18 protein-coding genes (1 of these 18 running past the window's edge) are annotated in these 57671 nt (G+C 73.5%); 6 read left to right on the plus strand and 12 right to left on the minus strand.

Going from position 1 to position 57671, the window contains the following annotated elements:
• The 8 genes from AB0N03_RS11410 to AB0N03_RS11445 form a co-directional block, all read right to left on the minus strand.
• Window positions 1-9025, minus strand: a 9025-nt coding sequence (locus AB0N03_RS11410; protein ID WP_364369000.1) for an SDR family NAD(P)-dependent oxidoreductase, incomplete at its 3' end; no start/stop codon positions are given.
• Between the two features lie 14 nt (window positions 9026-9039).
• A complete protein-coding gene (locus AB0N03_RS11415; RefSeq protein WP_364369003.1) occupies window positions 9040-13803 on the minus strand; it encodes a type I polyketide synthase in 4764 nt (1587 codons plus the stop codon).
• A gap of 118 nt (window positions 13804-13921) precedes the next feature.
• A complete protein-coding gene (locus AB0N03_RS11420) occupies window positions 13922-19180 on the minus strand; it encodes a type I polyketide synthase (RefSeq protein ID WP_364369006.1) in 5259 nt (1752 codons plus the stop codon).
• 159 nt (window positions 19181-19339) lie between these two features.
• Entirely contained in the window at window positions 19340-20242 is a 903-nt protein-coding gene (locus tag AB0N03_RS11425) for a nucleotide disphospho-sugar-binding domain-containing protein (RefSeq protein WP_364369009.1), read from the minus strand.
• Between the two features lie 95 nt (window positions 20243-20337).
• Complete coding sequence (locus AB0N03_RS11430) at window positions 20338-22902, minus strand: FtsX-like permease family protein (protein WP_364369012.1); 2565 nt, start codon at window positions 22900-22902, stop codon at window positions 20338-20340.
• Complete coding sequence (locus AB0N03_RS11435; protein WP_364369015.1) at window positions 22899-23672, minus strand: ABC transporter ATP-binding protein; 774 nt, start codon at window positions 23670-23672, stop codon at window positions 22899-22901. Before AB0N03_RS11435 ends, AB0N03_RS11430 begins: the two co-directional genes overlap by 4 nt.
• Window positions 23669-23902 carry a hypothetical protein gene (locus tag AB0N03_RS11440; protein WP_364369018.1) on the minus strand — a complete coding sequence of 78 codons (234 nt, stop codon included), beginning with the start codon at window positions 23900-23902 and terminating at the stop codon, window positions 23669-23671. The genes AB0N03_RS11435 and AB0N03_RS11440 overlap by 4 nt, the downstream gene beginning before the upstream one ends.
• Window positions 23903-23986: 84 nt before the next feature.
• A complete protein-coding gene (locus AB0N03_RS11445) occupies window positions 23987-24400 on the minus strand; it encodes a hypothetical protein (RefSeq protein WP_364369021.1) in 414 nt (137 codons plus the stop codon).
• A 211-nt stretch (window positions 24401-24611) separates the two neighbouring features.
• Here AB0N03_RS11445 and AB0N03_RS11450 point away from each other — a divergent pair, with 211 nt between their 5' ends.
• From AB0N03_RS11450 to AB0N03_RS11465, 4 genes are all read left to right on the plus strand, one after another.
• Window positions 24612-25358, plus strand: a complete 747-nt coding sequence (locus AB0N03_RS11450; RefSeq protein ID WP_364369024.1) for a helix-turn-helix domain-containing protein — start codon at window positions 24612-24614, stop codon at window positions 25356-25358.
• A 380-nt stretch (window positions 25359-25738) separates the two neighbouring features.
• Window positions 25739-26422 (plus strand): PIG-L family deacetylase, encoded by a 684-nt coding sequence (locus AB0N03_RS11455; RefSeq protein ID WP_364369027.1) that lies wholly within the window; start codon window positions 25739-25741, stop codon window positions 26420-26422.
• 47 nt (window positions 26423-26469) lie between these two features.
• A complete protein-coding gene (locus AB0N03_RS11460) occupies window positions 26470-27762 on the plus strand; it encodes a nucleotide sugar dehydrogenase (RefSeq protein WP_364369030.1) in 1293 nt (430 codons plus the stop codon).
• A gap of 74 nt (window positions 27763-27836) precedes the next feature.
• Window positions 27837-28799 carry an NAD-dependent epimerase/dehydratase family protein gene (locus tag AB0N03_RS11465; RefSeq protein WP_364369033.1) on the plus strand — a complete coding sequence of 321 codons (963 nt, stop codon included), beginning with the start codon at window positions 27837-27839 and terminating at the stop codon, window positions 28797-28799.
• A gap of 388 nt (window positions 28800-29187) precedes the next feature.
• On the opposite strand, the gene AB0N03_RS11470 is transcribed toward AB0N03_RS11465, so the two are convergent.
• Window positions 29188-37623: a beta-ketoacyl synthase N-terminal-like domain-containing protein gene (locus AB0N03_RS11470; RefSeq protein WP_364369036.1), complete on the minus strand. Its 8436-nt coding sequence runs from the start codon at window positions 37621-37623 to the stop codon at window positions 29188-29190.
• 231 nt (window positions 37624-37854) lie between these two features.
• The gene (locus AB0N03_RS11475) at window positions 37855-40488 is read right to left on the minus strand and encodes a LuxR C-terminal-related transcriptional regulator (protein ID WP_364369039.1); all 2634 of its coding nucleotides are present in this window, start codon (window positions 40486-40488) and stop codon (window positions 37855-37857) included.
• Window positions 40489-40660: 172 nt separating this feature from the next.
• Between AB0N03_RS11475 and AB0N03_RS11480 the strand changes: the two genes are divergently transcribed.
• Entirely contained in the window at window positions 40661-41473 is an 813-nt protein-coding gene (locus AB0N03_RS11480) for an alpha/beta fold hydrolase (RefSeq protein ID WP_364369040.1), read from the plus strand.
• Window positions 41474-41588: 115 nt separating this feature from the next.
• Window positions 41589-41858 (plus strand): hypothetical protein, encoded by a 270-nt coding sequence (locus tag AB0N03_RS11485; RefSeq protein ID WP_364369043.1) that lies wholly within the window; start codon window positions 41589-41591, stop codon window positions 41856-41858.
• 245 nt (window positions 41859-42103) lie between these two features.
• Here the strand turns inward: AB0N03_RS11485 and AB0N03_RS11490 are convergent, their stop codons facing one another.
• Both AB0N03_RS11490 and AB0N03_RS11495 read right to left on the minus strand, forming a co-directional pair.
• Entirely contained in the window at window positions 42104-47455 is a 5352-nt protein-coding gene (locus tag AB0N03_RS11490; protein ID WP_364369046.1) for a type I polyketide synthase, read from the minus strand.
• Window positions 47452-57671: the 3' portion of a type I polyketide synthase gene (locus AB0N03_RS11495; protein WP_364369049.1), read on the minus strand. The gene runs 5614 nt beyond the window's last position; the window shows 10220 of its 15834 coding nt (coding positions 5615-15834); its start codon lies off the right edge, out of view; the stop codon is at window positions 47452-47454. The genes AB0N03_RS11490 and AB0N03_RS11495 overlap by 4 nt, the downstream gene beginning before the upstream one ends.

Consider the following 57671-nt stretch of genomic DNA (forward strand, 5'->3'; position numbering starts at 1 on the left):
GCCGCGGCACCAGCACCGCGCCCGCCCGCAACGCCACCTGCGGTTCGTCGGAGGCCGACACCGCGGCCAGCGTCCGGCCGGTCGGGGTGCCCGCGCCGAGGTCGGCCAGCGCGATCCGGCCGGGGTGCTCGGCCTGCGCCGAGCGCACCAGGCCCGCCACCGCGGCCCCGGCCGGGTCGGGGTTCTCCCCCGCCTCGGTGGCCACCGCGCCCCGGGTCACCACGACCAGCGAACCGGTGGACCCGGTCAGCCAGTCCTGCAGCAGGCCGAGCACGCGGTGCAGTTCGGCGTGGACGTCGTCCGTGCCGCCCGCGGGCAGCACGACCAGGCCACTCGCCTCGGCAACCGAGCCGGCCGCCTTGGCGCCCAGCGCCTCGGTGAGGCCGAAGGCGTCCGGGCCCAGCACGGTCCAGTCGGTGACCTCGGCGACGGCGTCGAGGTCGGTCCGCTCCCAGGCGACGCGGAACAGCGAGTCGCCGCCACCGGTCCGCACCGGCTGCGGCACCGCGGACATCGGGCGCAGCAGCAGGGACTCCACCGACGCGACCGGAGCCCCGGCACCGTCGGCGACGTCGAGGGAGACCGCGCCGGTGCCGACCGGGCGGACGTGGACCCGCAGGGTCGTCGCCCCGACGGCGTGCAACCGGACGCCCTCCCAGCCGAACGGCAGCGCCGGTTCGTCCCCGGCCGCCCCGGAGACGCCGATGGTGTGCAGCGCGGCGTCGAGCACGGCGGGGTGGATGCCGTACCGGTCCACATCGGACACCGAAGCGGGCAGCTGGATCTCCGCGAACGCTTCGCCGTCACGCTTCCAGGCCGCGACGAGCCCGCGGAACGCGGGACCGTAGGCCAAGCCGTCGGCGGCCAGTTCCTCGTAGGTGCCCTCCAGCCGGACCTGCTCGGCGCCGGCGGGCGGCCACTCGGTCAGCTCGAACTTCGCGGCCTTGCCCGCCTTGGCGAGCTTGCCGGTCGCGTGGCGCGTCCAGGCGCCGCTGTCGCCTTCCGCCCGGGAGTGCACGCTGAACGTCCGGGTGCCGTCGCCGTCGGGCGCGCCGAGGGCGAACTGCACGCGGATGCCGGCCCGCTCGGGGACGACCAGCGGGTACTCGAGGGTCAGCTCGTCGAGCCGCGGGCAGCCGGCCTCGTCGCCGGCGCGGATCGCCATCTCGACGAATCCGGTGCCGGGGAACAGGATCGAGCCGCCGACGACGTGGTCGGCCAGCCACGGGTGCGTGCCGACGGACAGCCGTCCGCTGAACAGCAGCCCGTCGGCGTCGGCCAGTTCCAGGGCCGACCCGAGCAGCGGGTGGTCCTCCTCGCCGACGGCGCCGCCGGTGCTCTCCAGCCAGAAGCGCTGCCGCTGGAACGGGTAGGTCGGCACCGGCACCGGCCGGGCGCCGGCCGGCTCGTAGATCGCGGCCCAGTCGACGTCGACGCCGCTGACGTGCAGCTGCGCGACCCCGGTCAGCGCGGCCACGGCCTCGTCGTTCTCCTTGTGCAGCAGCGAAGCCAGCACCTCGGGCTGCTCGTCGAGGCAGCCCGCGGTCATCGCGGTGAGCGTGGTGTCCGGGCCCAGCTCCAGGAAGCGGGTGACGCCGTCGGCGGCGGCGCGGGTGACCGCGTCGAGGAACCGGACGCCCTCGCGGACCTGCTGGACCCAGTACTCCGGCGAGGTCAGCTCGGCCGGCCCGCCGGTGACCGTGGAGATCACCGGAACGCGCGGCGACGCGTAAGTCAGCTCCGAAGCGACCGCGCGGAACTCTTCGAGCATCGGCTCCATCAGGCGGGAGTGGAACGCGTGCGAGACGCGCAGCTGCTTGGTGCGCTCGAACTTCGCCGCGACCTCGGCCACGGCGTCGGCCGCGCCCGAGATGACGACCGCGCTCGGGCCGTTGACGGCGGCGATGTCGACGCTGTCCCCCGCGGCTTCGAGCACCGCGTCGGGCGTCGCTTCGATCGCCACCATCGCCCCGCCCGTGGGCAGCGCCTGCATCAGCGCACCCCGGGCGACCACCAGCTTCGCCGCGTCTTCGAGGGAGAACACGCCGGCGCAGCAGGCCGCGGCGAGCTCGCCGATCGAGTGCCCGGCGAGCACGTCCGGCTTGACGCCCCACGAGCGGACCAGGCGGAACAGCGCGACCTCCAGCGCGAACAGCGCGGGCTGGGTGTAGCGGGTCTCCCCGAGCCCCTCCCCGGTGTCGATGATCGAGCGGATCGGGCGGTCCAGGTGCCGGTCGAGTTCGGCGCAGACCTCGTCGTACGCGGCCGCGAACGCCGGGTACTGCCCGGCGAGCCGGGCGCCCATCTTCGCGCGCTGCGAACCCTGGCCGGCGAACAGGAACGCCGTGCGTCCGCCCGCCGTGGCGATCCCGGCGACGACCCCGCGGGCTTCCTCCTCGTCGACCAGCGCCGCGAGTCCGCGGACGAACTGCGGTGACCGGCTGCCGATCAGCACCGCCCGGCGGTCGAACGCGCCGCGCGTGGTGGCCAGCGAGAAGCCGATGTCGGCGAGGCTGCCTTCGGGCTCTTCGTCCACATAGGACATGAGCTGCTCGGCCTGCGCCCGCAACGCCGCGGCGCCGCGGCCGGAGACCGGCCAGGCGACCGGACCGTCGTAGGAGGGCACGCCGCCGCTCACGACCTCGGGCCGGTCGCCCTCTTCCAGGATCACGTGCGCGTTGGTGCCGCTCACGCCGAACGACGAGACGCCCGCGCGGCGGGTGTGCCCGTTCGGCAGCCACTTCACCGGCTCGGCCAGCACCCGGACGGCGCCCGACGACCAGTCGATCTCACTCGAGGGACGGCCGACGTTCAGCGTCGCGGGCAGCTCGCCGTGGCGCATGGCCAGCACCATCTTGATGACCCCGGCCGTGCCGGCCGCCGCCTGCGTGTGCCCGATGTTCGACTTCACCGACCCGATCCACAAGGGACGGTCGCTTGAGGTCTCCTTGCCGTAGGTGGCGAGCAGCGCCTGGACCTCGATCGGGTCGCCCAGCTTCGTGCCCGTGCCGTGCGCCTCGACGGCGTCCACGTCGGCCGCGCTCAGGCCGGCGTCGGCCAGCGCCGCGCGGATCACGCGCTGCTGGGCGGGACCGTTGGGCGCGGTGAGCCCGTTGGACGTGCCGTCCTGGTTCACCGCGCTGCCCTTGAGCACCGCGAGCACCGGATGACCGAGCCGCCGGGCTTCGGACAGCCGCTCCAGCACCAGCACGCCGACGCCTTCGGACCAGGTGGTGCCGTCGGCGTCGTCGGAGAAGACCTTGCACCGCCCGTCGGGGGCCAGGCCCTGCTGGCGGCTGAACTCGACGAACGTCTCCGGAGTCGCCATCACCGTGACCCCACCGGCCAGCGCGAGTGTGCAGTCGCCGCTGCGCAGCGCCTGCGCCGCCATGTGCATGGCGACCAGCGACGACGAGCACGCCGTGTCCACGCTGACCGCCGGGCCCTCCAGGCCGAGGGTGTAGGACACGCGGCCGGTGACGATGGAACCGGCGCTGTTCGCGCCCACGTAGTCGTGGTACTGCACACCCGCGTACACGCCGGTCGGGCTGCCCTTGAGCGAGACCGGGTCGATGCCCGCGCGCTCGACGGCTTCCCAGCACGCTTCCAGCAGCAGCCGCTGCTGGGGGTCGATGGCCGGGGCTTCCTTCGGCGAGACGCCGAAGAAAGCCGGGTCGAAGTCGCCGGCGTCGTAGACGAACCCGCCGCGGGCGACGTAGGTGGTGCCGGGCCGGCGACCGGTCGGGTCCAGCAGGCCGTCGACGTCCCAGCCGCGGTCGGCCGGGAAGTCGCCGATGGCGTCGCGGCCGCCGGCCACCAGGTCCCACAGCTGCTCCGGCGAGGTGATCCCGCCCGGCAGCCGGCAGGCCATGCCGACGATCGCGATGGGCTCGTCGGAGGCGGTGGCCGAGGGCACCGCGGTGATCTCGTCCCCCGTTCCCGCCAGCTCGGCCAGCAGGTGGGCCGCCAGCGCCGACGGCGTCGGGTGGTCGAAGATCAGGGTCGCGGGCAGCCGCTGCCCGGTGGCCGCGGTGAGCCCGTTGCGCAGTTCGATCGCGCTGAGCGAGTCGAAGCCGAGCGAGGAGAACTGGGCCGACGACTCGATCTCGTGGGCACCGCCGTAGCCGAGCACGGTGGCGGCGTGCCCGCGCACCAGTTCCAGCACGGCGTCGGCGCGGTCGGCCTCGGGCCGGGCCAGCAGCCGGGTGGTGAAGGAGTCGGCCGGAGCCGCGGTCGCGCTCGCGGCGATGCGCCGGGTGGGCACGCCGGTGAGCTCTTCCAGGGTCTTCGGGATGCGGTCGAGCTTCCGGAGGGTCGGCAAGTCCAGCTTCGCCGGGACGACGGTGGCCTGCCGGGCGGCGAGCGCCCGGTCGAACAGCGCGAGTCCGTCCGAAGTGGACAGAGGCACGACGCCGCCGGTGGCCAGGCGGGCGACTTCCTCGGCGGACAACGTGCCGCCCATGCCGCCGACCTCGCCCCACAGGCCCCAGTCGAGCGACAGCCCGGGCAGACCGTGCGCGACGCGGTGCGCCGCGAGGGCGTCGAGGAACGCGTTGGCCGCGGCGTAGCTGCCCTGGCCGGGCGCGCCGAGCACGCCGGACACCGAGGAGAACAGCACGAACGCCGCGAGCGCCGTGTCGCGGGTGAGCACGTGCAGGTTCAGCGCGCCGTCGACCTTCGGCCGCAGCACGGCGTCGACGCGCTCGGGGGTGAGCGCGGTGACCACGCCGTCGTCGAGCACCCCGGCGGCGTGCACGACCGAGGTGAGCGGGTTCTCCGCCGGGATGGCGGCCAGCACCGCGGCGAGCGCGGCGCGGTCGGCGACGTCGCACTGCGCGATCTCGACGTCCACCCCCAGCTCACCGAGGTCGGTGGCCAGGCGGGTCAGCTCGGGCGTGCCGCGGCGGCTGACCAGCAGCAGCCGGCGGACGTGGTGCTCGGCGACCAGGTGCCGGGCGAGCTTGCCGCCGAGCGCGCCGGAGGCGCCGGTGACCAGCACAGTGCCCTGCGGGTGGAAGTACGGGGGCTCGGCCCCGGGTTCGGTGCGGACGAGGCGCGGGGCGAGCACGACGCCGTGGCGGACCGCGGCCTGCGGCTCACCGGTCGCGAGCACCTGCGGCAGCACGGTTTCGACGTCGAAGCCGGTGCCCACGTCGAGCAGGACGAACGCGTCCGGGTTCTCCTCCTGCGCCGAGCGCACGAGGCCCCAGGCAGCGGACGCGGCCAGGTCGGTCACGTCGGCGCCGCCGACCGAAACCGCACCGCGGGTCACGACGACCAGCCGCGCGTCCTCGGGATGGTCCTCGGCCAGCCAGGCCTGCGCGGCGGCGAGCACGCGGTGGGTCAGCGTGTGCGTCTCCTCCGCGGTGCCCGCCTTGCCGGTGCAGTCGAAGATCTGCACGTTCGAAGTGTCCACAGCGGACTCGGGAACAACCGCGCGCCGCCATTCGACGCGGTACAGCGGGGCGGCCGCGTCGGCGGCGACCGGCGTGGTGAACGCGCGGAACACGGTTTCGGCCACGGTGGCGACGGGCGCCCCGGTGGCGTCGGCGAGCGCGACCTCGTAGCCGTCCTCGGTGGTCGGCGTGAATCGCACCCGCAGCGCCGAGGCACCGGTGGCGTGCAGCTCGACGCCGGTCCAGCAGAACGGGACCCGGCCGACCCCGCCGTCACCACCGCCCGCGACGCGCAGGGCGTGGGTGCAGGCGTCGAGCGCCGCCGGGTGCAGGCCGAAGCGCTCGGCGTCGCTGTCCTCGGGCAGGACGACCTCGGCGAACACCTCGCGCCCGCGGCTCCACACCGCGCGCAGCGAACGGAACAGCGGGCCGTAGGTGAGGCCGGTGTCGGCGAAATCGTCGTACACGCCCTCGATCCCGACCGGCTCGGCACCGGCGGGCGGCCACTCGGCCAGCTCCACCCCGCCCCGGTAGGACTGGGGCGCGACCGTGCCGCTCGCGTGCAGCGTCCACGGTTCGCCGTCGGCCCCTTCCGGTCGCGAGTGGACGGTCACGGCGCGGACACCGTGCTCCCCCGCCGCGCCCACGGTCACCTGGACCTGGACGCCGCCCCGCTCCGGCACCACCAGCGGGCTGCTGAGCGTGAGTTCCTCGATCCGGCCGCTGCCGACCTGGTCGCCGGCGCGGACCACCAGCTCCAGGAACGCCGTGCCGGGCACGGTGACGACGTCGCCGAGCCGGTGCTCGGCCAGCCACGCGTGCGTCTCCACCGAAAGCCGCCCGGTGAGCACCACGCCGTCGGTGTCGGCGAGCGCGACGGCGGCGCCGAGCAGCGGGTGCCCGGCCGAAGTGAGGCCGACCGCGGTCACCTCGTCGCGGTTGGCGCGGGCGTCGAGCCAGTAACGCTTGCGCTGGAACTCGTACGGCGGCAGGTCGACGCGCTGCGCGCCGCGGCCGGCGAAGACCGCGGCCCAGTCCGGGACGAGCCCGCTGACGAACAGCTCGGCGAGCGCCGTGAGCGCCGCCTGCGGCTCCGGCCGGTCCTTGCGCAGGACCGGCACGACCACCGCGTCGAGGCTCTGCTGTCCAAAAGCGTGCCGGGCGAGCGCGGAGAGCACCCCGTCCGGCCCGACCTCGACGAACCGGGAGACGCCCTGCGCCGAGAGCGCGGTGAGCCCGTCGTGGAACCGGACGGCGGCGCGGACGTGCGAGACCCAGTATTCCGGCGTCGCGACCTCGGCCCCGGCGAGCGCGCCGGAGACGTTCGAGACGAGCGGGATCGTGGGCGCGGAGTAGGTGAGCGTGCGGGCGACGGCGGCGAACTCCGCCAGCATCGGCTCCATCAGCGGCGAGTGGAACGCGTGCGACACCTTCAGCTTCGAGGACTTGCGGCCCTCGAAGCGCGCGACCACGGCGGCGACGGCGTCTTCGGTGCCGGAAAGCACCACGGAGTCCGGGCCGTTGATGGCGGCGATGCTCACGTCGGCGCTCAGCTGCGGCGTGACCTCGTCCTCGGTCGCCTGCAGTGCGACCATGGCGCCGCCGGTCGGCAACGCCTGCATCAGCTTCGCCCGTGCCGCGACGAGGGTGCAGGCGTCGGCCAGCGACAGCACGCCCGCGACGTGCGCCGCGGCCAGCTCGCCGACCGAGTGGCCGAGCAGGAAGTCGGGCCGGATGCCCCAGGAAGACAGCAGCCGGAACAGCGCCACCTCGATCGCGAACAGCGCGGGCTGGGTGTAGCCGGTCTGGTTGATCAGGCGCGGCTTCTCGAAGATGACCGTCTTCAGTGGACGGTCGAGGTGCGGGTCCAGCTCGGCGAAGACCTCGTCCAGTGCCTGAGCGAACACCGGGAACGCGGCGGCCAGCTCGGCCCCCATGCCCGCGCGCTGAGCGCCCTGGCCGGAGAAGAGGAACGCGGTGAGTCCCTCGACGGCGGTGCCGGTGACCAGCTCGCCGGCCGCCAAGGCCGTGAGACCCGCCTTGCCGTCGAGCACCACCGCGCGGTGGCTCAGCGGCGAGCGGGACGTCGCCAGCGAGAACCCGAGATCGAGCGGCGAGACTCCGTCCACGACGGACAGCAGCTTCGAGGCCTGCGCCTTGAGCGCGGTGGCGCCGTGCCCGGACAGGGGCCACGGGACCGGCACTTCGGCGGGCCAGCTCGGCGTGGTTTCCGCGACCTCGATGGCGGGGGCTTCCTCGACGATCACGTGCGCGTTGGTCCCGCTGACACCGAACGACGAGACACCGGCGCGGCGCGGCTTCTCCCCAACCGGCCACGGACGCTCCTCCGTCAGCAACGAGACGTTCCCGGCGGTCCAATCGACCTCGGCGCTCGGCTCGGTGACGTGCAGGGTCTTCGGCAGCACGCCGTTGCGCAGCGCCTGCACCATCTTGATCACGCCGCCGACGCCGGCCGCACCCTGGGCGTGGCCGATGTTCGACTTGATCGAGCCGAGCCACAGCGGGCGGTCGCGGTCCTGGCCGTAGGTGGCGAGCAGGGCCTGCGCCTCGATCGGGTCGCCCAGCGTGGTGCCGGTGCCGTGCCCTTCGACGGCGTCCACATCGGACGCCGAGAGCTGCGCGTTGGCCAGCGCCTGGCGGATGACACGCTGCTGGGACGGGCCGTTGGGCGCGGTGAGGCCGTTGGACGCGCCGTCGGAGTTGACCGCCGTGCCACGCACGACGGCGAGGACCTGGTGGCCGTTGCGGCGTGCGTCGGACAGCCGCTCCAGCAGGAGCGTGCCCGCGCCCTCGGCCCAGCCGGTGCCGTCGGCGCTGTCGGAGAACGGCTTGCAGCGGCCGTCGGCGGCGAGGCCGCGCTGGCGGCTGAACGCGACGAACGGGCCGGGCCGCGACATCACCATCACCCCACCGGCGAGGGCCAGCGCGCAGTCGCGCTGCCGCAGCGCCTGCACGGCCAGGTGCAACGCGACCAGCGACGACGAGCAGGCCGTGTCGATGGTGATGGCCGGGCCTTCCAGGCCCAGCGCGTAAGCGATCCGGCCGGAGATGACCGAGCCGGCGTTGCCGGTGCTCAGGTAGTCCTGCACTTCACCGGCGAGCACCGCCGGCGGCAGCTCGTCGTAGTAGTCCTGGTCGCCGCTGCCGAGGAAGACGCCGACCTGCTGCTTGGCCAGTGAATGGGGCGCGATGCCGGCCCGCTCGAAGGTCTCCCACGCCAGCTCCAGCGTGAGGCGCTGTTGCGGGTCCATGGCGAGCGCCTCGCGCGGCGCGATGCCGAAGAACGGCGCGTCGAACTGGGCGACGTCGTGGATGAAGCCGCCCTCGCTCACGTAGCTCGTGCCCGGGCTGTCGGGGTCGGCGTCGAACATCGTGTCCAGGTTCCAGCCGCGGTCGGTCGGGAACGGCCCGATCGCGTCGCGGCCCTGCGCCACCAGTTCCCAGAGGTCCTCCGGGGAACGGACGTCGCCCGGGTACCGGCAGCCCATCGCGACGATGGCGATCGGCTCGGCTTCGGCGGCCTCGACCTCGCGCAGCCGCTCCCGCGTCTCCTGCAGGTTGGCGGTCACCCGCTTCAAGTAGTCGACCAGCTTGCTTTCGTCAGTCATCGTGGGGATACCTCTCAGGCGCCAAGCTCGTTGTCGATGAGGGCGAACAGCTCATCCGTGGTCGCGGTCTCCAGCACTTCGGTGGTCTTGGTGCCGGCCAGGGTCTTGTGCAGGGTGGTCACCATCGCCTGCAGGCGGGCGACGATCCGGGACCGGTCGATCTCCGCGGCGTCCAAAGCAGACGTGACCGCCTCGAGCCGGTCGAGTTCCGCCTCCAGCGGGACCGCCGCTTCGCCGCCGCCCAGCTGCGTCCACAGGTGCTCGGCGAGCGTCTGCGGGTTGACGTGGTCGAACGCGACGGTGGCCGGGAGCTTGAGGCCGGTGGCGGCGCCGAGCCGGTTGCGCAGGTCGACCGCGGTGACCGAGTCGAACCCGAGCTCCTTGAACGCGCGGGCCGGTTCGACCGCCGAGCCGTTGTCGTAGCCGGCGACCACGGCGACCTGGCCGCGGACCAGCTCCAGCAGCGTCCGCTGCTGTTCGGCCGGCGTCAGCGAAGCCAGCTGACCCTTCAGGTCGCCGGTGTCCTCGACCGGGTCGGTCTGGTCCTCGGCGACCTCGGTCAGCGCGCGCAGCAGCGGCCGCGGCCGGGCGAGCTGGTACACCGGCGCGAACGCGGCCCAGTCGATGTCGGCGACCACCAGGTGGGTCTCGTCGTGGTCCAGGGCCTGGCCCAGTGCCTCGACCGCGAGTTCCGGGGCCATCTCGGCCAGGCCGATGCGCCTCAGCAGGTCGCTCGCCTCGGCGTCGACCATGCCCCCGCCGCCCCACGAGCCCCACGCGATCGCGGTCGCGGTGCGTCCCGCCGCGCGGCGACGGCGGGCGAGCGCGTCGAGGTAGGCGTTGCCCGCGGCGTAGGCGGGCTGGCCGGAGGTACCCCACACGGCGGCGCCGGAGGACATCAGCACGAACGCGTCCAGCTCGGTGTCGCCCAGCAGCTCGTCGAGCAGTGCCGCGCCGGTGATCTTGGCGCCGGTGGCGGCGGCGAACTCCGCGGGCGTGACGTCGGCCAGGGACGGCTCGGCGGTCAGCACCCCGGCGGCGTGCACCACGGCGGTCGGCGGGTGCTCGGCCAGCAGCGCCCGGAGTGCCTGTTCATCGGTCACGTCGCAGGCCGCGACCGTGACCCGGGTGCCGGCCAGCTCGTCGACCAGCTCACGCGCGCCTTCGGCGTCGAGGCCGCGGCGGCTGGTGAGCACGAGGTGCTCGGCGCCGCGTCCGGCCAGCCAGCGGGCGACGTGCGCGCCGACCGCGCCCGTGCCGCCGGTGACCAGCACCGTCCCCCGCGGCGTCCACTCCGCCTCGGTTCCCGGTAGCGGAGCGCGGACCATGCGCCGGGCGAACACCCCGGACGGCCGGATCGCGACCTGGTCCTCGTTGTCCGCCCCGGACACCACGGCGGCCAGCCGCGCGGCGTCCGCGGGGCCCTCGACGTCGACCAGGCCACCCCAGGTGGCGGGCTGGTCGAGCGCGACGACCGTGCCGAGGCCCCACACCGCCGCGGCGGCCGGGTCGGCGTCGGAGAAGGCGTCCACCGCGACCGCACCACGGGTGACCACCCAGGCCGGAGCGTCGACACCGGTGTCGCGCAAGGCTTGCAGCAGCGTGATGGTGGCGGCGACCGCGGTGCTGAGCGCGGGGTGCTCCGGGTGTTCGCGGGTGTCGAGCGCGAGCAGCGACAGCACGCCGTCGAACGGCCGCAGCGCCGTCGCCTCGGTGACCAGCCCGGCCAGCTTCTCGCGGTCCGCCGTCGCGATCACCCGCACGACGTCGCCCTGGGCGGCGAGCGCTTCGGCCAGCTCGGCTGCCTCGGGAACGCCGGTGGGGACGACGACCAGCCAGGTGCCGGCCAGCCCGCCCGCGACGGTCACCGGCGCCCACGAGACGCGGTAGCGCCAAGATTCCAGTGTGGACAGATCGGTGCGGCGGCCGTGCCAGGCGGCCAGCGCCGGGACGACCTCGGCCAGCGGGGTGGCTTCGACGCCGAGCCGGGCGGCGAGCGCGTCGACGTCGCCGGCGGTGACGTCCTGCCAGAAGTCCTGGTCGGCGACCTGCGCTCCGGTCACGGGAGCCGTCGCGGCTTCCTCTTCGTGCCAGAAGCGCTTGTGCTGGAAGGGATAGGTCGGCAGCTCGACGAGCCGAGCGCCGGGAACCAGCGAGGCCCAGTCCGCCGCGCCGCCGCGGACCGAGTGCTCGGCCAGTGAGGTCGCGAACCGGGTCAGGCCGCCTTCGTCGCGGCGCAGGGTCCCGGCGACGGAGCCGCCGTGGCCGCCCTCGTCGAGGGTCTCCTGGATGCTCATGGCCAGCACCGGGTGCGGGCTGACCTCGACGAACCGGGTGTAGCCCGCCTCGGCGAGCTTCGCGACCACCGGCGCGAACCGGACCGTCGTGCGCAGGTTGGTGAACCAGTACCGCGCGTCCATGGTGGACTCGGTCACCGGTTCCTCGTTGACCGTGGAGGTCATCGCGACCGTCCCGGCGCCGGGGGCGATCGGGCCGAGGTCGGCCAGCAGGCGGTCGGAGAGGTGCTCGACGTGCGCGGAGTGCGACGCGTAGTCCACCGGCACCCGCTTGGCGCGGAAGCCCTCGGCGACGAGCTGGTCGCGCAGCTCGTCGAGCGCGTCACCGTCGCCGGAGAGCACCGCCGACGTCGCGCCGTTGTCCGCGGCCACCGAGATCCGGCCGTCCCAGGCGTCGAGCCGGGCACCCAGGTCGGTGGCGGGCAGGCCGACGGCGAGCATCCCGCCGCCCCGGCCGCCGAGGACGTCCCCGATCGCCTTGCTGCGCAACGCGACCACCCGGGCACCGTCCTCGAGGGACAGTGCCCCCGCGACGCTCGCGGCGGCGATCTCGCCCTGCGAGTGACCGATCACCATGTCCGGCTCGACGCCGTGCGCACGCCACAGCGCGGCCAGGGAGACCATCACCGCCCACAGCATCGGCTGCACCACGTCCACGCGGTCGGCGGGCGGGGTGCCTGCTTCGCCGCGCAGCACGGCGATCACCGACCAGTCCACGAACTTCCGCAGTGCCTCGTCGCATTCGGCCATTCGCCCGGCGAACACGGGCGACTGCTCCAGCAGCTCGATCGCCATGCCGGTCCACTGCGACCCCTGGCCCGGGAACACGAACACGGTCTTGCCGCGCGCGTCGGCCGTGCCGGTGACGACGTCCGGCCGCGATCCCCCGGCCGCCAGCGCGCGCAGCGCCTCGGCGGCCTGCGCGCCGTCCCCGGCGAGCACCACGGCGCGGTGGTCGAGCCGGGCTCGCCCGGTGGCGAGGGTGTGCGCGATGTCGGCGAGCCCGCCGGCGTGAGCGTCCACATGGGACGCCATCCGGCCGGCGGCCGCGGCCAGCGCGGCCGGGGTCTTCGCCGACAGCACCAGCGGGCAGACCACCGGCGTGGGTGGTTCTTCCCGCTCCTGGTGCGGTGCCTGCTCCAGGATGACGTGCGCGTTGGTGCCGCTGACCCCGAACGAGGACACGGCCGCGCGGCGCGGACGGGCGACCTCGGGCCAGTCGCGCGGCTCCGTCAGCAGCTCCACCGCGCCCGCGGTCCAGTCGACGTGCTTCGACGGGGTGCCGACGTGCAGCGTGCGCGGCAGCCTGCCGTGCCGCAGCGCCTGCACCATCTTGATCACCCCGGCGACCCCGGCGGCGGCCTGCGGGTGGCCCATGTTCGACTTGATCGAGCCGAGCAGCAGCGGCTCCCCCGTGGTGCGCTGCCCGTAGGTCTCCATCAGCGACTGCGCCTCGATCGGGTCGCCGAGCGCGGTGCCGGTGCCGTGCGCCTCGACGGCGTCCACATCGGACACCGAAAGCCCGGCGTCGGCCAGCGCCGCCTCGATCACCCGGACCTGCGAGGGGCCGTTCGGGGCGGAGAAGCCGTTGCTCGCGCCGTCCTGGTTCACCGCGGAACCGCGCAGCAGCGCGAGGACCTGGTGACCGTTGCGGCGCGCGTCCGAGAGGCGCTCCATGACGAGCACGCCGACGCCCTCGGCCCACGACGTTCCGTCGGCGTCGTCGGAGAACGACTTGCTCCGGCCGTCCGCGGCCAGGCCGCGGCGGCCGGAGAAGTCGATGAACATCTCGGGCGTGCCCATCACGGCGACGCCGCTGACCAGCGCGAGCGTGCAGTCGCCGCGGCGCAGGCCCTGCGCCGCCATGTGCAGGGCCACCAGCGACGACGAGCACGCGGTGTCCACCGAAACCGACGGTCCTTCGAACCCGAGCGTGTAGGACACCTGCCCGGAAACGAGGCTGCCCTCGGGGCTGCCGCCGCTGTAGTCGTGGTACATGACGCCGGCGAAGACGCCGGTGGGGCTGCCCTTGAGCGCGTGCGGGTCGAGCCCGGCGCGCTCGACGGCTTCCCAGGACGCTTCGAGCAGGATCCGCTGCTGGGGGTCGGCGCGGCGGGCGTCACGCGGGCTGATGCCGAAGAACTCCGCGTCGAAGTTCGCGGCGTCGTAGAGGAAACCGCCGTGACGCGTGTAGGTCTTGCCGGGCCGGTCGGGCGTCGGGTCGTAGACGCCCTCGAGGTCCCAGCCGCGGTCGGCGGGAAACTCGCCGATCACGTCCCGGCCCCCGTCGACCACACCCCAGAGGTCCTCCGGCGTCGCGACACCCCCGGGATAGCGGCAGCTCATGCCGATGATCGCGATGGGCTCGGTGTCCCGGGTCTCCAGCTCGTGCACCCGGTGCCTGGCCTGCTTGAGGTCGGCCGTCGCGCGCTTCAGGTAGTCGCGGAGCTTGTCCTCGTTCCCCATGGCTTTCCCGTTCATCGAAACTCCCCTCGGCGCACACTTCTGGGTTCAGCCAGGCGAAGTGGCCGATTCTGCTGGTCCGGCCGGTTCCGGCGCCGGTCGTGCGGTGGTTCCCCCGCCTTGGCAGCGGAGGAGGTCAAGAGATGCCCAATTCGTTGTCCAGCACGGCGAAGAGCTCGTCGTCGGTGGCGGTGCCGAGATCGGCCTCCGGCGCGTCGTGGCCGGTGTGCGCTTCGGTCCACTTGCGCACCAGGGCGTCGAGGCGGGCGGTGACCTTCGCGGTCGAGCCGTTGAGCGACCCGGCGGCGCCGAGCACCGCCTCGAGCCGGTCGATCTCGGCCAGCAGCGGCTCCGCGGCGCCGCGGCCCGGGCCGAGCAGCTCGTGCAGGCGCCGGGCGAGCGCGGCCGGCGCCGGGTGGTCGAACACGATGGTCGCGGGCAGCTTCAGGCCGGTCAGCGCACCGAGCTGGTTGCGCAGCTCCACCGAGGTGAGCGAGTCGAAGCCCATCTCCTGGAAGGCGCGCTCGGGCTCGACCGACGCGGCCGACGTGAACCCGAGCACCGCCGCGACCTGCTCCGACACCACGCTCAGGAGGTAGGCCTCGCGCTCGGTCTCGGGCACCGTGCCCAGCCGGGCGGCGACCGCGCCGCCGGACCGGGCGGCCGTGCGGCGGGCCGGCGCGGGCCGGACGAGCCCGCGCAAGACCGGCGGAAGAGCGTCGGTGCGGGCGCGCAGCGCCGCGAGGTCGAGCTTCACCGGCGCGAGCACGGCATCCTCGGCGACGAGGCACGCGTCGAGCAGGGCGAGGGCCTCGCCGGTGGCCATCGGCGGCGTGCCGAGACGGCGCAGCCGGCGGAAGTCGGCCTCGTCGAGCTCGCCCGCCATGCCACCGTCCTCGGCCCAGGCACCCCAGGCCAGTGCCGTCGCCGCGAGCCCCTGGGCACGGCGATGGCGAGCCAGCCCGTCGAGGTAGGCGTTGGCGGCGGCGTACCCGGCTTGGCCGGCCGCGAGGACGGTGCTCGCGGCCGAGGAGAACAGGACGAACGCGTCCAGGTCGTGGGTCAGCTCGTGCAGGTGCCACGCGCCGTCGACCTTGGGGGCGAAGACGCGGTCCAGCTCGTTGTCAGTGAGCGCCTCGACCCGGCCGGCGGCGGCGACGCCCGCGGCGTGCAGGACGGCGGTCAGCGGCGCTTCGGCCGGGACCGCGTCGAGCAGCGACCGCACGGACGCCGCGTCGGTGACGTCGCAACTCGCGATCGTCACCTCGCTGCCCAGCTGCCGGAGTTCTTCGCGCAGCTCGGCCGCGCCGGGGGCGTCGGCGCCCCGGCGGCTGGTGAGCAGCAGGCGGCGCACCCCGTGCCGCGTCACCAGGTGTTTCGCGACCACAGCGCCGAGTCCACCCGTGCCCCCGGTGATGAGGACCGTTCCGTCGGGGTTCCAGTTCAGTTCCCCGGCCCGCGGCGTCGCCGGGGTCAGGCGCGGCACGAGGACCTTGCCGTCACGGACGGCCACCTCGGGCTCGCCGGTGGCCAAGGCGGACTCGGCGGTGCCGCCCGCGTCGTGCTCGTCTACGTCGATGAGCACGAACCGGCCGGGGTTCTCGGCCTCGGCCGCCCGCACCAGGCCCCAGACCGGCGCGACGGCCGGGTCGACGTCCTCGCCGTCGACCGACACCGCGCCGCGCGTGACCACGGCCAAGCGGGTCTCGCCGTCTTCGGCGAGCAGTTCCCGGACCGCGGCGAGCACCTGCCGCGTGACCGCACGAGCCGCGGCGGGCGCCGGACCGTCCGGAGTGGACACTTCCAGCACCTTCGCGACGCCGGTGTCGCCCGTGGGCGAAGCGGGTTCCCAGGACACCCGGAACAGCGAGTCCCGGCTCGGTGCCAGCTTGTCCAGCGAGATCGGCCGTGCGGCCAGTGACTCGACGGACAGCACGGGCCCGCCGGTGGCGTCGGCGATCCGCAGCGTGATGGTGTCGGCGCTCGTCGGCGAGACGTGCACTCTCAGCTCCGCCGCACCCGCGCGGTGCAGGGTGGTGCCGGTGAAGGCGAACGGCAGCATCGGCTTCGCTTCACCGCCGTCGGTCTCCGGGCCGAGCAGTTGAGCGTGCATCGCGGCGTCGAGCAGCGCCGGGTGCAGGCCGTAGTCGAGAGCGTCGGTGCCGTCGGGCAACGCGACCTCGGCGTACACGTCGTCACCGTGCCGCCACATCGCACGCAGGCCCTGGAAGGCGGTGCCGTAGTCGTAGCCCAGCTCCGCGAGACGCGCGTACGGTTCGGTCAGCTCGACCTCGACGGCACCCGCGGGCGGCCACTCGGCCAGGTCGAACGCCGGCGCGTCCCCCTCGGCGCTCACGAACCCGTCGGCGTGGCGGGTCCAAGCTTCCTCGCCGTCGAGTCGCGAGTGGACGGTGACGCGGCGGCGGCCGTTCTCCTCGGCTTCCACCGACACCTGGATCGCCGCGCCCGCGCCTTCGGCCAGCGTCAGCGGGGCCTGGAGTGTCAGCTCCTCGATCCGGGTGCAGCCCGCCTCGTCGGCGCCGCGCTGCGCCAGCTCGAGGAAAGCCGTGCCGGGCAAGAGGATCGTCCCGAGGACGACGTGGTCGGCCAGCCACGGCGTGGTGCCGGTGGACAGCCGGCCGGTGAGCACCAGCGTGTCGGAGTCCGGGACCCGCACGACGGCGCTGAGCATCGGGTGCCCGGCGGGCTGCTGGCCGTGGTCTTCGGCGTCGCCAGCCGCGGTGGTGGCGGGCAGCCAGTAGCGGGTGCGGCGGAACGCATAGGTGGGCAGCCCGACCCGCCGGGCACCGGCGTAAAACGCCGCCCAGTCCACGGGAACCCCCCGGGCGTGCAGGGTCGCGAGCGCGGTGACGACAGTGTGCGCCTCGGCCCGGTCCTTGCGCTGAGCCGGGACGAACGCGAGCGTGCCGTCGTCCAGCGCGGCCCGCGCGGCGGCGGTGAGCACCGCGCTCGGCCCCACCTCGACGAACGTCCGGACACCTTCGTCGGCCAGTGCGCGCACGCCGTCGTGGAACCGGACGGCCGCCCGGACCTGGTGCACCCAGTACTCCGGCGTCGCCAGGTCGGCGTCGGCCGAGACCGTCGAGACGATGGGGATCCCGGGCTTGGCGTAGGTGAGCTTCTTCGCGACGGCGGCGAACTCGGCGAGCATCGGCTCCATCAGCGGCGAGTGGAAAGCGTGCGAGACGCGCAGCTTCGAAGTCTTGCGGCCGGGGAAATGCGCGGCGACGGCAGTGACGGCGTCTTCTGCGCCCGAGATCACCAGCGCGTCCGGGCCGTTGATCGCGGCGATGCTCACCCCGGCCGTCAGCAGCGGCGTCACCTCGGCCTCGGTGGCCTGGATCGCGACCATCGCGCCTCCCGCCGGCAGGGCCTGCATGAGCTTCGCCCGCGCGGCGACCAGCGTGCAGGCGTCGCCGAGCGAAAGCACCCCGGCGACGTGCGCCGCGGCCAGCTCGCCGATCGAGTGGCCGAGGAGGAAGTCGGGGCGCACGCCCCACGTCTCCAGCAGCCGGTACAGCGCGACCTCGACGGCGAACAGCGCGGGCTGGGTGAAACCGGTCTGCTCCAACGCCTTTTCGTCGTCGAGGACCGTCCGCAGTGGACGGTCCAGGTGCCGGTCCAGTTCGGCGGCCACGGCGTCGAGCGCCTCGGCGAACGCCGGGTACTGCGCGGCGAGCACGAGCCCCATCCCGGGGCGCTGGGCGCCCTGGCCGGTGAACAGGAACGCCGTCCGGCCGCTGCCGCGGCGGTCGCGCACCACGCCGGGCGCGTCGGCCCCCGCGGCGAGCGCGGTCAGCCCGGCGAGCAGTTCCGCGCGGTCGGCGCCGACGACGACGGCCCGGTGGTCCAGCGCCGAACGGGTCATGGCGAGCGAGAAACCGATGTCCGCCGGTGAATCGGCGGCATCGACCCGGTCGGCGAGCCGCTGGGCCTGTGCGGCCAGGGTGTCCGGCGAGTCGGCCGATACCGGCCACGCGAGGACGGGCACCGCGGGCGGGGTCGCCGGCTCCTCCGGCGCCACCTCCGCCTGTTCGATGATCACGTGGGCGTTCGTGCCGCTGATGCCGAACGACGACACCGCGCCGCGGCGGGGCCGGGACACCGCGGGCCATTCGCGGGCCTCGGTGAGCAGTTCGACCCGGCCGGCCGACCAGTCGACGTGCGGCGACGGCGCGTCCACGTGCAGGGTCTTCGGCAGCACGCCGTGGCGGATGGCCTGCACGACCTTGATCACGCCACCGACGCCGGCGGCGGCCTGCGCGTGCCCGATGTTCGACTTGAGCGAGCCGAGCCACAGTGGCTCCTCGGACTCCTCGCCGCGCCGGCCGTAGGTCGCCAGCAGTGCCTGCGCCTCGATCGGATCGCCCAGCTTCGTTCCCGTGCCATGACCTTCCACCAGGTCGACGTCCGCTGTGGACAGTCCGCCCGACTCGAGTGCCTGGTGGATGACCCGCTGCTGCGCCGGCCCGTTGGGGACGGTGAGCCCGCTGGAGGCGCCGTCCGAGTTCACCGCGCTGCCCCGCACGACGGCGAGCACGTCGTGGCCGAGCCGGCGGGCGTCGGACAGCCGCTCGACCACGAGCACGCCGACGCCCTCGCCCCAGCCGGTGCCGTCGGCGCCGGCGGCGAACGCCTTGCAGCGTCCGTCGTCCGACAGGCCGCGCTGCTCGCTGAAGTCCACGAACGTCCCGGGCGTGGCCATCACCGTGACCCCGCCGACGAGGGCCAGCGAGCAATCGCCGCGGCGCAGCGCCTGGCCGGCCCAGTGCAGGGCGACCAGCGAGGACGAGCACGCGGTGTCCACCGTCACCGCCGGGCCTTCCAGCCCGAGCGCGTACGCGACCCGGCCGGAGACGACGCTGCCGGCCGCCGCGTGGCCGGCGTAGTCGTGGTACATCACCCCGGCGAACACGCCGGTGCTGCTGCCGCGCAACGTCTCCGGCACGATGCCGGCCCGCTCCAGCGCGGTCCACGAGGTCTGCAGCAGCAGCCGCTGCTGGGCGTCCATCGCGCGCGCCTCGCGCGGCGAGATGCCGAAGAACTCCGGGTCGAACTCGGCGGCGTCGTAGAGGAAGCCCGCCTCGCGGGTGTTCGTGGTGCCGGGACGCTCGCCCGCCGGGTCGTAGAGCGCCTCCAGCGGCCAGCCGCGGTCGGCCGGGAACGGTCCGATCGCGTCGGTGCCGGACGCCACCAGCTCCCACAGGTCCTCCGGGGAGGCGACCCCACCGGGGTACCGGCAGTCCATGCCGACGATCGCGATCGGCTCGGCGTCGGCCTGCCGCGCATCGCGCAGGGCCCGCTTCGCCTCGCGCAGTTCGGTCGTCGCGCGCTTGAGGTAACCGAGCAGCTTGCCTTCTTCTTCCGTGCTCACGTCATTACCCCCGTTCCGGCACCAGCGGAGCAGAAAATGGCACTCACGTAATCGACCGCCTCGGTAAGTTGCCCGCGAATTTCCAGGTGATTCCCCGGAAAACGCTACCCAGATGTTTTCGCCCGCTCCACCCCTAACCGGGCCGGGACGCCCCCGCAATCAGCGGATCAGTTCGGCCACGACGGTGCGCGGGGCGGGCAGCGCGGAGATCTCCTCACGCACGGCATTCGCGGCGCGGCGCAGCTCTTCATCGGCCGTCAGCGCGCGGACTCCTTCGACGGAGCCGGTCCGTCCGGTGCCGGTCGCCGCGATCCGCGCGGCGATCCCCGACCCGGCCAGGGAAAGCTGGGGCAGGCCGTGCGCCGCCGCCGCGAGCGCGAGTGCCGCGTCGCCGTCGTGGATGACCGCGGCACACGTCGGCAGCAGCGCGGCCGGGGGTGCGGAGTCGACGAGCCGGACGTTGGCCGGCATCGTGACCCCGGCCGGGACGCGGGCCGCTTCGGCCGCGCACACCAGTTCGAAGTCCGCTTCCGCGACCGCGTCGAACACCGGGCCGAACATCGTCTCGTCGGTGAGCGACAGCAGCACGCGGTCGCGCCTCGCCTTGCGGCGCAACCAGTTCGGCACCACTACCGGACCGAAGTAGGGCACGTGCCGGACCGCGCGGGCCGGGCCGCCCTCGGCCCGCAACGACGGGGGCACGGTGTCCAAGGTGATGTCCGCGTCCCCCGGGTCCGGCTCGTCCAGCGCGCCGAGCACCCGGACGGCGACGGCCCCGACCGCCCGCGCGGCGGCCGTTCCCGCCGGTGCGCGGGCGTCGGAGACCACGACCTGGGGCCGCCACAGCTCGGCGAATTCGGCCAGGGCCGCGGATTCGGCGAGCGCGGCTTCGTCACCGCTTTCCAATTCGACCGCCACACAACTGGTGCGGAGGATCTCTTCGACGAACGACGGGCGGCCGGCGATTTTCACGTCATGGCCCGCGGTCCGCAATGCCCACGCGAGGGGCGCGAGATTGTGCAGCCGGGCGGGCGACGACGGGGCGGCCATGAGCACGCGCATGGAATCCACTCCAGGAAATGGAGCCGGGGCACCCCCGGCGCGGATAGTTTGATTCGACACTATCCACGCCGGAGGCGCCCCCATACCCCTATCGCTCATTGCCCGGGCAGGGTCACCGCCTCGATCGGCTTGCGGCGCATGGCGAGCCGCGCGGCGAGCGCGGTGACCGGCCAGACGATCAGGAACACCGCGACCACCACCGCGAGGAACACCCAGACCGGACCGGACGGGATGATCTCCCCGGTCGTGATCGCCATCGGCAGCACGGTGCACAGCGAGATGACGATGCCGAGCACCAGCCCGACCACCGCGACGATGCCGCCCTCGATGAACAGCATCCGCCGGACCTGGCCGCGATCGGCGCCGGCGAGCCGCTGCACGCCGAACTCCCGGCGGCGGCCGAGCACGGCCACGGCGAGCGTGTTCACCGCCGCGATCGCCGCGTAGGCGATGGCGAGCACGGCCAGCAGGTAGTTGATCAGCGCCTCGACGTCCGCGCCCGCCTGGAAGCTCCGCGTCAGCGCCTCGTCATCGCCGACGGTGGTTCCCGGGAAGGTCCGCAGCCGCTCGGTGAGCGCGGACAGCAGGGCGTCCACGTCCTGCCCGCCGGCGGCCTTCAGCAGCACCTGGGGCGGCAGGCCGGCGGTGGTGTGCGCCGCGAGCAGGTCGGCGGGCAGCACCATGCCGGGATAGCTCGACGGGCTGTCGAGCAGCGCGACCACGTTCACCGCCACCGCGGCCCCGTCGCCGAGCCGCATGGTGATCCGGTCGCCGAGCTTGATGTCCAGGTCACCGGCGACCTCCTCGGGCAGGGCGACCGCGTCGCCACTGAGGTTCTTGAGCGACCCCTGCGTGACCCCGGTGGCGAGCACCGAGCCGCCCTGGTCTTCGGCGGCGACACCGAACAGGCGCAGCGGGTCGCTGCCGTTGCCGTCGTAGGGCTGCTCGATCCAGCCGGAGCTGGTGACGAGCGGGGACGCGGTGCCGACGCCCGGCGTGCTCCGGATCGCGGCCAGCTCGTCCGGGGAAACGCCGCCGGTGTCCGAGCTGACCACCGCGTCGGCGACCAGCTGGCCGGCGTACGACGACACCTGGGCGCGCTGCGCCGTGGTCTCCGAATAGACGTTGCCGAGCGCGACCGCGGTGGCGAGCGTGATCGGGGTGAGCGCCGCGGCGAACGCCACCGCGCGGGTCCGGGAATTGATCACGGCCAGGGTGGCGCCCCGGCCCGCGATCCGCCGGATGAGCGGGCCGAAGCGGTCGGCGACGTAGGTCATGATCTCCGGGCCGATCAGCGCCACCGCGATGGCGCCGGTGAGCAGTGCCGGGCCGCCGATCGCCGCGGCCGAGTCGGCCGGCATGAAGACCGTGGTGGCCGCCAGCAGCACGGTCACGGCGGCGAACACCAGCGCACCCGTGCGGCGCAACGGGTTCACCTTCGCGCTCGGGATCGCGGCCTCGGCCATGGCCTGGATCGGCCGGGCCCGCGACGCGGCCAGCGCGGCGAACCACGCGGCGGCGAAGGTGATCGCGAGCGTGACGACCACGCCCGCGCCGAACGCGATGTAGTCCTGGGCGAACACCAGATCCTCCGGCACCATGCCGATCGACACGCTGGTGGCGAAGATCCGGTCGCCGATCAGGCTGCCGAGGAACGCGCCGCACACCGCGGCGATCGCCCCGACGGCCATGGTTTCGGCGACGACCATCCGGTGCACCTGCTTCGGCGTCGCGCCGGTGGCCCGCAGCAGCGCGATCTCCTGCTGCCGCTGCCGCACGGTCAGGCCGATCGTCGCGGAGACGACCAGCGCCATGACCACCAGCACCATGCCGCCGAACACCGAGGCCAGCAGGATGAGCGGGAGCCGGCTGGAGTCCACGCCGAGGAACTCGGCCGAACCGCGGTCGTCGCCGGTCAGCACGCTGGTACCGGCGACGTCGCCGGCGATGCGCGCGGCCAGCTCACCCGCGTCCACGCCGTCGGCGGGGAACACGCCGACCAGGTCGACGCGCCCCGGATGGGTGGCGAACCGCTGCGTGTCGGCGGCCGAGAAGAAGTACGCGGGCGCCCGCACGGCCTGGCCGGGCTCGGCGGTCCCGGTCACGGTGAAGGACTGCCGCTTGCCGTCCACCACCAGATCCACGTTCGCGCCGGCCGCGACACCGGCCGCGCTCGCCGTGGCCGAGTCGAGCACGACCTGGCCCGGCGCCGTGGGCTCCGCGCCCTCGCGCACCGTGTAGCCGCCGAGTGCGGCGGAGTCCCAGCCGTGCCCCGAAAGCACCGGCGCGTCGGAAGCCTGCGGCGAGCCGTCGCGCAGGAGCAAAGCGGGGAACGAGACGTCCGGCACCGCGCGCCCCACGCCCCCTACGGCGGCGATCTTGGCGACTTGGTCCTCGGGCAGCCCGGCGCGCTCGGCGTACGGGACCACCTCCGACTCTTCGTCGGGCAGCTTGAACCCCGACGACCCGCCGACCACGACCGGCGCCGACGCGAGCCGCTGCGGCTTCGCCTCCAGCACGAGGGCCGTCTCGAACAGCCCGGCGCACGCGATCAGCAGCCCGCAGCCGATCAGGATCGCGACGAAGGACGCGAGCGACGCCGCCACGCGGAACCGCAGGCTGGCCAGCGCCAGGTTGAGCACCACCCCCCGCGAACTCACGGCTGCCTCCGTGCCTTGGCCTGGGCCCCCAGCTGCGCCAGCATCGAGGCGACGGCCTCCACGCCCGGGGACGCCAGCTGGGTGACGATCCGGCCGTCCACCAGGAACAGCACGTTGTCCGCGAAGGACGCCGCCACCGGGTCGTGCGTGACCATCACGATGGTCTGCCCCGCTCGCACCAGTTCGCGCATCAGGTTCAGGACTTCGAGCGCGGTGTTCGTGTCGAGCGCGCCGGTCGGTTCGTCGGCGAACACCACCGCGGGCCGGGCCGCGAGCGCGCGGGCGATGGCGACGCGCTGCTGCTGGCCGCCGGAGAGCTCACCGGGGCGGTGCTTCACGCGCTGCGAAAGCCCGACGCGCGCGATCACCTCCTTCACCCACGCCTGGTCCGGCTCGCGGCCGGCCAGCAGCGTCGGCAGGGTGACGTTCTGCTCGACGTTCAGCGCGGGCATCAGGTTGAACGACTGGAAGACGAACGCGACGTGCTCGCGGCGCAGCACCGTCAGCTGGGTCTCGCTCTTGCCCTTCAGGTCGGTGCCGGCCAGCCGGACGCTGCCGGAGGTCGGCTCGTCCAGGCCCGCCGCGCAGTGCAGCAGCGTGCTCTTGCCGGACCCCGACGGGCCCATCACCGCGGTGAAGGTGCCGGCGGGGAAGCCGACGGACACCCCGGCAAGCGCTTCCACCGCGCTGTCACCGGAGCCGTAGGTCTTGTGCACCGAGTCCAGCCGGACGGGGGACTCGACGGAGGTCGTGGCGGGCAGGTCGTTCACGCCGATCCCTCCCTGGTGCGCCGCGCCGGGTCGAGGAACCACCAGAGCAGCAGCAGGACCCCGCCGATGCCGATCGTCCACAGCCAGAACGGCGCCTTGAAGGACATGGTGATCAGGCACATGAGCAGCCAGATCACGAACTGGGCACCGCCGACCACCGCCCACACGATCGTGACGATCCAGCGGGCCAGGCCCCTCGAGGACCGGGTTTCGTCGATACTCTCCGGCATGAGGTCCCCCACATCGGGTTGGCAAGATAACTGTGCATGGCTTACACAGTTTAACAGCGACCGGCCATCCCGACCACCCCGGCCCTATTCGCCCACCCGGGACACCGAGCGCAGGCGGCGGTCCCACTCGCGGGCGGCCCACACGCCGCCCGCCAGCACCCCGCCGCCGAACAGCACCCAGAGCGGCCACAGGTCCCAATCGCCGCTGATCACGCCGATCATCAGCCAGATGACGACGTGGACGACGCTGACGAGCAGCCACAGCGCGGCCGCGATCCGCGGCGCGGCCTCGAGCGCCGGGGGGATCACGTCGTCGGGCCGCCCGGCGACCGCGACGCGCAGCGCGGCGTGCGTGGTCGCGGTCTGCGCCAGCGCCAGCCGCCGCGCCGCCTCGGAGACGTCGTACTCGCCTTCCGAGCGGGCGTGCTCGATCTCGGTGGCCGCCAGCTTCCGGTCCAGCTCGGTGACCCGGCCCGCGAACCGGTTGGTCGCGCTCACGCGCACTCGCCTCCCACTCGTCGCACCTCGCGCGCGATCGCTCCCGCAGGGCGCCGGTGACCCGCCTTTTCGAGGAAGGCGAGCCGTGAGCCGTCGGCCAGGGCGCGCTCTCGGGCCGGCCTGGATGCCGCCACGACCATTTACCCCAGCCTCTCAGCTTGATTAGTGTAGGGCTTGCACAGTTTACTCGAAGGACACCGCGGAGCGAAAGATGACCATCGAGCACGATCCTGCCGACCTCCGGGAACTGCCTCCCGGGCTGGCGCCCGCCTGGGTCACCGCGCCGCGCCCCCGCCGTGGGCCCAAGCCCTCGCACACCGTGGCGCAGATCGTCGCCGCCGCCGTCGAACTCGCCGACGCCGACGGGCTGGCGGGCGCGTCGCTGCCGAACATCGCCGCCTCGCTCGGGCTGACCACCAACGCGCTGTACCGCTACCTCGGCTCGAAGGACGAACTGCTGGTCCTCCTGGCGGACGCCGGGTTCGGGCCGCCACCGGAGTCGCCGGCCGACCCGGGTTGGCGGGCCACCGCGCGGGCCTGGACCCACGCCGCGCTGGACCGCTACCGCGCCCGCCCGTGGCTGCTGGACGTCCCCGCCCGCGGCGACGCGGTCACCCCGCACCTGTTGCGCTGGACGGAAACCCTGCTGGCGGCGCTGTCCGCCGCCGGTCTGTCCGATGCGGACGCTCTCGGTTGCGCGAGGCTGGTGGCGGACTTCGTCCGCGGGACGGCCGAACGCCTCCGCGCCCGCGCCGAACCGGACTCCGCCAGCTTCCCCGCGCACGCCGACGGCGTCCGCGCGTTCCTCCAGCCCCTGCTCGCCGACCGCGGCTACCCCCGCCTGGCCGCCCTCGCGACCCGGCAGGAGTACCCGGCGGGCGCGGACGTCGACTTCGGCCTGGACCGCGTCCTGGACGGCATCGCCGCCCTCGTCGAAAAATCTCAAGCCGGGCATTGACCGCCTTCGCGGTGGTTTCGGCGCCGGCACCCAGCACCGGAACGACAACGACGTCCTCGGCACGGCCGGCGTAGTTCACTTCACGCGGCGACCGGCCGAAGGTGCGCGCCGGCCGGCTCGTCCGTTGATCACCACGATACGAGCGCGTGCCGGGCCCACCCACCCCTAACCACCCGTAACCGCGCGGAGAATCCTGCCCCTACGCCGGGCGGCGCGCGGCGGCCAAGGTCCGCTTTAGACGGTCTTTAGGGGTTGTCGGTCGTCGGCCGCGGATGACAGATTTCCGGCACGTCCGAAAAACTATTCACCTGCGTTGTGCCGTGTTCGGCGATGGCCGGTACGGGAATGGCTCGCCCATTGGACTAAGGCTGGGGATCGGTATGCACAGAAAAATAGGCAAGCTCCTGGTCGTGGGAGCGCACGGCGACGACGAGACGCTCGGCGCGGGCGGCACCATCGCGCGGCTCGCCGACGAGGGCGTGACGATCGCGCTCTGCATCCTCACCAACGACGACGGCTCGCGGTCGGCGAACGGCGCCGGGGTCGTCAACCGCACCGCCGCGATCGAGCTGGCCGCGAAGACGCTGGGCATCGAACGCGTGCGCATCAACGAGTTCGGCGACAACCGCCTCGACACCGTCAGCCACCTCGAGCTCAACCGGGTGGTGGAGAACGAGGTCCGGGACTTCGAGCCCGACACGATCCTCACCACGAGCATGTGCGACCTCAGCACCGACCACTCGCTGGTCAGCCGCGCCGCCCGGGTGGCGGGCCGGCCGGGCAAGGGCAGCGTGCAGGAGGTGCGGACCTTCGAGATCCGGTCCGCGACCGACGTCGGCGAGGCGTCCGGGCTGCCGGTCACCTTCCGCCCCAACTGCTGGCAGCGCCTCGAGGAGACGCACGTCGAGCGCAAGATCGAAGCGCTGCGCGCGTACGGCAAGGAACTCGAGCCGTGGCCCCACCCGCGCAGCGAGCGGGGCGTCCGCGCCCTGGCCGAGTACCGCGGCTCGCAGATCTCCACCGAATTCGCCGAAGCCTTCGAAATCGTCCGGGTCGTGCACTGACACCGCCCCTCACCACCTTCCACCGTGCAAGAGACGGGTGAACCGCAATGACGAGTACTGTCGCTGAATACGCAATGCTGGCCGAGCTGAACGAACTGACCTCCGTCGCGGTGATCGGGATGGGGTACGTCGGCTTGCCGACCGCGCTCGGCCTGCACGAGAGCGGTGTCGGGATCATCGGCATCGACCTTTCGCAGAACCGCCTCGACGCGATCCGCTCCGGCGAGGTCGACCTGATCGAAGCCGACCACCGCCGGCTCGAGAAAGCCGTGCACCAGGAGGACTTCCAGCTCACCGCCGACCTGGCGCGAATGGGCGAGGCCGACGCGGTGCTGGTGTGCGTGCCGACCGGGCTGGACGAGTACCTGATGCCCGACCTCGGCCCGCTGGAGAGCGCCTGCACGGCGCTGATCGCGCACGCCCGGACCGGCCAGACGCTGATCCTCACCTCCACCAGCTACGTCGGCACCGCCGGGCGCCTGCTGGTGAAGCCGTTGGTCGCCAAGGGCTTCAAGATCGGCCGGGACATCTTCGTCGCGTCCAGCCCCGAGCGCATCGACCCCGGCAACGTCACCCACACGCAGCAGGAGACGCCGCGGGTCCTGGGCGGCGTGACGCCGGCGTGCACCGCGATGGCGCAGCGCGTGATCAACCTGCTGACCCCGGCGGTGCACTGCGTCAGCTCGGCCGAGGTCGCCGAGCTGACGAAGCTCTACGAGAACACCTTCCGCGCGGTGAACATCGCGCTGGCCAACGAGTTCGCGGAGATCAGCGACGGCTTCTCGATCGATCCGATCGAGGTCATCGACGCGGCCGCGAGCAAGCCGTACGGCTTCATGGCGTTCCACCCCGGCCCCGGCGTCGGCGGCCACTGCATCCCGTGCGACCCGCACTACCTGCTCTGGCAGCTGCGCGCGACGCAGCAGAACGCGCCGCTCGTCACGCAGGCCATGCACGCCATCGCCGAACGTCCCAAGCAGGTCGTCGACCGCGTCGTCAGCACCCTGTCCCGCAACGGGAAGGGCCTGTCGGGCACCCGCGTCCTGGTGGTCGGCGTGACGTACAAGCCCGGCGTCCAGGACGTCCGGTCCTCGTCCGCGCTGGACATCATCGACCTGCTGGCGGCCAAGGGCGCGAAGGTCGGCTACCACGACCCGCTCGTGTCGACGATCCGCGTCACGGGCGGCCAGCTCGACAACGTCGTCGAGCCGGACGGCGGCGACTGGGACGTCGCGCTGATCCACACCGTCCACCCCGACCACGGTTACGACTGGCTCGGGCAGTGCCCGGCCGTCATCGACGCCACCTACCGCTTCGACACCGCGCTCTTCGCGAACTGATGCCCTTCGGGGGTTCCGGGTGGCGGAGCCCCCGGCCTGGGGCGCAGCTCCAGACAACACTGAGAGGATCCGACGTGCGATACCTGATCACCGGCGGTGCCGGGTTCATCGGCTCCCACCTGACCGAGCACCTCCTGCAGCGGGGCCACGAGGTCGTCGCCCTCGACAACCTCAGCACCGGCACGCTCGACAACCTCACCGGGGTCCGGGACAACCCGGGCTTCCGGTTCGTGCGCGGCTCGGTGACCGACCCCTCGGCCGTCGAGGCGTGCATGGCCGGCATCGACGCGATCTTCCACCTCGCGGCCGCGGTCGGCGTCTTCACCATCCTCGACAAGACGATGGAGAGTCTCCGCACCAACCTGCACGGCACCGAGACCATGCTGGACGCGGCGCTGCAGCACGACGTGCCGATCCTGGTCGCCTCCACCAGCGAGATCTACGGCAAGAACACCGCCGACGGCCTCACCGAGGACGCCGACCGGATCATCGGCTCGCCGCTGAAGAACCGCTGGTCCTACGCCGAAGCCAAGGCACTGGACGAGACGTTCGCCCACCTGTACGCGGTCGAGCACGGCCTGCGCACGGTGATCGTCCGCCCGTTCAACACGGTCGGCCCCCGCCAGACCGGCCGCTACGGCATGGTGATCCCGCGCTTCGTGAAGCAGGCGCTGGCGGGCGAGCCGATCACGGTGTTCGGCGACGGTCAGCAGACGCGCTGCTTCTGCCACGTCCACGACGTCGTGCCCGCCCTGGTGACCCTGCTGTCCGACGAATCGGCCTACGGCAAGGTGTTCAACCTCGGCAGCAACGAGCAGACGACGATCTCGCAGCTCGCGGAGCGCGTGATCACCGCGACGGGCTCCGCGAGCACCATCGCGAAGGTTCCGTACGAGGAGGCTTACGGCGACGGCTACGAGGACATGCAGCGCCGCATCCCCGACTGCACCCGCGCCAACCGGCAGATCGGTTTCGCCCCCACGCGCACCCTGGACGACATCATCACCGCGGTCGTCGCCGACCGCCGCGGTTCCTGATCCGTTCGAGGAAAGCGGGCAGCCTTCGATGGCCGCCGACCGCAGGTGCGGTCGGCGGCCATCGGCGTTTACACGGAACGGAATCGAAGAGGTGCACGCCGGCCGGAACCCCGGTTTCGAACGCCGGCTCGCGAGGCTCGATGTCCCCGGCTCGGCGAAGGCCACCGAATCATCCACTGTGGACTGATCGCCGGGCCGGTCGTCGTCTCCGCCGATGCCACAGCACGAAATCGATGCCTCCCGCGGCGAGCAGGCTCCTTCCGCCGAGGGAAAAACGCCGGCCGCGGCGCGGATCGTCCCGTCGGTGCTCACCCGGGTCGATCCGCGCCGCGGCCGGCGCTGCGCCGGTCCGCACCGCGGAGTTCGCGGTGCGGACCGGGCGCGGAACTCACGAGCCGAGCCACTCCTCGACCGCTTGCGCCGTGGTCGCCGAGCTGTCCTCGACCAGGCTGAAGTGGTCGCCGGGGACCGTCGCGGTCTTGTCGGCGAGGCTCCACGCCGTTCGCCAGGCCTCCGACTCCCCCGCAGCACCTCCGCCGAACCGGTCCTGCGGCCGCACCAGCAGGCTCGGTGCCGCGATCTCGGGCAGGGTGACGTCGGGGAGGATGTCCAGGTACCGGGCGAGCGCGGTGAGCTTGGTCCGGTCGTACGGCCCGTACCGCTCCTCGTTTTCGAGCAGCCCCGAGACCAGGCCGAGGGTGGCCTCGTCCCGCTCCTCCTGATCGCTGCGCTGCATGTCCTCGCCACCGGCGGCGTAGGTGTCCAGCAGGACGACCGCGGCCGGGCCGGTACCCGACTCCTCCAGCCGGCCTGCCACGGCGTGCGCGAAGATCCCCGCCGAGGAGTAACCCAGCAACGCGAACGGCTCGTCGCCGACGGCCTTGCGGATGCTCTCGGTGAGCACGTCCACGATGGCCTCGGCCGATTCCGGCAGCCGCTCGCTCGCCAGGAACCCCGGCATCGGCACCGCGGACAGCGTGCGCACGCCGCGGAAGTGCGCGGCGAACCGCGCGTACTGGTACGCGCCGCCCATCGCCGCCGGCGTCGACAGGCAGAACAGGTGCGGCTGCGCCGCTCCCTCGGCCATCCGGACCGGTGACGGCAACTGGTCGATGTCGGCCGCCGACCGGAAGGCCGGGCGCAACCTGGCCGCCGCGCTCAGCAGGCCGAGCCCTTCCTCCGTCTGTCCCGAGCGGACGGCCTCGGTGAACAGCTGCTTCAGCCCGTCGGACGCCGAATCCGCCGGCGAGGCGCCGGACACCCCGGCCAGTTCGGTCAGCAAGTGCGCGGTCAGCGCCACCGGGTTCTGGTGGTCGAAGATGGCCGTCTGGGCCACGTTCAGCCCGGTGGCCGCGTTGAGGCTGTTGCGCAGCCCCACCGCGCTCACCGAGTCGAAGCCCGATTCGAGGAAGTGCCGGGTCGGGTCGACCGCGTCGGGGTCCGCGTAGCCGAGCACGGCCGCGGTGTGCTCGAGCACGACCCGCAGGAGGATCTTCTCCCGCTGGGCCTGGTTCTGCCCGGCCAGCCGCTTGCGCAGCGCGCTCGGGTCGGCCCCGACGGCCGGGCTCGCCGTGCGACGCGCCGGCGCCGGCGCACCCGGTGCGGCCTTGGTGGTTTGCGCGGGCGCGCCGAGGGTTCCCCGCACCTCGGCGACGGGGCGCACCGTCACGGCGTCGATCGAGGCCACCGGCTTGCCCGCCTGATCGGCCAGCGTCACCGCGACCGAGTCCTCGCCGGCCGGGGTCATCCGCACCCGCAGCTTCGACGCCGCGGTGGCGTGCAGCTCGACGCCCGTCCAGGCGACCGGGAGACCCGGCTCACCGCCGGGACGCAGGCCGAACGCCTGGACCGCGGCGTCCAGCGCGGCCGGGTGCAGGCCGAACTGGTCGGCTTGCCCGCTCGCCTCCTGACCGAGGCTCACCTCGGCGAACACCTCGTCACCCCGGCGCCAGCCCGCGCGCAGGCCCTGGAACGCCGGGCCGTAGCCGAGCCCCACGCCCGCCAGGGCCTCGTACCGGCCGTTCATCGCCAGCGGTTCGGCCTCGGCGGGCGGCCACTCCTCGAGTCCCTCCGGCTTGACCTGCCCGCTGCCGGCCAGCAGCCCGCTCGCGTGCCGGGTCCACACGGCGATCGGGTCGTCCGGGCGCGCATACACGGTCAGCGACCTGGCGTCGGCCTCGTCCCGCGCGCCGACCACGGCCTGCACCTGCACCTTTCCGCGCTCCGGGAGCACGAGCGGCGCGTGCACGGTCAGTTCCTCGATCCGGGAGCAGCCCGCTTCGTCGCCGGCGCGGATGGCGATCTCGACGAACGCCGCGCCGGGCACCAGGACCTCGCCGTGCACGGTGTGCTCGGCCAGCCAGGGGAGCGTGGCGACCGAGAGCCGGCCGCTGAGCACGATGCCGTCCGAGTCCGCCAGCCACATCGCCGCGCCGACGAGCGGGTGCCCGGTCGATTCGAGCCCGGTGGTGGCCAGATCGCCGCTCGCCCGGATCGCCTCCATGTCCAGGTCCGGCCAGTACCGCTTGCGGTGGAACGCATACGGCGGCACCGGCACCCGCCGCGCCTCCCGGCCGGCGAACAGCCGCGTGCCGTCGAGGCTGAGACCGTCCACGTGCAACTGTCCGGCCGCCCGCAGCACCGCGGTGGTCTCGGCGCGATCGCCGGGCAGCACGGACAGTTCGGTGACGTCCTCGCCCGGCCCGGTCAGGCAGGACCGCACGTTCGCCGCGAGCTCACCGCCGGGACCGAGGTCCACGAACCGGTTCACCCCCGCCGCCTCGAGGCTGCGGACCGCGTCGAGGAAGCGGACCGGCTGCCGCAGGGTGGCCGTCCAGTGCCCGGGCTCGGCCAGCTCGTCCCCGGCCGGGGCGCCGGTGACCGTGGAGACCACCGGAACGCGCGCGGCACCGTACGACAGCTCCGCGGCGATCTCGGCCAGCTCCTCCAGGACCTCGTCCATCCGCGGCGAATGCGCGGCCTGCGCCGCGGGCAGCCGCCGGGTCTCGCGTCCCTGCTCCGCCCAGTGGGCGGCGATCTCGAGCACCGGCTTCTCGTCGCCGGAAAGAACGACGGAGTCCGGCCCGTTGACCTCGGCGATCGCCACCCGGCCGGTCAGCAGCGGGCGGACTTCCGCCTCGCTCGCCGCGATCGCGACCATCGCGCCGCCGGTCATCTCCTCCAGCAGCTGTGCGCGGGTGGCGACCAGTTTGACCGCGTCCGGCAGCGACAGCACGCCGGCCACGTGCGCGGCGGCCACCTCGCCGCCGGCGTGGCCGAGCACGTGGTCCGGCCGCTGTCCCCAGAACTCGAGCAGCCGGAACAGGGCGACCTGCACGGTGAACAGCGCCGCGTGCGTGAACGTCGTCCGTTCGAGCAGCTGCGCGTCGACCGAGCGCTCCTCGGCGAACAGCACGGCCGGCAGCGGCCGGTCCAGGTACGCCCCGAACTTCTCGCTCACGTCGGTGAATTCCCGGGCGAACGCGGGGAAGGCCGCGCAGAGGTCCTTTCCGCTACCGGGGCGGACGGCGGCGTGGCCGGAGAACAGGAACGCCGTCTTCGCGCCCGCCCGGACGCTGCCGCGCAGCACCGTGGCGGCGGGCTCGTCCTTCGCCAGCGCGGCGAGCCCCGCGAGCAGCTCCTGCCGGTCCTCGCCGACCACGGCCGCGCGGTGCGAAGCGGGGGCCCGGAAGGTGGCCAGCGAGTACGCGAGGTCCTGCGGGTCGGGTTCGCCGGCGGTGGTCAGCCGGGACAGCAATCGCTGTGCCTGCAGCGGCACGGCTTCCCGGCTGCGCGCGGACAGCAGCAGCGGCGGCAGCAGCCCGTTCCGCTCGGGCGTGGCGGGCTCCTCCTTCTCCTGCGCGGGCGCCTGTTCGATGATCACGTGCGCGTTGGTCCCGCTGTAGCCGAACGAGGAGACACCGGCGCGGCGCGGACGTCCGGCGTCCGGCCACGGCATGGTCTCCGCCAGCAGCCTGACCTGCCCCGCCGACCAGTCGATCTGCTGGGACGGGTTCTCCGCGAACCGGGTCATCGGCAGCTGCTCGTGCCGCAGCGCCATCACCATCTTGATGATGCCGGCGACGCCCGAGGCGGCCTGGCTGTGCCCGATGTTCGACTTGACCGAGCCCAGCCACAGCGGCCGGTCCGCCGGCCGGTCCTGCCCGTAGACGGACAGCAGCGCGCGCGCCTCGATCGGGTCGCCCAAGGTCGAACCGGTCGCGGACGCCTCCACCGCGTCCACATCGGACGGTTTCAGCCCGGCGAGGGCAAGGGCCCGGCGGATCACGCGTTCCTGCGAGGGACCGCTCGGTGCGGTCAGCCCGTTGGACGCGCCGTCCTGGCCCACCGCGCTCGACCGGATCACGGCGAGGACCTCACGGCCGTCGCGCAAAGCGTCCGAAAGCCTCGCGACCACGAGGACACCGACGCCTTCGGACCAGCCGATGCCGTCCGCGGCCGCGGAGAACGACTTGGACCGGCCGTCGGCGGCGGTGCCGCCGGAATCGAAGTGGGCGAACGGGCTCGGCGAGGTGAGGGCCGAAACGCCACCGATCAGCGCGAGCGAGCAGTCGCCCTGGTTCAGCGCCTGGCTCGCCGTGTGCAGGGCCACCAGGGAGGACGAGCAGGCCGTGTCGATCGAGACCGCCGGCCCCTCCAGGCCGAGCGCGTAGGACACCCGGCCGGACACCACGCTGCCGAGCACCCCGGTGCTGCGGAACAGGCCGTTGGTCTCCATGCTGCCGGCCGGCCCCGGGTCGTAGTCCGACTGCATGACCCCGGCGAACACACCGGTGTCGCTGCCCTTGAGCGAAGCCGGGTCGATCCCGGCCCGCTCCAGCGCCTCCCAGCAGGTCTCCATCAGCATCCGCTGCTGCGGTTCGATCATCGCCGCCTCGTTGGGGCTGATCCCGAAGAAGGCCGCGTCGAAGTCGGTGATGTCGTGCACGAACCCGCCTTGGGGCTGCCGCCCGCTCGCCTCGACCAGGCCGAGCCAGTAGTCCATGTCCCAGGACCGGTTGTCGGGGAAGGGCGAGATCCCGTCGCCGCCGGAGGCCGCGAGCTGCCACAGCTCCTCCGGGGTGCCGACCTCCCCCGGGTACCGGCAGGCCATCCCGATGATCGCGATCGGCTCGTCGCCGGCCACGGTGGTCGGCGCGACCGTCTCGTGCTTGGCGCCCAGCTCGCCGACCAGCGCCTGGTACAGGTGCTCGGCCAGCTCCGCCGCGGTCGGGAAGTCGAACACGAGGGTGGGCGGCAGGGGCAGCCCGGTGGCCGCGCCGAGCTGGTTGCGCAGCTCGACGGCCAGCAGCGAGGTGAAGCCGAGATCGTTGAAGGCGCGGTCGACGTCGATGAGGTCCGCCGAGTCCTGGCCGAGCACGGCGGCGACGTTGGCGAGCACGACCCCCCGCACGGCCTTGAGCCGCTCGGTGGCGGGCAGCGCGAGCAGCTTGCCCCGCAAGGAGTCCGGGTCGGCCTCGGCGCCGGCCGGCGTGGCCGCCTCCGGTGCGCCGGCGGCGCGCCGCGCGAGCGGCTCCGGCGCCCGGCTGGGCTCCCGGCGCGGCGCCGCCGCGCCGCGGACCGCGGCCAGCTGCTCCTCGGAGACCTGCCGCAGCGTCAGCGATTCGATCGAGGCGACCGGCTTTCCCGCGACGTCGGCGAGGTCCAGCGAGACGACGTTCGAGTCCGTGAGCCGCAGCCGCACCCGCACCGCCGCGGCGCCCGAGGCGAACAGCTCCACCCCGGACCAGGCGTACGGGAACGACACGCCCTCCCCGTCGCCCGCGAGCCCGATCGCCTGCAGCGCCGCGTCGAGCACCGCGGGGTGCAGCCCGAAGCCCGCCGCGTCCCTTCGGGCTCGTTCGGGCAGGCTCACCTCGGCGAAGATCTCGTCCGCACCGCGCCACGCGCCCCGCAAGCCACGGAACACCGGCCCGTAGTCCAGGCCGCGCTCCGCCATTTCCTCGTACAGGCCCGTCAGTTCGACCGGCTCGGCCCCGGCGGGTGGCCAGGAGGCCGGCGCGAACGACGTCGCGCCGGTCGCGGCGGCCAGCACGCCACCGGCGTGCCGGGTCCACGTCCCTTCCTCGGTCAGGTCATCGGTGCGCGAGCTGATCGTGAACGAGCGCGCCCCCGATTCGTCCGGGGCGTCGACGCTCACCTGGATCCGGACGTCACCCTCCGCGGGCAGCGCCAGCGGCGCGTGCAGGGTCAGCTCCCGCAGCCGGGAGCAGCCCACCCGGTCCCCCGCCCGGATCGCGAGTTCCACGAAACCCGTGCCGGGAAAGAGGATCGAGCCGCCCACGGCGTGGTCGGCCAGCCAGGGATGGGTTCCGACGGAGACGCGCCCGGACAGCACGACGCCCTCGGAGTCCGCGAGCACGGTGGCCGCACCCAGCAGCGGGTGGTCCACCGGTTCGAGGCCGAGGGAAACCGGGTCGCCGTAGATCTTGGCCGACTGCAGCCAGTACCACTTCCGCTGGAAGGCATACGTGGGCAGGTCGGCCGGATGCGCGCCACGGCCGGCGAAGCAGGCCTGCCAGTCCGGCGAGACTCCGTGCGTGTGCAGCGTTCCGAGCATGGTGATCAGGGTTTCCGCGGGCCGGTCGTCGCCCGACGCGGACACCACGACGGCGGTGCCGGTCAGGCTTTCCCGCGCGCCCGTCGGGCCGAACTCGACGAACCGGTTCACGCCCAGGACTTCCAGGTGACGGACCCCGTCCGCGAAGCGTGTCTTCGCGCCGAGTCGCCGAACCCAGTACGCCGGCGAGCACAGCTCCTCTTCGGTCGCCAGCTCGCCGCCGCCGCCCGGCAGCACCGGAATGTCCGGCGCCGTGTAGCTCACCCGCTCGGCGATCTTCCGGAGCGCGTCGGGCCCGGCGCCGGTGGCCGCCACCAGAGCGGCCGCGTCCGGCAGCGACAACACCCCGGAGACGTGGGCGGCGCTCAGCTCGCCGACCCCGTTCCCGGTGACGAAGTCCGGGGTGATTCCCCACGATTCCAGCAGCCGGAACAACGCCACCTCGACGGCGAACGCCGTGCCGTTCCCGCCGTCGCCGTGCTCGGCCAGCTTCGCGCGGGCTTCCTCGTGGGCCGCGGCGAACGCGGGGAACGCGGCGCTCAGCTCCGGCCCGAGGCCGCCGCGCGGTGACGCGGTGCCGGAGAACAGGAAGGCCGTCGACGTCTCACCGCGGGCCACTCCGTGCACGACCTCGGCGGAGGACTCGCCCGCGGCGACGTCAACCAGGCCGCGCAGCAAGTCCTCGCGGCCGGTCCCGGTGACCACGGCCCGGTACGGGAACGCCGCCCGGCCGGTGGCCAGCGAGTAGCCGATGTCGAGCGGGTCGAGCTCGGGATTGCCGCGAACGTGCGCCAGCAACCGCGCGGCTTGCGCGCGCAGCGACTCGGGGCTCCGGCCGGACAGCGCCCACGGGATCGGGCCCGGCGCGGGGATTTCCCCCTGCGGCAAGACTTCCGCCTCCGGCGCTTCCTCGAGGATCACGTGCGCGTTGGTGCCGCTCATGCCGAACCCCGACACCGCGGCCCGGCGGGGCCGGTCATCGCGCGGCCAGGCCACCGCTTCGGTGAGCAGTTCGACGCCGCCGGTGGCCCAGTCCACCCGGTGGTTCGGCTCGTCCACGTGCAGCGTCTTGGGCAGGAGATCGTTGCGCAACGCGAGCACGACCTTGAGCAGCGAGGCGACACCAGCCGCCGCCTGGGTGTGCCCGAGGTTCGACTTGATCGAGCCGAGCCGCAGCGGCCGTCCCGCCGGCCGTTCCTGCCCGTAGGTGGCCATCAGTGCCTGCGCCTCGACCGAGTCGCCGAGCGGGGTCGCCGTGCCGTGCGCCTCCACGAGGTCGACCTGATCGCTCGTCACCTGCGCGTTGGCCAGCGCCTGGCGGATCACCCGCTGCTGGGCCGGACCCCGCGGCGACATCATCCCGTTCGAGGCGCCGTTCTGGTTGACCGCGCTGCCGCGGACGACCGCGAACACCGGGTGGCCGTGGCGACGCGCGTCCGAAAGCCGTTCCAGCAGGAGCATCCCGGCGCCCTCGCCCCAGCCGATGCCGTCCGCGGACTCGGCGAACGACCGGCACCGGCCGTCGACGGACAGCGTGTCGTCGACGCTGAACTCGGCGAAGGTCTGCGGGGAGGCCATCACCGACACCCCGCCGGACAGCGCGAGCGAGCACTCGCCCTGGCGCAGGGCCTGGACCGCCATGTGCAGCGTCACCAGCGACGACGAGCACGCGGTGTCCACGGTGACCGTGGGCCCTTCGAGGCCGAACGCGTAGGCGAGCCGGCCGGAAACCACCGCGGAGGAACCGTAGTGGCCCGGGTAGTTGTGGTACATCACGCCGGTGAACACCCCGACCGGGCTGCCCTTCACCGAGGCCGGCGGGATCCCGGCCCGCTCGAAGGACTCCCAGGTGGTCTCCAGCAGCAGGCGCTGCTGCGGGTCCATCGTGATTGCCTCGCGCTCGCCGAACCCGAAGAACTCGGCGTCGAACTCAGGAGCATCGTAGAGGAACCCACCGCGCCGGGTGCGGCTGGCGCCCGGCCGCTCGCCGCTGGGGTCGTAGAGCCGCTCGGTGTCCCAGCCGCGGTCGGTGGGGAATTCGCCGCTGGCGTCCGCGCCGTCGGCCAGCAGCCGCCACAGGTCCTCCGGCGTGCTCACGCCGCCGGGAAAACGGCAGGCCATGCCGACGATGGCGATCGGCTCGTGGCCGACGTCGCTGAGCTTCTTGTTCTGCGCGCGAAGACGCTCGGTCTCCTTCAGGGACGCACGGAGGGCTTGAACCAGCTTGTCGTCGGACTTGTTCATGCAGACCTTCTCCTGAGTCGCGTGGTCGTCGGCGCGGTGCGGGGCCAGGTCGCCCGGACGCGGCTGCCGGGAGGTCCCGGGAACGGTTCGGCGGGGAGGTTTTTCCGCATCGCCCAGTGCACCCACCTGACGCGGTACGTTACGAGCGGTGAGCACGGCGCACCCACCCCTAACCGTTCGCCTGGCCCCCCTGAGCGAGCGTGGATTCCCGCCACTGCCTCAAAGGTGGTTTCAAGGGTTTTCGGCGGGGGCCAGTTCGGAGGCCAGCGCGGCGCGCCCGGCGACGCCGAGCTTGCGGTACACGCGGGTCAGGTGCTGTTCGACCGTGCTCACCGTGATGTACAGCGTCTCCGCGATCTGCCGGTTCGTGCGGCCCTCCGCCGCGAGCTCGGCGACCCGCAGCTCGGCCTCGCTCAGCGCGGAGGACGCCGCCGTCGAAACCGGCTCCGGGCGCGCGACCGCGGGCCGGGACGCGACCGGCAGCCCCGCCGGCGGCCGGCCCAGCGGCGACCGGCCGGTCTGCCGCGGCACGTGGACCGGCTTCACCAGGCCCGCGGAGCGTTCCGCGTGCTGGCCCAGCTGGTTGAGCGTGCGCATGGTCTTCGCCAGCTCCAGCCGGTCACCGGCGTCCTTGAAGACCTCGGCCGCCCTGGTCAGCAGGCCGGGGCGCGCCTCGGCGTCGCCGGCCAGCGCCAGCACCCGCAGGGCGGAGCCACGCGAGCAGGCGTCGGTCGGTGCGGCGCACGCGAGCTGCTGCCTGGCCAGGTCGACGGCCAGTGCCGGGTTGCCCAGCCGCAGGTTGGCCTCCGCGAGATCGGTGCGCCACGGTGCGATCGTCGGCAGCTCGAGGTTCCATTCGCGCAGGATCCGCCGGCACTGCTGGAAGTCGCTGACCGCCGCGAGCCCCCGGTTGGTCGCCAGGTGGAAGTGGCCCCGCGCGCGCAGGTACCGGACGCCGCCCAGCGTCGTCATCGCCGCGTCCGGCAGCGGGCGCCGCAGCACCGCGGCCGCCGCCTTGAACGCGCCGGCCGCGGTGTGCGCGGTCAGCAGCGTGGCCAGCGGGTAGCTGATCGCGACGCCCCAGTTCGGCGCGTCCAGCGCGGCCAGCGCTTCCGTCGCCCGCTCCGCCGCACCGGCGACGTCGCCCTGGCGCAGCGCCAGGCCGGCACCGATCGCGTCGAGCATCGCCTTCCACGTCACCGCGCCGCGGTACCCGGCCTCCTCCCGGAGCGAGGTGCACCAGCCTTCGGCGCGGTCGGCCTTGTCGTCGTGGGCCAGCGCGAGGATGGCCGTGGACAGCGCCTCGAGCGAGGTGTCCGACAGCCGGCAGTTCTGCAGGATCCGTTCCGCGCACGCCGAGGTCACGTCGGTGCCGCCGGTGTACCACACCGCGGCCAGCGAGTTCGCCGTGCGCAGCCAGGGATCGGTCGCTTCGCCCGAAGCCGCCGAGACGCCGTAGTGCCAGTGTCCGGCGAGGCTGAACTCGGCGGCGGTGCGCGGGTCGAGCGGCTCGATGTCGGCTCCGAGCGCCGCGAGCGCGCACTCGAACGTGTCCCGCTCGCCGAACCACAGCGACTGCCGGGCGAGCGCGGTCCGGTCGGTCCGGTCCAGCGAGTCACCGGCGTCGCGCAGCGACTGCAGGTGCGGCGCGGCGGCGGCCGGGTTCACCCGCCAGGTGATCTTGGCGAGCAGCTGCGAGATCATCTGCTGCTCCCACCGCGCCGTCGACACCGACGCGGCGAGCTTCAGGCAGCGGGTGGCGAAGTCGATGTCGTCCGCGAGCATCACTTCTTCCGCCGCCGCCACCAGCACCGGCAGGGCCCACTCGGCGTTCGCCTCGCCCGCGGCCACGAGATGCCGGGCGACGTCGGCGGCGGGCAACCCGCGCGAGTGCTTCACCTCGGCGGCCCGTGCGTGCAGCCGCACCTTCTCGGGCCCGCGCAGCCCACCCACCACGGCGGCCGCGGCCGGCGGCTGCCGGAACCGGACACCGGCGATCAGGCCCGTGTCCGCGAGCCGGCCGGTCGAAGTCTCGGCGTCGAGCGGATCCACGCCGGCGACGAGGGCCACCGCGTCGGTGGTGACGTCGGTGTCCAGCACCGCGATCGCCGTCGCCACTTCGCGCAGCGGGGAGTCGTAGTGGTGCAGAAGCCGTTGCACGGCCTCGGAGTACGCCGAGCCGGTGTCCGCGCTGCCGCGGTGGGCGTCGACCAGTGCGTTGACGAGCAACGGGTTTCCGCCGCTGAGCTCGTGGATCCGCTCAGGCAGCCCGTCGTGCTCCTCCGCCGCCACCAGCTCCGCGATGGCCCGCACGGAAAGCGGCATCAGCTGCACGTGCCGGTGCGGCTGCGACGCGAACGGCTGCCCACCGCCCCCGTACCACGAGTCGGCGTGGTTGAGCACCAGCAGCAACCCCGCCGACCGCGTCCGGCGCTGCAGGCGCAGCAGGAGGCGCGCGGAGGTTTCGTCCACGTGGTGGAGGTCGTCGACGGCGACGAGCACCGCGCGCTCGCGGACCAGCCGGTGCACCGCGCTGCACAGCCCGGCGATCCAGTCGTCGGTACCGTCGGCGGCGAGACCCTCGGTCAGCGTCCTCGGCAGTGCGGGGCTCGCCAGCAGCTGGTCGATCACGCCGCCCGCCACGTCCCGCTCGTCGGCGGCACCGGTCGCGGTGAGGGTGAGGATGCCCAGTTCCCTGGCGCTGGCCACCACCTGGTTCTGCAACTGCGTCTTGCCGCTGGCCGGCCCGCCACCCACCAGCACGGATTCCCCGGTGCCGGCCTCACATCCGATCAACAAGGTCTCGAGGAACGCCAAGGCCTCGTGCGGGTCGTCTCGGCGGTTCTGCCCCCAGATCGCGCCCATCGCAAGCTCCTCGAAGAAGACGGTTCGCTTCCTGCCTTATCGACATTCGCAGCACGTCCCTAAGTCCAGCCAACCGCGATCTAAAGTCACCCGAAGGGGTGACTTGACTACGCACCGTCGCAGCGCGCTAGGGGTTGCCGGGCCCGCGAACGGACCGGAGACTTCCTGAATTGTGACTGCCCTGAACGAGAAATCGAGCCGGTGGATCCGGCGATTCCACGCGGCCGACGACGCCGCGGTGCGACTGGTGTGCCTGCCACACGCAGGTGGGTCGGCGACCGCTTACTTCCCGTTCTCGCGGGCGGCCACCGAGGCCGGGCTGGACGCCGACGTCATCGCCGTGCAGTACCCGGGCCGGCAGGACCGGCGGGGAGAGCGGTGCTTCGACGAACTCCCGGCGATGGCCGACGTCATCGCCGACGACCTCGGGCCGTGGTTCGACCGGCCGGTCGCGCTGTTCGGCCACAGCATGGGCGCGACGCTCGCCTACGAGGTCGCGCGCCGGCTCCAGGCCCGGGGTTCGCGGCCGCTGGGCCTGTTCGCCTCCGCGTGCCCGGCACCGTCCGTGCCGCGGACCGAGTACGTCCACCGGCTCGACGACGACGGTTTGGTCACCGCCCTCAACGAGATCAGCGGGACCGGCAGCGCCGACAGCGCTGTCTTCGGTGACGACGAGCTGCTGCGCATGGTGCTGCCCGCCATCCGCGGGGACTACACCGCCGTCGAGACCTACCGCCACGAGCCCGGGCCCGAGCTGGACTGCCCGATCCACGTGCTGCTGGGCGCCGACGACCCCGTCGTCGACCTCGCCGAGGTCCGCGCCTGGCGGGCCCACACCACCGGCGACTGCGCGGTGGAGGTGCTGGCAGGCGGGCACTTCTACCTGAACGCCCAGCTCGACGGCGTGCTGACCACCGTCGCCGCCCGCTTGCGCGACTGGCGGGAAGAGGCGCTTTCTCCCGCAACCCGGAACGTGGGCCGCTAGGGGGGAGTAAACCCCAGCTCCCGTTCAGGTGCCGCCCCCATGGTCCGCCGGGCCCGGGTCCGCGAAACTGGATACATCAAGGAAACAGAACCGGACCACCGCCTCGGAGGTAGCCATGATGGCCATTCAAACCGCTCCCGGAGTCACCCAGCGGATGCTTCCCGACGGGCATCTCGAGCTGATCTGCACCAGCACCAGCCGCCAGGTGGAGTGCGAACCGGTCGCCGCGGCGATGTGGATCGCGCTCAAGCAGCACAACGGAGATGTCGACGGCGCGAGCGCCGTCCTCGCCGCGCTGTGGGAGACGGACGTCGACGGCATCCGCTACGACATGATCGCCCTGGCCGGTTCGCTGTGCTCCCTCGGCCTTCTCACCGAGACGTGATCCGCTGAACCGCTCCGGTTCCGGGCTCAGGCGACCTGCCGGATCAGGTCGCCTGCTCGTACAGGGGTCTCGACTTCGGCCGGTGGCCGGTAGCCACCGGCCTGCTGACGCCGCCGATCCGATCGTGGATCCCGCGAGCACGCGAAGCCCCCCACTGCGGCCACCACCCTTCTCAAGTACGCAACGAGTCCCACACAGCCGTAGCCGTGTGGGACTCGCGTGACGGCAGCGGGCGACCCGCGTGCTCAGATCGGCTTGCTGTCCAGTTCTTCGTCCAAGAGCGCGAAGAGGTCCTCGGCACTGGCGCTCTCGATGTCCTCGGACTCGTCGGGAGCCGTGTACGAAGCCAGCAGGGCGGTCAACCGGGTGACCAGCTTCTCGCGTGCGGCCTCATCCAGAGCGGTGTCCCGCAGCGCGGTCTCGAGGGCCGCCAGCCGGGAGTCCACCACGGACGGTTGATCCGCCAGGTCCGCGCCGAGGAACCCGGCCACCGCGGTGGCGGACGGATAATCGAAGATCAGGGTGGCCGGCAGCCGCCGTCCGGACACCTCGTCCAGCCGGTTGCGCAACTCGATCGCCGTCAGTGAATCGAAGCCGAGCTCGATGAACCCCTTCCTGGGGTCGATCGCGTCCGGGCGATCGTGGCCGAGCACCACCGCGGCCGTGCCGCACACCAGGTCGAGCAGCGCCCGCTCCCGCTCTCCGGCGGGCAGCGCCACGATGCGGGCCCACGAGTCGTCGGTGACCGTCGCCCGCCGCCGCGCGCCACCGCGCACCAGTCCCCGCACCATCGCCGGCAACCGGTGTGCCTCGGCCCGCAGCCCGGCCTCGTCGAGCCGTACCGGCACCAGGGCCGGCTGCTCGGTGCCGAACGTCGCGTCGAACAACCCGAGCCCGTCCGCGAACGACAGCCCGCCCACCCCGGATCGCGACATCCGGACCAGGTCGGTGTCCCCGAGCGCATCCGCCATGCCGCCCTCGGACCACATGCCCCACGCCAGCGACACCGCCGGCAGCCCGAGCGCGACGCGGTGGTGGGCCAGCGCGTCGAGGAACACGTTCCCGGCCGAGTAGTTCGCCTGCCCGGCCGAACCGAGCGTCCCGGCGACCGAGGAGAACAGCACGAACGCGGCCAGGTCGAGCTCCGCGGTCAGCTCGTGCAGGTGCCAGGCCGCGTCCAGCTTCGGCCGCAGCACCGCGTCCATCCGGTCCGGGGTCAGCGCGAGCAGCACCCCGTCGTCCAGGACGCCGGCCGTGTGCACGACCGCGGTCAGCGGGTGCTCGGCCGGCACGCCGGCCACCAACGCGGCCGCCGCGGCCCGATCCGCGAGATCGCCGGCCACCAGCGAAACCGAAGCGCCCAGCTCCTCCAGTTCCGCCTTGAGCTCCGCCGCGCCCGGGGCCGCTTCGCCACGACGGCTGCTGAGCAGCAGGTGGCGCACGTCGTGCGCGGTCACCAGGTGCCGCGCGATCAGCCGGCCCAGCGCGCCGGTGCCGCCGGTGACCAGCACGGTTCCGGCCGGGTTCAGCGACGGCGGCCGGCTCTCGGGGACGAACTTCGCCAGCCGGTGCACCAGCACCGCCCCGTCCCGGACGGCGGCTCCGGACTCACCGGCGTGGATCGCCCCGAGCACCGTGTCGAGCGCCGGGTCGCCGCCGTCGACGTCGACGTCGACCACCATGAACCGATCCGGGTATTCCAGCTGGGCCGACCGGACGACGCCCCACAACGCGGCGTGGGTCAGGTCGCCGATGCCCTCGTGGGGATGCGTCGCGATGGCGCCGGAGGCGACCACGACCAGCCGCGAACCGGCCAGCGTCTCCTCACCGACCCAGGCCCGCACCAAAGCCAGCAGCCGGTGGGTGGCCTCGCGCGCCGCCGTGGGCGACGTCGTCCCGGGCGCCGCGAACGACACGAACACCACGTCCGGGACGGCCGTCCCCGCCCGCACCGCGTCGACCAGGGCGGAAAGGTCCACATAGGACTCTCCGCCGAGGCCGAAGGGGTCCGCGCCGAGCACCGCGCGCGAGACGCCGGCCGCGGCATCGCCGGTGTAGGGAAGCCATTCCACCCGGAACAGCGAGTCGCCGGCGGACGGCCGGGTGATCGAGGCGAACGCGTCGTCGGCGATCGGCCGCAGGGCCAGCGATCCCACGGTCAGCATCGGCGCCCCGGTGGGGTCGGTGGCCGTGAGCGACACGGTGTTCTCGACATCCGACGAGAGCAGCACGCGCAGGCTCGATGCCCCACCGGCGTACAGCGAAACCCCGGTCCACGCGAACGGCAACGCCGGCTTGTCCTCCGTCAGCCCGGCGAGGCCGATGGTGTGCAGCGCGGCATCCAGCAGGGCCGGGTGCATGCCGAACGCCGAACCGTCGGCGTGGTCCGGCAAGACGACTTCGGCGGCCAGGGTGTTCCCGTCGCGCCAGACGCGGCGAAGCCCGGCGAACACCGGCCCGTAGTCGAAGCCCTGGGCGGCGAGTTCGTCGTAGCGACCGGTCACGTCGATCTCGACGGCCCCGGCCGGGGGCCACTCCGCGATGGCCGCGGGCGCGTCCGCCGACGGCGACAGCCTGCCGCTGGCATTCTTCGTCCACTCGCCGGCCTCGCCGGACCGCGAGTAGATGTTGACCGAGCGGGCGCCCGACTCGTCCTCCGCGCCCACCGTCACCTGGATCGGGACGGCTCCGTCTTCGGGCAGGATCAGCGGCACCGCGAGGGTCAGCTCGTCGACCTTCGCGCAGTTCACCTCGTCGCCCGCCCGCACGGCCAGTTCGACGAAGGCCGTCCCGGGGAACAACGCGACCCCCTGCACGACGTGGTCGCCGAGCCACGGCTGCGCGTGCAGCGAGAGCTTCCCCGTGAGCACCACGCCGCCGGTGTCGGCGGTCGTCACGACCGCGCCCAGCAGCGGGTGCCCGGCGTCGAGTTGGCCGACTTCGGTGACTCCGCGGACGCGGGCGCCGGTCGGGTTCTCCAGCCAGTAACGCTTGCGCTGGAAGGCGTACGTCGGCAGCTCGACGGCCGAGCCGCCGGCGTAGAACGCCGCGAAGTCCACAGTGGCCCCGCTGACGAAGAGCGCCGCCACCGCGGCGGCCGCCGATTCGGCTTCGGGCCGGTCCTTGCGCAGCACCGGGACGAACGTCACCCGGTCGTCCGCGCCCAAGCACGTCTGGCCCATCGCGGTCAGCACCGCCGACGGGCCGACCTCGACGAACGTCGTGACGCCCGCGTCGAGCAGCGTGCGGATCCCGTCGGCGAACCGGACGGCGTCGCGCACCTGGCTCACCCAGTACTCCGGTGAAGTCAGGTCGGCGTCGGGAGAAACCGTCGAGATGATCGGAATCTCCGGCGTGCGGTAGGTCAGGTTCCGGGCGATGAACGCGAAGTCCGCCAGCATCGGCTCCATCAGGGCCGAGTGGAACGCGTGCGAAACCTTCAGCCGCGAAGTCTTCTCGAACTTCTCGGCGACGGCGAGCACCGCGTCCTCGTCCCCGGAGAGCACCACGGACGCCGGGCCGTTGACGGCGGCGATCGACACGCCGTCGGTCAGCAGCGGCACGACGTCGGCTTCGGTGGCCGCCACGGCGACCATCGCGCCCCCGGCGGGCAGCGCCTGCATCAAGCGAGCCCGGGCCGTCACCAGCGTGCACGCGTCCTCGAGCGAGAGCACGCCGGCGACGTGCGCCGCGGCCAGCTCGCCGATCGAGTGCCCGAGCAGGTAGTCCGGCCGGACGCCCCAGGACTCGAGCAGGCGGAACACCGCGACCTCGACGGCGAACAACGCGGGCTGCGTGTACCCGGTCTCCTCGGAGCCGAGCACCGTCTTCAGCGGGACGTCCAGGTGCTGGTCCAGCTCGGCCGCCACCTGGTCGAAGGCCTCGGAGAACGCCGGGAACGCGGCCGCCAGCTCCAGGCCCATCCCTGCGCGCTGCGCGCCCTGGCCGGTGAACAGGAACGCCGTGCGCCCCGCCTCCGCCACCCCGTCGACGACGCCGGCCGGACGGCCCGCCGCGTACTCGGTGAGCGCCCGGATCGCGCCCGCCCGGTCGGCGGCCACGACCCCGGCGCGGTGCTCGGCGAGGGTACGGGTGGTCACCAGCGAATACCCGATGTCCACAGTGGACGCGTCGCCGGTCAGAGCGGCGAGCTTGCCCGCCTGCGCCCGCAGGGCCTCCGGGTCATTGGCGGACAGCAGCCAGGTCACCGGACCTTCGCCGGCGGAGGAGACCGCTACCGGGTCGCCCTGCTCGACGATCACGTGCGCGTTGGTGCCGCTGATGCCGAACGACGACACGCCGGCGCGGCGCGGCCGCCCGGTCTCCGGCCACGGCCGTTCGGCGGTGAGCAGCGAGACCGTGTCCGACCACTCGACGTGCGGCGAGGGCTCCTCGGCGTGCAGGCTGCGCGGGAGGACGCCGCGCCGCAGCGCCTCCACCATCTTGATCACGCCGCCGACTCCGGCGGCCGCCTGCGTGTGGCCGACGTTCGACTTGAACGACCCGACGTGCAGCGGCCGCTCCGGCGTCGCCGCCTTGCCGTAGGTCGAGATCAGGGCCTGCGCCTCGATCGGGTCACCCAGCTTGGTGCCGGTGCCGTGCGCTTCGACGGCGTCCACATCGGACAGTTCCAGTCCGGCGTCGGCCAGCGCCGCGCGGATCACGCGCTGCTGCGCGGGCCCGTTCGGGACGGTGATGCCGCTGGACGCGCCGTCGGAGTTGACCGCGCTGCCGCGCAGCACGGCCAGCACGTGGTGGCCGTTGCGCCGCGCGTCGGAAAGCTTCTCCAGCAACAGCATTCCGGCGCCTTCGGAGCAGCCGACGCCGTCGGCGCCGCTGCCGAACGCCTTGCACCGGCCGTCGGGGGACAGCCCCTGCTGCTCGCTGAAGTAGACGAACATGTCCGGCGTCACCATCACGGTCACGCCGCCCGCCAGCGCCAGCGAACACTCGCCGCGGCGCAGCGCCTGCGCCGCCCAGTGCAGGGCGACCAGCGAGGACGAGCAGGCCGTGTCCACCGACACCGAGGGGCCTTCGAGGCCGAGGGTGTAGGAGATGCGGCCGGAAATGAGACTGCCGTCGCTGCTCCCGGCGCCGTAGTCGTGGTACATCACCCCCGCGAAGACGCCGGTCTTGCTGCCGCGCAACGTCGAGGGCACGATGCCGGCGCGTTCCACGGCCTCCCACGCCGTCTCCAGCACGACCCGCTGCTGCGGGTCGAGCGTGCGGGCTTCGCGCGGGGAGATCCCGAAGAACTCCGGCTCGAAGTCGGCGGCGTCGTGGAGGAAGCCGCCCTCCTTCGAGTAGGTCGTGCCGGGGCGGCCCGCGGTATCGAAGATCGACGCGGTGTCCCAGCCCCGGTCCGCCGGGAACTCGCCGATGGCGTCGGTGCCGCCCGCGACCAGGTCCCAGAGCTCCGAGGGCGTCGTGACCCCGCCGGGGTAGCGGCAGCCCATGCCGATGATCGCGATCGGCTCGCTCATCGCCGCGGTGAGCTTCTGGTTGTCCGCCTTGAGCCGCTCGTTGTCCATCATGGACTGCCGCAGCGCCGCGACGATCTGCTCGGTGGACGGCGCGGTGTTCGGTTGGCCGGTCACTGGGAGTCCCCTCCGTCGTCGGTCTGGGTGCCGGCCATCGCGGACCGCACCAGGTCGGCCAGGTCCATCCCGGCGATCGCCGCCACCTCGTCGGTTCCGTTGGCCTCGGCCACCTCTTCGACCGGCTCGCCGAGCTCGGGCAGCAGCTCGCCCAGCAGGAACCGGGTCAGCGGCAGCGGGCTCGGGTAGTCGAAGATCAGCGTCGCCGGCAGGCGCAGCCCGCAGGCCGCCCCGAGCCGGTTGCGCAGTTCCAGCGCGGCTAGGGAGTCGATGCCCAGGTCGGTGAAGCCCTTCTCGACGCCGACCGCCGAAGCGTCGTCGTAGCCGAGGACGGCCGCCGCGTGCTCGCAGACCAGCTGCAGCAGCGCCGATTCCCGTTCGTCGGCCGACATTCCGGTCAGCTTCTCGGCGAACCCGGCTTCGGGTGCCGCCGTCACCGTGCCCGCCGCCGCGGCGGCCCGCCGCGGGGTGGCCGTGACCAGGCCCCGTAGGAGCGGTGCCAGCCGGTCGGCCTCCCGCAGGTCGGCGAGCTTCACCGGCACCAGCGCCGGTTCGCCGGCCGCGAGCGCGGCGTCGAAGAGCGCGAGACCGTCGTCGACGGCCAGCTCCGCGACCCCGGACCGGGCGATGTGCGTCAGGTCGACCGCGTCGCCGCTGCCTTCCCACGGACCCCAGGCCAGCGACGTCGCCGGGAGGCCCAGCGCCGCGCGGTGCCCGGCCAGTGCGTCCAGGAAGACGTTGCCCGCGGCGTAGTTCGCCTGCCCCGCGGCGAGCAGCAGGCCGCCCGCCGAGGAGTAGAGCACGAACGCCTTGAGGTCCAGCGAAGCGGTCAGCTCGTGCAGGTGCCAGGCCGCGTCCACCTTGGGCCGCAGCACGTTCTCGACCTGCGCTGGGGTGAGCGCGCTCAGCACCGCGCTGTCCATCTGCCCGGCGGCGTGCACCACGGCGGTGAGGTCGGGCAGCGACGCGATCAGCGTGGCCAGCTCGGCCCGGTCGGTGACGTCGCAGGCCGCGACGGTCACCGAAGCACCCAGCTCGTCGACCAGTTCACGAGCACCCGGCGCGTCCAGGCCCCGACGGCTGGTCAGGACCAGTTTCCGGGCACCGCGGGCGACCAGGTGCCGGGCCAGGTGGCCCCCGAGCAGGCCGGCGCCACCGGTGACGAGCACCGTGCCGTCGGCGTCCCACTCGACCGGGTCGCCCACCGTGGTGACCTTGGCCAGCCGCGGCACGCGGACCTCGCCGACCCGGACGATCGCTTCCGGCTCGCCGGAGGCCACCACCGCGGGCAGCGCCCGCATCGACTGGGGCAGGTCGTCGACGTCGACCACCTGGACCCGCCCGGGGTTCTCCGCCTGCGCGGCCCGGACGAGACCCCAGACCGGCGCCTGAGCGAGGTCCGGGCTGTCGGCCACGGCGTTGCGCGTGACGACCAGGAGTTTGCCGTCGGACGTCCCGTCGAGCCAGGTCTGCAGCTGCCGCAGGGTTTCCTGGACGGTCGCGTGGACCTGCGCGGGCATCTCGCCCTCGACCGAGCCGACCGGCAGGACCAGGACGTCCGCCGCCGCCGGTTCTTCGTGGGTGGGAACGCCCAGGCCGAGGTCGTCGGTGCCGAGCACGGCCCAGCCCTCGAGGGACTTGACCAGGCGGACACCGGCGGCGGGCTGCCAGTCGATCCGGTAGAGCGAGTCGGGGACCTTGGCGCCCAGCTGGCCCTCCGACACCGGCCGCGTCACCAGCGACTCGATCCAGGCGACCGGCGAACCGGTCGCGTCGGCCAGCGCGAGCGAAGCGTCCTTGCCCTCCTTGCGGACCCACACTCGTAGCGTGGTGGCTCCGGCGGCGTGCAGCGAGACCTGGTTCCAGGCGAACGGGATCGTCGTCTCGGTCAGCGCCTTCGGGCCGCCGGGGACGAGGAAGTCCGTCGCGCCCAGCGCCGAGTCGAGCAGACCCGGGTGCAGGCCGAACTCACTCGCCGCGGTGCCCTCGGGCAGCGCCACCTCGGCGAAGACCTCCCCTTCGCGCAGCCACACCGCGCGCAGGTTCCGGAACACCGGGCCGTAACCGAAGCCGAGCCCGGCCAGGTCGTCGTAGAGCCCGGTGAGGTCGGCGGCTTCGGCGCCCTCCGGGGGCCACACCGAGAGGTCGAACTCCGCCGGCTGAGCCCCGGCGGAGAGGGTGCCGGCCGCGTGCTGCGTCCAGCCGTCCTCGGCGCGGGAGTGCACCGACAGCTCACGACGCCCGCCCGCACCCGGAGCACCGACGACGACGCGGATGTCGACGCCGCCTTCGTCCGGCAGCAGCAGCGGCGCCTGCTGGGTCAGCTCTTCCAGGACGTCGCAGCCGACCTGGTCGCCGGCGTGCAGGGCCAGCTCGACGTACGCGGTGCCCGGCAGCATCGTCCGGCCCATCACCACGTGGTCGGCCAGCCAGGTCTGCCGGTCGGCCGCGAGCCGGCCGGTGAGCACGGCGCCGCCGTCGGGCAGCTCCACCAGCGCGCCCAGCAGCGGGTGCCCGGCGGCCTTGGCGCCCAGCGAGCCGACGTCGCCGGCCCGCTTCGTCGCGTTGAGCCAGTACTCCTTGTTCTGGAAAGCGTAGGTCGGCAGGTCCACGGTGGACGCACCACGCCCGGCGAACACCGCGGCCCAGTCGGGCTTCGCACCGCGCGAGTACAGCGTGGCCAGCGCGGTGAACAGCGTCGGGACCTCGTCGCGGCCCCGGCGCAGCGCGGGCACGCCCACGACGCGGTCGGGCCGGTCGGCGGCCGACGTGTCGCACTCGCGGGCCATGCCCGTCAGCACGGCGTCCGGGCCCAGCTCGACGAACCGGGTGACCCCGGCCGAGAGCAGCGTGCCGACGCCGTCGGCGAAGCGGACGGCCTCCCGCACGTGGTTCACCCAGTACTCCGGCGAGCAGAGCTGCTCGGCGGTGGCGATCCGGCCGGTCACGTTGGAGACGACCGGGATGCCCGGCGCCGAGTACGTCAGCTTCTCCGCCACCACGGCGAAGTCGGCCAGCATCGGCTCCATCAGCGAGGAGTGGAAGGCGTGCGAGACGACCAGCTGCTTCACGCGCCGTCCGGCTTCCTTGAAGGCCGCCATGGCGGCCTTCACCGCGTCTTCCGGACCGGAGACGACCACCGAACGCGGGCCGTTGACCGCGGCGACGTCGACCTCGGCCGGGAGCGCGGCGCGCACCTCGTCCTCGGTCGCCGCGATCGCCGCCATGGCTCCTCCGCCCTTGCCCCCGCCACCACCCTCAACGGAGTCGCTCCGCGACGCTGCGTCATTCCCGGGCAGCGCCTGCATGAGGCGACCGCGGGCCGCGACCAGGGCACAGGCGTCGGCCAGGGACAGCACCCCGGCGACGTGGGCCGCGGCCAGCTCGCCGATCGAGTGCCCGGCGACGTAGTCCGGGGTGATGCCCCACGACTCGACCAGGCGGTAGAGCGCGACCTCGATCGCGAAGAGCGCGCACTGCGTGTACGCCGTCTTGTTCAGCAGCTCGCCGTCGTCGGAGCCCTTCTCGGCCCAGATGACCTGCTTCAGCGGGACGTCCGTGTCGAACAGGCCGCACGCTTCGTCGAAGGCACCGGCGAAGACCGGGAAGGCCTCGTACAGCTCGCGGCCCATGCCCGGCTGCTGCGCGCCCTGTCCGGTGAACAGGAACGCGGTCAGGTCGGCCGCGCTGGTCGTGCCGGTGACCGTGCCCGCCGGGGTCCCGCCGGTGGCGAGGCCGTCGAGCGCCTTCAAAGCGGCGTCGCGACCCGCGGCCAGGACCACCGAGCGGTGGTCGAGGCCGGCCCGCCCGGTGGCGAGCGAGTAGCCGACGTCGGTCAGGTCCAGTTCCGGGTTCGACCGGATCCACGCGGCCATCCGGGCCGCCTGGTCGGCGAGCGCCGCCGCCGTGGTGCCGGCGATCGGCAGCGGGACCGACGGCAACGCCGGTGCCGTCCGGCGCGGACGCTCCACAGTGGACGGCGGTGCCTCTTCGATGATGATGTGCGCGTTGGTGCCGCTGATGCCGAAGGACGAGACGCCGGCCCGGCGCGGACGGCCGTTCGGCAGCCACGGCCGGGCCTCGCTCAGCAGCTCGATGTCGCCGGTGGTCCAGTCGACGACCGGGGACGGCGCGTCGATGTGCAGCGACTTCGGCAGCGTGTTGTGCCGCATGGCCTGCACGACCTTGATCACGCCCGCCGCGCCGCCGGAAGCCTGCGCGTGGCCGATGTTGGACTTCACCGAGCCCAGGTACAGCGGCCGCCCGTCCGGACGGGCCTGGCCGTAGGTGGCCAGCAGCGCCTGCGCCTCGATCGGGTCACCCAGCTTCGTGCCCGAACCGTGTGCCTCGACGGCGTCCACTTCGGACGGCTTCAGGCCACCCGCCGCCAGAGCCGCGTGGATCACGCGTTCCTGCGACGGCCCGTTCGGCGCGGTGAGGCCGTTGGACGCACCGTCCTGGTTGACGGCGCTGGAGCGGACCACCGCGAGGACCTCGTGGCCGTTGCGCTGCGCGTCGGAGAGCCGCTCCAGCAAGAGCAGGCCCGCGCCCTCCGCCCAGCCGACGCCGTCGGACGCCGCGGAGAAGGACTTCGACCGGCCGTTGGGCGAGAGCACGCCCTGGCGGCTGGAGTCGACGAAGAGATCCGGCTGCGAGAGCAGCGTGACGCCGCCCGCGAGGGCCAGCCCGCACTCCCCCGCCCGCAGCGCCTGCACCGCGAGGTGCAGCGTGACCAGCGAAGACGAGCACGCGGTGTCGACCGTCATGCACGGGCCTTCCAGCCCCAGCAGGTAGGAGATGCGGCCGGAGACGACCGCGCCCGAGCTGCCGTTGGGGATGTAGGCGGCGACGTCGGCGGGCGCGCCGGGGACGCGGCTGCCGTAGTCGTCGTACATCGCGCCGGTGAAGACGCCGGTCATGCTGCCGCGCAGCGCGGTCGGGTCGATGCCGGCGCGCTCGATGGCCTCCCACGCCGTCTCCAGCAGGAGCCGCTGCTGCGGGTCCATGGCCAGCGCCTCGCGCGGGCCGATGCCGAAGAACGCCGGGTCGAACTCGGTGCCGTGGTGGAGGAAACCGCCTTCGCGGGCGTAGGTCTTGCCGCGCTTGCCCCGCTCGGGGTCGTAGATGCTGTCGATGTCCCAGCCGCGGTTCGTCGGGAACTCCGACACGGCGTCGACCTCGTCGACCAGCAGCTGCCAGAGGTCCTCCGGCGACCGGACGCCGCCGGGGTACCGGCAGGCCATGCCGACGATCGCGATGGGCTCCTGCATCGACGCGTTGGTCCGGGTCGTGGTGGCCGGGACCTTGGCGACCGCGCCGAGCAGCTTGCCCTTGACGAAGTCCGCCACCGCCTTGGCGGTCGGGTGGTCGAAGATCAGCGTCGCGGGCAGGGTCAGGCCGGTCGCGGTGCCGAGCAGGTTGCGCAGCTCGACCGCGGCCAGCGAGTCGAAGCCGAGCTCCTTGAACGCGCGGGTGCCGTCCACTTCGGACTTGTCCGCGTAGCCGAGCACGGTGGCCACCTGGGTGCGGACGATGTCCAGCAGCACGCGGTCGCGCTCGTTGTCGGCCAGCGAGGCCAGCTCGGCGGCCAGCGCGTTGTCGGCCGCCTTCGCCGCCTTGGCGGTCCGGCGGCCCTTCGGCGGGACGAACCCGCGCAGCAGCGCCGGCAGGTCGTCGGTCCGGGCCCGCAGCGCCGCGACGTCCACCCGCAGCGGAGCGATCACGGCGTCCTCGGTGGCGGTCGCCGCGTCGAACAGCGCGAGCCCCTGCTCCGCGGTGACCGCGGGGAGGCCGAGCCGCGCCATCCGGGCGAGGTCCGCCTCGGCCAGCTCGCCGCCGAGGCCGGTGTTCTCGGCCCACAGCCCCCAGGCCAGCGCCGTCGCCGGCAGGCCCGCGGCCCGCCGGTGCGCGGCGAGGCCGTCGAGGAACGCGTTGGCCGCGGCGTAGTTCGCCTGGCCCGCCGGCAGCACCTGGCCGCCGGCAGATGAGAACAGGACGAACGCGGCGAGGTCGTGGGTCAGCTCGTGCAGGTGCCAGGCGGCGTCCACCTTGGCCCGCAGGACCGAGTCGAGCCGGTCGGCCGTCAGCGAGTCGAAGACGCCGCTGTCGGCCGTGCCCGCCGCGTGCACGACGCCGGTGAGGTTGTCGATCGCCCCGAGCAGGCTCTCGACCTGGGCGCGCTCGGTGACGTCGCACGCCGCGACCCGCACCCGGGCCCCGAGGTCCTTCAGGTCCTCGACCAGCTGCTTGGCGCCCGGCGCACCGAGGCCGCGACGGCTGGTGAGCACCAGGTCGGTGACGCCGTGCTCGGCCACCAGGTAGCGGGCCAGCAGGCTGCCGAGCCCGCCGGTGCCGCCGGTGATCAGCACCGCGCCCGTTCCCCAGGGAGACGTGTCGCCGGACTCCGTCTTGACGTACCGCGGCACGAACACCGCGCCTTCGCGGATCGCGGCTTCCGGCTCTCCGGAGGCGACGACCGCCGCAATCGAGGCGGCCGCCGTGTCAGAATCGGCGTCGACGACGAACACGCGCCCGGGGTGCTCGGCCTGGGCCCCGCGGGCCAGGCCCCACAGCAGCCCCTGCGTGACGTCCACAGTGGACTCACCGGCGGGCACCGCGTCCTGCGTGACCACGGCCAGCTTGGTGATCCCGAACCGGGAGTCGGCCAGCCAGGCCTGGAGCTCGGCGAGCAGCCACGCGGTGTTCTCGCGGGCCGCGGCCGGGACGTCCCCTTCGGCGCCCGGCACGGTCAGCGTGATCAGGGCCGGCACCGGCTCGCCGCGGTCGATCGCCGCGGTGAGGTCGGCGAACCCGGCGTAGGTGGCGGCCACCCCGACCCGGCCGCGGCCGACGGCGACCACTCCGGTGTCGGACTGCGGCACGGAGACGGGCAGCCACGCGATCTTGAGCAGCGAGCCGTCCACCTCGGCCGGCGACGCCGTCAGCTCCCGGCGGACCGGCCGCGAGACGAGCGAGTCGATGGTCGCGACCGGGCGGCCCTCGCTGTCGGCCACCTCGATGGCCGACACCTCGTCGCCGTTCAGCCGCTCGATCCGCACCCGCAGCACCGAGGCGCCGGCGGCGTGCAGCGTGACGCCGTTCCAGACGAACGGGAGCAGGGTCGCGCCACCCGGGTCGCCGAGGAGGTCGGCGTGCATCGCGATGTCGAGCAACGCCGGGTGCAGGCCGTAGAGGCTCGCCGTCGACGCCGCCGGTTCCGGCAGCGCGACCTCGGCGAAGACCTCGTTGCCCCGCTTCCAGGCGGCCGTGAGCCCCTGGAACGACGGGCCGTAGCCGTACCCGCGCTCTTCGAGCAGGTCGTAGGCGCCCTCGACCACGATGGGGTTCGCCCCGGCCGGCGGCCATTCGGTGAGCCCGGCGGGCTCGGGCCGCGGCGCCGCGGACAGCGTGCCGACGGCGTGCTGGGTCCACTCGTCGCCGTCGATCGGACGGGAGAAGACCGTGACCGGGCGGCGGTCGCCGTCGGCGGGGCCGACCACGACCTGGAGCGCGACGGCACCGTCGGGCGGCAGGACGAGCGGCGCCTGCAGCGTCAGCTCTTCGACCGTCGAGTGGCCGACCTGGTCACCGGCCGCGATGGCGAGCTCGACGAAGCCGGTGCCGGGCACCAGGATCGCGCCCTTGACGACGTGGTCGGCCAGCCACGGGACCGACCCGGCCGACAGCCGGCCGGTGAGCACCGTGGTGTCCGAGCCGGACAGCGGCACGACCGCGCCCAGCATCGGGTGCGGCAGCGGCTGCTGCCCGACCGCCGTCACGTCGCCGGACGGGGTCGCGTCGAGCCAGAAACGCTTGTGCTGGAAGGCGTACGTCGGCAGGTCGAGCCGGATCGGGCCGTCGCCGAGCACGCGGTCCAGCTTGGCGGCCCCGCGGGTGTGGAGGCGGCCGAGCGCGGCCAGCGCGGTGCGCACCTCGTCCCGGTCGCGGCGGCCGAACGGCACGAACGCGGCGTCCGGGTCGATCTGCCGGCCGAGCGCGGTCAACACGCTGTCCGGCCCCAGCTCGAGGAACGTCCGCACGCCGTCGGCGGCCAAGGCGGCCACCGCGTCCCCGAAGCGCACGGCTTCGCGGACGTGGGTGACCCAGTACTCCGGCGAGGCCAGGTCGGCGCCGGGGGCAACCGTGGAGAAGACCGGGATTCGCGGCGCGTGGAACGTCAACCCCGCGGCGATCTCGCGGAACTCGTCGAGCATCGGCGCCATCAGCGGCGAGTGGAACGCGTGGCTCACGCGCAGCCGGCGCGTCCGGACGTCGGTGGCGCGCTCGATGTCGGACACGACGTCGGCGACCCCCGAGATGACGACCGACGCGGGGCCGTTGACGGCGGCGACGCTGACCTCGTCCTCGTGCCCGCGGATCAGCTCCCGCGCGGCCTCTTCGGTCGTGGCGAGGGAGACCATCGCCCCGGGCGGCGTGCTCAGCGTGCCCATCAGCCGGCCCCGTGCCGCGACCAGTTTCGCCGCGTCATCGAGGGAAAGCACTCCGGCGACGTGCGCCGCGGCCAGCTCGCCGATCGAGTGGCCGGCCAGCGCGTCGGGGACGATCCCCCACGACTCGGCGAGCCGGAACAGCGCGACCTCCACGGCGAACAAGGCGGTCTGCGTGTACTGCGTCTGGTCGAGCAGGCCGCGATCCGCCAGTGCCGTCGTGCCGAAGACGACGTCCCGCAGCGGCACGTCCAGCAGCGGATCGATCGCGGCGCAGACGGTGTCGAACGCCTCCGCGAAGACCGGGTAGGTCCCGGCCAGCGCGGCGCCCATCCCGACCTGCTGCGCGCCCTGCCCGGAGAACAGGAACGCGAGCTTGCCCTCGGTGACGACGTCGCCGCCCTGCTCGCCGGTGGCGAGCGCGTCGAGGCCGTCGGCCAGTTCGGCCGGGGTCCCGGCGACGACCACCGCGCGGTGCTCCAGGGCCGAGCGGGTCGAGTTGAGGGACCGCGCCAGCTCGGCGACGGTGACGTCTTCGTGGTCGGCGAGGTACTCGCGCAGCCGGGCGGCCTGGCCGCGCACGGCGGCCGGGGTGCGGCCCGAGAGCGCGACGGGGACGACGGCGTCGGGCTGCGGCTCGGCCGGCTGCTCGACGATCGCGTCTTCGGGCGCCTGCTCGATGATCACGTGGGCGTTGGTGCCGCTGATGCCGAACGACGAGACGGCGGCCCGGCGCGGGTGGCCGTTGGGTGACCAGTCGCGCGACTCGGTCAGGAGCCGCACCGCACCGGTGTCCCAATCGACCACGGTGGACGGACGGTCGACGTGCAGGGTCTGCGGCAGCTGCTCGTTGCGCAGCGCCATGACCATCTTGATGATGCCCGCGACGCCGGCCGCGGCCTGGGTGTGGCCGATGTTGGACTTGATCGACCCGAGCCACAGGGGCTGGTCCTCGGCGCGGTCCTGGCCGTAGGTGGCCAGCAGGGCCTGCGCTTCGATCGGGTCGCCGAGCGTGGTGCCGGTGCCGTGGCCTTCGACGGCGTCCACTTCGGACGGTGCGAGACCCGCGTCGGCCAGCGCCTTGGTGATCACGCGCTGCTGCGAGGGACCGTTCGGGGCGGTGAGGCCGTTGGACGCGCCGTCGTGGTTGACCGCGGAGCCCTTGAGCAGCGCGAGCACCGGGTGGCCGTTGCGCTTGGCGTCCGAGAGCCGCTCGACGAGCAGCATGCCCGCGCCCTCGCCCCAGCCGGTGCCGTCGGCCGCGTCGGCGAACGAGCGGCAGCGGCCGTCGGCGGACAGCCCGCGCTGGCGGCTGAAGTCGACGAAGGTGTCCGGAGTGGACATCACCGTGACGCCACCGGCGAGGGCGAGCGTGCACTCGCCGCGGCGCAGCGCCTGGGCCGCCCAGTGCAGGGCGACCAGCGACGACGAGCACGCCGTGTCGACGGTGACCGTCGGGCCTTCCAGGCCGAGGGCGTAGGACACGCGGCCGGAGACGACGCTGGCGAGGCTGCCGTTACCGAGGTAGCCCGCGATGTCGTCGGAAACCGTGCCGAGCCGGGTGCCCCAGTCGTGGTACATGACGCCGGCGAACACGCCGGTGGCGCTGCCGCGCAGGGAACCCGGGTCGATGCCGGCCCGCTCGAACGCCTCCCAGGACACCTCCAGCAGCAGCCGCTGCTGCGGGTCCATCGCGGCCGCTTCGCGCGGGCTGATTTCGAAGAAGTCGGCGTCGAACTCGGCGGCGTCGTGCAGGAAGGCGCCGTGCT

Source organism: Amycolatopsis sp. NPDC051061 (assembly GCF_040682935.1).
In the GTDB taxonomy this organism is placed as follows: Bacteria; Actinomycetota; Actinomycetes; order Mycobacteriales; family Pseudonocardiaceae; genus Amycolatopsis.

Excerpts from the sequence above, each read along its gene's own strand:
- AB0N03_RS11415 (WP_364369003.1), bottom strand. The coding sequence starts at position 13,803 with ATGAACGGGAAAGCCATGGGGAACGAGGACAAGCTCCGCGACTACCTG.
- AB0N03_RS11450 (WP_364369024.1), top strand. The coding sequence starts at position 24,612 with ATGACCATCGAGCACGATCCTGCCGACCTCCGGGAACTGCCTCCCGGG.
- AB0N03_RS11440 (WP_364369018.1), bottom strand. The coding sequence starts at position 23,902 with ATGCCGGAGAGTATCGACGAAACCCGGTCCTCGAGGGGCCTGGCCCGC.
- AB0N03_RS11425 (WP_364369009.1), bottom strand. The coding sequence starts at position 20,242 with ATGCGCGTGCTCATGGCCGCCCCGTCGTCGCCCGCCCGGCTGCACAAT.
- AB0N03_RS11485 (WP_364369043.1), top strand. The coding sequence starts at position 41,589 with ATGATGGCCATTCAAACCGCTCCCGGAGTCACCCAGCGGATGCTTCCC.
- AB0N03_RS11460 (WP_364369030.1), top strand. The coding sequence starts at position 26,470 with ATGACGAGTACTGTCGCTGAATACGCAATGCTGGCCGAGCTGAACGAA.
- AB0N03_RS11470 (WP_364369036.1), bottom strand. The coding sequence starts at position 37,623 with ATGAACAAGTCCGACGACAAGCTGGTTCAAGCCCTCCGTGCGTCCCTG.
- AB0N03_RS11455 (WP_364369027.1), top strand. The coding sequence starts at position 25,739 with ATGCACAGAAAAATAGGCAAGCTCCTGGTCGTGGGAGCGCACGGCGAC.
- AB0N03_RS11475 (WP_364369039.1), bottom strand. The coding sequence starts at position 40,488 with ATGGGCGCGATCTGGGGGCAGAACCGCCGAGACGACCCGCACGAGGCC.